The sequence below is a fragment of the Enterococcus sp. 3H8_DIV0648 genome, from assembly GCF_002140655.1.
In the GTDB taxonomy this organism is placed as follows: Bacteria; Bacillota; Bacilli; order Lactobacillales; family Enterococcaceae; genus Enterococcus_A; species Enterococcus_A hulanensis.
In genome coordinates, this window is the sequence record NZ_NGLG01000001.1 from 679214 (window position 1) to 729762 (window position 50549).

Annotated in this window: 43 protein-coding genes, 1 tRNA gene and 1 pseudogene; 34 read left to right on the top strand and 11 right to left on the bottom strand. The window is 40.2% G+C overall.

Annotation, left to right across the window (positions count from 1 at the left end; all coding sequences use genetic code 11):
• The first annotated feature begins 96 nt into the window (after positions 1-96).
• Positions 97-540 carry an NUDIX hydrolase gene (locus tag A5875_RS03125; protein WP_088932248.1) on the top strand — a complete coding sequence of 148 codons (444 nt, stop codon included), beginning with the start codon at positions 97-99 and terminating at the stop codon, positions 538-540.
• A 112-nt stretch (positions 541-652) separates the two neighbouring features.
• Here the strand turns inward: A5875_RS03125 and A5875_RS03130 are convergent, their stop codons facing one another.
• Together A5875_RS03130 and A5875_RS03135 are read right to left on the bottom strand one after the other, a co-directional pair.
• Positions 653-2002, bottom strand: coding sequence for an HD domain-containing protein (locus tag A5875_RS03130; RefSeq protein WP_088932249.1), 1350 nt, complete (start codon positions 2000-2002; stop codon positions 653-655).
• Positions 1992-2801 carry a lipoate--protein ligase family protein gene (locus tag A5875_RS03135; RefSeq protein ID WP_088932250.1) on the bottom strand — a complete coding sequence of 270 codons (810 nt, stop codon included), beginning with the start codon at positions 2799-2801 and terminating at the stop codon, positions 1992-1994. The genes A5875_RS03130 and A5875_RS03135 overlap by 11 nt, the downstream gene beginning before the upstream one ends.
• Positions 2802-2946: 145 nt before the next feature.
• Between A5875_RS03135 and A5875_RS03140 the strand changes: the two genes are divergently transcribed.
• The 3 genes from A5875_RS03140 to A5875_RS03150 all read left to right on the top strand — a co-directional run bounded on the left by A5875_RS03140 (position 2947) and on the right by A5875_RS03150 (position 5448).
• Entirely contained in the window at positions 2947-3381 is a 435-nt protein-coding gene (locus A5875_RS03140; RefSeq protein WP_088932251.1) for a DUF1934 domain-containing protein, read from the top strand.
• A 73-nt stretch (positions 3382-3454) separates the two neighbouring features.
• A complete protein-coding gene (gene rpoE, locus A5875_RS03145; protein WP_088932252.1) occupies positions 3455-4063 on the top strand; it encodes a DNA-directed RNA polymerase subunit delta in 609 nt (202 codons plus the stop codon).
• A gap of 125 nt (positions 4064-4188) precedes the next feature.
• A complete protein-coding gene (locus A5875_RS03150) occupies positions 4189-5448 on the top strand; it encodes a cytochrome P450 (protein WP_088932253.1) in 1260 nt (419 codons plus the stop codon).
• 179 nt (positions 5449-5627) lie between these two features.
• Here the strand turns inward: A5875_RS03150 and A5875_RS03155 are convergent.
• Positions 5628-5699: transfer RNA gene (locus A5875_RS03155), tRNA-Arg, on the bottom strand.
• A 52-nt stretch (positions 5700-5751) separates the two neighbouring features.
• On the opposite strand from A5875_RS03155, the gene rpoN reads away from it, so the two are divergent.
• The 7 genes from rpoN (at position 5752) to A5875_RS03190 (ending at position 13864) form a co-directional block, all read left to right on the top strand.
• Positions 5752-7053, top strand: coding sequence for an RNA polymerase factor sigma-54 (gene rpoN, locus A5875_RS03160; protein ID WP_088932254.1), 1302 nt, complete (start codon positions 5752-5754; stop codon positions 7051-7053).
• 176 nt (positions 7054-7229) lie between these two features.
• Entirely contained in the window at positions 7230-8273 is a 1044-nt protein-coding gene (locus tag A5875_RS03165) for a sugar-binding transcriptional regulator (RefSeq protein ID WP_088932255.1), read from the top strand.
• 35 nt (positions 8274-8308) lie between these two features.
• Positions 8309-9310, top strand: a complete 1002-nt coding sequence (gap, locus tag A5875_RS03170; RefSeq protein ID WP_088932256.1) for a type I glyceraldehyde-3-phosphate dehydrogenase — start codon at positions 8309-8311, stop codon at positions 9308-9310.
• A 148-nt stretch (positions 9311-9458) separates the two neighbouring features.
• Positions 9459-10649 carry a phosphoglycerate kinase gene (locus A5875_RS03175; RefSeq protein WP_088932257.1) on the top strand — a complete coding sequence of 397 codons (1191 nt, stop codon included), beginning with the start codon at positions 9459-9461 and terminating at the stop codon, positions 10647-10649.
• 46 nt (positions 10650-10695) lie between these two features.
• Entirely contained in the window at positions 10696-11451 is a 756-nt protein-coding gene (gene tpiA / locus A5875_RS03180; protein WP_088932258.1) for a triose-phosphate isomerase, read from the top strand.
• 117 nt (positions 11452-11568) lie between these two features.
• Positions 11569-12882, top strand: a complete 1314-nt coding sequence (gene eno, locus A5875_RS03185; RefSeq protein ID WP_088932259.1) for a phosphopyruvate hydratase — start codon at positions 11569-11571, stop codon at positions 12880-12882.
• Between the two features lie 286 nt (positions 12883-13168).
• Positions 13169-13864, top strand: coding sequence for a hypothetical protein (locus tag A5875_RS03190; protein ID WP_088932260.1), 696 nt, complete (start codon positions 13169-13171; stop codon positions 13862-13864).
• Between the two features lie 53 nt (positions 13865-13917).
• Here the strand turns inward: A5875_RS03190 and A5875_RS03195 are convergent, their stop codons facing one another.
• Complete coding sequence (locus A5875_RS03195) at positions 13918-15537, bottom strand: SulP family inorganic anion transporter (protein ID WP_088932261.1); 1620 nt, start codon at positions 15535-15537, stop codon at positions 13918-13920.
• A gap of 331 nt (positions 15538-15868) precedes the next feature.
• Between A5875_RS03195 and A5875_RS03200 the strand changes: the two genes are divergently transcribed.
• From A5875_RS03200 to A5875_RS03225, 6 genes are all read left to right on the top strand, one after another.
• Complete coding sequence (locus A5875_RS03200; protein WP_088932262.1) at positions 15869-16318, top strand: YueI family protein; 450 nt, start codon at positions 15869-15871, stop codon at positions 16316-16318.
• A gap of 189 nt (positions 16319-16507) precedes the next feature.
• A complete protein-coding gene (locus A5875_RS03205) occupies positions 16508-18118 on the top strand; it encodes a CTP synthase (protein ID WP_088932263.1) in 1611 nt (536 codons plus the stop codon).
• 181 nt (positions 18119-18299) lie between these two features.
• On the top strand, positions 18300-19169 hold the full coding sequence (locus A5875_RS03210; protein ID WP_088932264.1) for a class II fructose-bisphosphate aldolase: 870 nt from the start codon (positions 18300-18302) through the stop codon (positions 19167-19169).
• Positions 19170-19486: 317 nt separating this feature from the next.
• Entirely contained in the window at positions 19487-20758 is a 1272-nt protein-coding gene (locus A5875_RS03215) for a UDP-N-acetylglucosamine 1-carboxyvinyltransferase (RefSeq protein ID WP_088932265.1), read from the top strand.
• Entirely contained in the window at positions 20758-22053 is a 1296-nt protein-coding gene (rho, locus tag A5875_RS03220) for a transcription termination factor Rho (RefSeq protein ID WP_088932266.1), read from the top strand. Before A5875_RS03215 ends, rho begins: the two co-directional genes overlap by 1 nt.
• A gap of 94 nt (positions 22054-22147) precedes the next feature.
• Entirely contained in the window at positions 22148-22411 is a 264-nt protein-coding gene (locus tag A5875_RS03225) for a type B 50S ribosomal protein L31 (RefSeq protein WP_088932267.1), read from the top strand.
• A 156-nt stretch (positions 22412-22567) separates the two neighbouring features.
• Here the strand turns inward: A5875_RS03225 and A5875_RS03230 are convergent, their stop codons facing one another.
• Positions 22568-23431 carry a MurR/RpiR family transcriptional regulator gene (locus tag A5875_RS03230; RefSeq protein WP_088932268.1) on the bottom strand — a complete coding sequence of 288 codons (864 nt, stop codon included), beginning with the start codon at positions 23429-23431 and terminating at the stop codon, positions 22568-22570.
• 254 nt (positions 23432-23685) lie between these two features.
• On the opposite strand from A5875_RS03230, the gene A5875_RS03235 reads away from it, so the two are divergent.
• Both A5875_RS03235 and A5875_RS03240 read left to right on the top strand, forming a co-directional pair.
• On the top strand, positions 23686-25155 hold the full coding sequence (locus A5875_RS03235) for a PTS transporter subunit EIIC (protein ID WP_088932269.1): 1470 nt from the start codon (positions 23686-23688) through the stop codon (positions 25153-25155).
• 80 nt (positions 25156-25235) lie between these two features.
• On the top strand, positions 25236-26750 hold the full coding sequence (locus A5875_RS03240) for a subtype B tannase (RefSeq protein ID WP_176244611.1): 1515 nt from the start codon (positions 25236-25238) through the stop codon (positions 26748-26750).
• Between the two features lie 218 nt (positions 26751-26968).
• Here the strand turns inward: A5875_RS03240 and A5875_RS03245 are convergent.
• Positions 26969-27913: pseudogene (locus A5875_RS03245) on the bottom strand (IS3 family transposase); the annotation flags it as partial.
• Positions 27892-28335: an HTH domain-containing protein gene (locus A5875_RS03250; RefSeq protein ID WP_088931732.1), complete on the bottom strand. Its 444-nt coding sequence runs from the start codon at positions 28333-28335 to the stop codon at positions 27892-27894. The gene A5875_RS03250 and the pseudogene A5875_RS03245, both read right to left, overlap by 22 nt.
• 215 nt (positions 28336-28550) lie before the next feature.
• On the opposite strand from A5875_RS03250, the gene A5875_RS03255 reads away from it, so the two are divergent.
• Positions 28551-29564, top strand: coding sequence for a DUF6933 domain-containing protein (locus A5875_RS03255; protein WP_088932271.1), 1014 nt, complete (start codon positions 28551-28553; stop codon positions 29562-29564).
• A gap of 79 nt (positions 29565-29643) precedes the next feature.
• Positions 29644-30504 carry a LysR family transcriptional regulator gene (locus A5875_RS03260; protein WP_088932272.1) on the top strand — a complete coding sequence of 287 codons (861 nt, stop codon included), beginning with the start codon at positions 29644-29646 and terminating at the stop codon, positions 30502-30504.
• A gap of 150 nt (positions 30505-30654) precedes the next feature.
• Here A5875_RS03260 and A5875_RS03265 read toward each other — a convergent pair whose 3' ends face one another.
• From A5875_RS03265 to A5875_RS03275, 3 genes are read right to left on the bottom strand one after another with little or no spacing between them, the layout of a single operon-like run.
• The gene (locus tag A5875_RS03265) at positions 30655-32226 is read right to left on the bottom strand and encodes a response regulator transcription factor (protein ID WP_088932273.1); all 1572 of its coding nucleotides are present in this window, start codon (positions 32224-32226) and stop codon (positions 30655-30657) included.
• The gene (locus tag A5875_RS03270; protein WP_088932274.1) at positions 32219-33667 is read right to left on the bottom strand and encodes a sensor histidine kinase; all 1449 of its coding nucleotides are present in this window, start codon (positions 33665-33667) and stop codon (positions 32219-32221) included. The genes A5875_RS03265 and A5875_RS03270 overlap by 8 nt, the downstream gene beginning before the upstream one ends.
• Positions 33668-33669: 2 nt before the next feature.
• The gene (locus A5875_RS03275) at positions 33670-34638 is read right to left on the bottom strand and encodes an ABC transporter substrate-binding protein (protein ID WP_088932275.1); all 969 of its coding nucleotides are present in this window, start codon (positions 34636-34638) and stop codon (positions 33670-33672) included.
• Positions 34639-34877: 239 nt separating this feature from the next.
• Between A5875_RS03275 and A5875_RS03280 the strand changes: the two genes are divergently transcribed.
• From A5875_RS03280 to A5875_RS03315, 8 genes are all read left to right on the top strand, one after another.
• Positions 34878-35894, top strand: a complete 1017-nt coding sequence (locus A5875_RS03280) for an ABC transporter substrate-binding protein (protein ID WP_254911842.1) — start codon at positions 34878-34880, stop codon at positions 35892-35894.
• A 76-nt stretch (positions 35895-35970) separates the two neighbouring features.
• The gene (locus A5875_RS03285; protein WP_088932276.1) at positions 35971-37473 is read left to right on the top strand and encodes a sugar ABC transporter ATP-binding protein; all 1503 of its coding nucleotides are present in this window, start codon (positions 35971-35973) and stop codon (positions 37471-37473) included.
• The gene (locus A5875_RS03290; protein WP_088932277.1) at positions 37473-38489 is read left to right on the top strand and encodes an ABC transporter permease; all 1017 of its coding nucleotides are present in this window, start codon (positions 37473-37475) and stop codon (positions 38487-38489) included. Before A5875_RS03285 ends, A5875_RS03290 begins: the two co-directional genes overlap by 1 nt.
• A complete protein-coding gene (gene yjfF / locus A5875_RS03295; protein ID WP_088932278.1) occupies positions 38470-39501 on the top strand; it encodes a galactofuranose ABC transporter, permease protein YjfF in 1032 nt (343 codons plus the stop codon). The genes A5875_RS03290 and yjfF overlap by 20 nt, the downstream gene beginning before the upstream one ends.
• A gap of 179 nt (positions 39502-39680) precedes the next feature.
• A complete protein-coding gene (locus A5875_RS03300) occupies positions 39681-41294 on the top strand; it encodes a PTS transporter subunit EIIC (protein WP_088932279.1) in 1614 nt (537 codons plus the stop codon).
• 2 nt (positions 41295-41296) lie between these two features.
• Positions 41297-42628, top strand: coding sequence for a 6-phospho-alpha-glucosidase (locus A5875_RS03305; RefSeq protein WP_088932280.1), 1332 nt, complete (start codon positions 41297-41299; stop codon positions 42626-42628).
• Positions 42629-42701: 73 nt separating this feature from the next.
• Entirely contained in the window at positions 42702-43601 is a 900-nt protein-coding gene (gnd, locus tag A5875_RS03310) for a phosphogluconate dehydrogenase (NAD(+)-dependent, decarboxylating) (protein ID WP_088932281.1), read from the top strand.
• Positions 43598-44974: a gluconokinase gene (locus A5875_RS03315; RefSeq protein ID WP_088932282.1), complete on the top strand. Its 1377-nt coding sequence runs from the start codon at positions 43598-43600 to the stop codon at positions 44972-44974. Before gnd ends, A5875_RS03315 begins: the two co-directional genes overlap by 4 nt.
• Here A5875_RS03315 and A5875_RS03320 read toward each other — a convergent pair.
• Positions 44971-45696 carry a MurR/RpiR family transcriptional regulator gene (locus tag A5875_RS03320; protein ID WP_088932283.1) on the bottom strand — a complete coding sequence of 242 codons (726 nt, stop codon included), beginning with the start codon at positions 45694-45696 and terminating at the stop codon, positions 44971-44973. The genes A5875_RS03315 and A5875_RS03320 overlap by 4 nt on opposite strands.
• A 153-nt stretch (positions 45697-45849) precedes the next feature.
• Here A5875_RS03320 and A5875_RS03325 point away from each other — a divergent pair, with 153 nt between their 5' ends.
• The 5 genes from A5875_RS03325 to A5875_RS03345 all read left to right on the top strand — a co-directional run bounded on the left by A5875_RS03325 (position 45850) and on the right by A5875_RS03345 (position 50513).
• Positions 45850-46317, top strand: coding sequence for a PTS sugar transporter subunit IIA (locus A5875_RS03325; RefSeq protein ID WP_088932284.1), 468 nt, complete (start codon positions 45850-45852; stop codon positions 46315-46317).
• A 392-nt stretch (positions 46318-46709) separates the two neighbouring features.
• Entirely contained in the window at positions 46710-47552 is an 843-nt protein-coding gene (locus tag A5875_RS03330; protein WP_088932285.1) for a sialate O-acetylesterase, read from the top strand.
• Positions 47553-47569: 17 nt separating this feature from the next.
• Positions 47570-48091, top strand: a complete 522-nt coding sequence (locus A5875_RS03335; RefSeq protein ID WP_088932286.1) for a PadR family transcriptional regulator — start codon at positions 47570-47572, stop codon at positions 48089-48091.
• A gap of 120 nt (positions 48092-48211) precedes the next feature.
• Positions 48212-49585, top strand: coding sequence for a GNAT family N-acetyltransferase (locus A5875_RS03340; protein WP_088932287.1), 1374 nt, complete (start codon positions 48212-48214; stop codon positions 49583-49585).
• Positions 49578-50513, top strand: coding sequence for a phosphotransferase family protein (locus A5875_RS03345; protein ID WP_088932288.1), 936 nt, complete (start codon positions 49578-49580; stop codon positions 50511-50513). The genes A5875_RS03340 and A5875_RS03345 overlap by 8 nt, the downstream gene beginning before the upstream one ends.
• Positions 50514-50549 lie beyond the last annotated feature (36 nt).

Below are 50549 nucleotides of genomic sequence, written 5' to 3' on the forward strand. Positions count from 1 at the left end.
AGATGTGTATAAGAGCCAGCAATTATGCTCAGCGGTTGTTTATGAGTTTTTTTTAATGTAAACTAACTAGTAAATACATTTTGCAGGAGGACACCAATGATCCCAGTATTTGGCGTAAAAGAAGCCGAAAAAAAATATCAAGCCCGTTACGCAGCTTACGCAATTTTAATGGATGATGAAGAAAAAATTGCACTTGTACAAGCTCCTAATGGCGCATACTTTTTACCTGGAGGAGAAATTGAGGGGAACGAGACGAAAGAAGAGGCTATCGAGCGAGAGATGCTTGAAGAGCTAGGCGTTGAAGTCATTTTATCCAACTATTTAGGACAGGCGGATGAATACTTCTATTCACGTCATCGAGGGACCTTTTTTTATAATCCGGGCTATTTTTATACTACGAAAAGCTGGGAAAAAGTCTCTGAACCGCTGGAAGAAGGAAACAACAGTAGTTGGGAGTTGCCGCAAAAGGCGATCGAACTATTGAAACGCGGCAGTCATAAATGGGCCGTAGAAGAATGGTTAAAGAAAAAAAGTCTTTGAGGCATCACATTTATTGACCTAAACATATAGAAAAAAGAAGTAGAACAGGAGATGAGCATAAATCCTGTTCTACTTCTTTTTAATAAACATCAAAGGGGATAACTTAGCTTTTTTAATCTACTAATGCGCCATTTCGAATATGCTTGGCAAATGCTTGATAATAGTCATCAAACAAATCGGAATTCTTACTGTCCTGTTGTGTCATTTCTTTTGGATAATAGAAACGAATATCTCCTTGACCTTGGCCAGTCAGTGCTGAAACTAGTTGACTGGCTTTTGATAGTTCGATCAATGTCCCATCCTTTTGCATCAATTCAATTTGAGTTCGATGGCTGCCTTTTTCAGGATGATAAAGGTCGTAAGGCAGATCATAGCTTGAGTTGATTGCTGTATAATAGTGGGGATTGAACCCAGCTTTTTCAACTAATGTTTTCAATTCGATCAGCAGCGGATTTTCGCTTGAATCGACTGTAATTGATTTCAAAGGTTTACGATTTAAGAAGCGATAAGCTAAATCACTTAAAATCAAATCTTGTTCTTCGATCCATTGGGCAAAGTAGGTATTTAGCACGCCGTCATCAAGTTTTAGATAATCCTCTAATGAAAAATCCTGTCTCAAAAAGGGAATTAAAAATTGGGAATGGAATGTGAAAATCTCTGCATCTTCTTGATACAGTTCATGTGCACGATCTAGTAAGTGCTCTAACAACACTTCCATTGCTCGAGAAACCGGATGGAAATAAACTTGGACATACATTTGATAACGACTGACGATATAGTCTTCTACCGCATGCATTCCGTTCATGGAAAAAGCGATCCCACCCTCATACGGACGAATTACACGCAAAATTCTTGTTAAATCAAAGGTGCCGTATTCGGTTCCAGTATAGTAGGCATCTCGTAATAAATAGTCCATTCGATCTGCGTCGATTTGACTGGAAATCATTTGAACAACTTGCGGATTCGCGTAGGTTTTCGTGATTACACTGGCAACCTTTTCTGGAAAGCCTTCTTCAACGTTATTCAAAATTTGAAAGACTTCTGTTTCTGGCGAAGTGATAATTGCTACAGTCAGCGCCTCATGATCAGTATGGAAGATATGTTCAAATGTATGAGAATACGGACCATGACCAACATCATGGAGTAATGCAGCACACAATGCGACTAAGCGATGAGAATCATTCCAGCCATCTTTTCCATATTTTTCTTGCGAATAATTTCGTTGAAAAATATCACAGATCCGGCGAGTAATATCATAAACACCTAGAGAATGAGAAAAACGGCTATGCTCAGCGCCGTGAAAAGTATAGGAAGTTGTACCTAATTGTTTGATTCGCCGCAATCGTTGAACTTCCTTTGAATTGATCAAATCTAAAATCACCTGATGCTGGACATGGATATAGTTGTGGACGGGATCGCGAAAAACTTTTTCCAGTGGGAGCATTTGATATTTATATGTCATTGAGTACCTCCTGAATAATCAAGTTGCGTTGCTGCATATTTTCAATGCGTCGTTGATATTCTTCTAATTGATAAAAAGTTGATAGAAAATCTGTCTGGTCATTATGAGACATCGCTTGTAGCAGTTCCTTTTTCACAGAATCAATGGATACATCAAATGAGGTTACATCATTTAAGGTTGTCATACTAGCCGGATTGACTGGTGGATAATTGATACCAAATTGTTCCTTTAGCCCATTTTGATAGTAAGCTCGCACGAGTTCACCTCGGAAATTCTGATCACCATTAACACTGAGATACATCATGATTGCTACGCCATCTTTAACACGTCGCTGGGCGATACCGGCGATTTTCTTTCCATTAATCGAAACGTCATACTTGCCTGGACAATAAGAATCAGCAACCTCGCCAACGTCTAAACCAAAGTTTCCAAAGCTTGTTTTCCTCAGCCAATCTACCATTGCTTCATACCCGTCATCAATCGATAAGGTAGAAATCGTGTCTTTTGGAAGAATCAAAGAAACATTTAAGACCCCAGAATCACTGATTACGCCTAATCCGCCAGCATTGCGTAAAAGAAGGTGATAGTTCTCTTTTTGAACAGTTTTTAATGCATCGGCAAAATAAGTGACGCGACTATCCTTCATTCCTAAAATCAATGTCTTAGGCAGCTGCCAGAAATGAATAACTGGCTGGTTCTGCTCTCCGCTGAATTCTGTCAACACATCCGTTAACGCGAAGGGGTTGAATAAATCACTTTTTGGGAGCATACCTTGATCGAAAAGCAACGCTTCTTTCATCTAATCTTCCTCTCGTTCCTCATGCTTTCTTCCTATTATAAACAAAAAAAGGGAAAGCAAGTAATTAAGGCGCTCAAAAAAGCAGAAGTAGTTGACAAAAAAGCCAAAACCGACAAAAATAAATAATGGAAGGAGTGGAAGCTCTGTGAATATAAAAGAAGGCATTCCCGCAAAAATAAACGTTCAAACGAAGGTCACTCAAAATAATGAGACTGAAGACTTCGTATTCGATCTCCCAGGACAAGTCGTCAAGATGGGAGACACCCTGTACATTCGTTACAAAGAGATTCAACCTGATGGTCAAGAAGTTCCAGTTACAGTGAAGGTGACACCGGACTCGCAAGTACAATTGATTCGTTCCGGCGAAGCGCGGATGCGCATGCGTTTTGCGTATCGTGAAAAAATGGAAACCAGTTATAAGACCCCATTTGGAATTTTTATGATTTCGACTTATGCAAAAAATTTACACGTGAGTCTAAAAGATCGTCCGTTTTCTGGTAACATTACGATCGATTACGAACTTTATATGAAAGAAGAAAAAGTCGGCGACTATCATTTAGTGCTAGAATTTACTACTTAAACATAAGAAAGGTTTGCTTTTTATCCTTTGATTTTGTATGATAAGGAGTAGACTTTGAAAGGACGTGTCATACTTGGAACTTAGTGTTTTTGATGGTTTGAACAAAGATGAATTATCAATGATTGAAGTGGCACACGCAATTCTGGAAGAACGCGCAGATGTAATGGATTTTTCTGATCTAGTCAATCAAATCCAAAACTATCTTGGCAAATCAGACAGTGAGATTCGTGATGCATTAGCACAATTTTATACCGATTTGAATATTGATGGAAGTTTTATTTCTCTAGGCGATAATCGCTGGGGATTACGTTCATGGTACGCGATCGATTCAATCGATGAAGAAGTAAACCATGGCTTAGAAGATGATGAAGAAGACAAACCACGTCGTAAAAAACGTAAAAAGGTCAATGCTTTCATTAATGATGATGAAGATGCAATTGACTATAATGATGACGATCCCGAAGATGCGGATCTATTAGTTGACGATGATGAAGATGAAATCGACGACGACGATGATGATGACGATGACGAAATCGCAGCATACAATTCTGATTTGCAAGAAATCGGAGCAGATGCCAGTGAGGACGATGAAGAAGTTGTCCCAGGCGGAATCGAAGATGACCTAAGTGTGATCGATGATGACGACGAAGAGTTTGACGATGATGACGAAGAGGAAGAATAGATCAATGTGATCTATTCTTTTCTTTTTGTCCTTTTTCTGTTTATATTTCACAAGCGCTTCCTTTGATTCTTTTCTAAGAAACACGATAGTATGAATTTAGAAAGAAAAACAGGAAGGTGAACAGGATGGAAAAAGTACCAGAAATCAAAATCAAATTAACCGATGTAACAGAACGCTTAGACGAAGGCTATCTGCTGCTGTCGGAATTACGTAAAGAAGCTGACGCGCCAGTTGTTAAAGCACGCTTATTAAACAAGGAAGTGATTGCTGTTTACGGTAAAGAAGCAGCAAAAAAATTCTATGATCCCCGAAACTTTAAACGTGAAGGTGCAATGCCAAAGGTTGTCTTAAAGACCTTGTTTGGGGAAGAGGGTGTTCAAACTCTGGATGGCAAGGCGCATGAGCATAGAAAAACTACTTTTATGAATTTAATGACACCAAAACGAATGGATGAATACCATCGGATATTGGATAAAAATTTAGCACAAAAACTAGATCAGCAACATGGCGTGTTTGAACTGTTTGATCTTTCCAAGGACGTATTGTTCCGTTCAATTTGTGAGTGGGCCGGTATTGATTTGTCCGAAATGAGCAAGGAAGAAATCGATCAGCTGGCTGAATATCAAATTTCGATGATTAGTTCGGCTGTAACTAATCCAGCGACTCATGTTAAAGGAATTGAAAATCGCAAAAAATCAGAAAAATGGGCACAATCATTGATTGAACATGCGCGGACAAATCCGATCGCTGGAAAAGAGAACATCGCGCTCTACGCTTTTGCCAACGCAACTGATGATAATGGTGAGCTATTGCCGATTGACGTGGCCGCTGTTGAATTATTGAATGTGATTCGACCAACTGTTGCTTTGACTGTCTGGATCGCTCTAATGGGCCATGCGTTGTTCAGCAGACCAGATATCTATCAACGGCTTCATGCGGAGTTTGATAAATTGCAGGATTCATTTATTCAAGAAATGCGCCGCTATTACCCATTTTTCCCGATGCTTCCAGCTTTTGCAAAGCAAGATGTGGAAATTGACGGCTATTTGATACCTAAAGATAGCTGGGTAGTACTAGATCTTTATGGAACAAATCATGATAAACGGACGATAGAAACACCAGAAGTATTCCGAATTTCACGTTACCTTGGCAAGGAAAAGCATATTTCTTATGATGAGGAATATGAAATGATCGCACAAGGCGGCGGAAAATTTGAAGCGATGCATCGCTGTGCGGGAGAGTGGATCACCTTGCACACCTTGCGAGTATTTTCTGATCAACTGGTCAATAAGTATCAATTTTCAGTACCGAAGCAAGACTGGGAGATTCTGATGAATCAATTCCCAACATATCCAAAAAGCAAAGCACTATTGATCAAGGAATAAATAAAGAACCTCTCTAAGTAGGAAAATACCTATTTAGAGAGGTTCTTATTTTAGTCTTCGGAGAGTAGGGCTGAAACAAAATTGATAAGTACCAGCTAAAAAAGTATAATAGTTTTTATGGAGATATTCTAATTGAATCGAAAAAAGACACTCCTCAATAAAGAGAAGCGTCGAAAGTATGCGCCCTGAGGGAATCGAACCCCCGTCTCAAGAACCGGAATCTTACGTGATATCCACTACACTAAGGGCGCAAGCACGATTATTAGTTTAGCATATAATTTTAAAAAAACAAGGGGAAAGTATATGAAGTTTCAACAAGGTTATTCGCAAAAGCAGCAGCAAACTCAAAAATTGGCGATGACACAGGAATTGCAGCAAGCCATTCAAATCCTACAATTTAATACTGAGGAGCTGCAGGATTACGTTGAAACGGTTTCTCTAGAGAATCCGCTGTTTGAAGTGGTCCCACCAAAAATCCAAAGTGATCTGATGCAGATGCACAGTGGAGCGGTTAAAGAAGAGTCGTTTATCCAAATCGCCGATCACCCAGTCTCCTTATTTGAACATTTGATCAATCAGATACATTTAAACTATCGAGAAACTTTTATCCGAGAGATTATGCTGGTTTTAGTTGAGTATATTGATGTGAATGGTTACTTAAGAGTGGAAGAAGAAGAAATAAAAGAAGAGTTAAATGCAACGGATATTCAATATCTCGATGCTTTGACACTATTGCAGCAGCTTGATCCGCCTGGTGTAGGAGCTAGAAATCTGCAGGAGTGTTTGATGCTTCAGACTGAGCAGGATGATTATGCACCAGAGTTGGCGTACCTTTTAATAGAAGAATCCTTTGATGCGATTGCCAAGAGAAAGTTTGAGCAAATCGCAAAAGACTACCAAATCAGCTTGGCGCAGGTTCAGCAAATACTTGACTATATTCGAAGTTTGAATCCATTTCCAGGAGCAAGTTTTGGTGGTCAAGATTCAAACTTTATTATTCCTGATTTAACATTAGTTAGAAGAGAAGGTCAGTTAGTTGTTTTATCGAACAAGCGAGGTCAATTACGCTTGAACTTTCAAGAAAATTATTTCAAGCGTTTGAAACAACAGGCTGACGAAGAAACCAAAATTTACTTAAAAGAAAAACTTCAGCAATTTGAGTGGCTGAATAAAACACTTGGTCAACGTAAAGATACGATTCTGGAAGTTGGAAAAATCATTGTTCAACATCAAGCGCACTTTTTTGAAGATAAACAAGGTGCTTTAAAACCGTTGATGCTCAAGGATGTTGCGAAACAATTAGAGGTTCACGAGTCAACGATCAGCCGTGCAGTAAATGGTAAATATATCGAAACGGATTTTGGTGTTTTTGAATTACGAAACTTTTTCGTAAACAAAGTTAATGATGAAGATACGTCTGCTGATGAAGTCAAACAATTGATTGCTTCACTTGTCGAGCAAGAGGACAAACATAAACCTTTATCGGATCAAAAAATTGTCGAATTACTTGCAGAAAAGGAGCAAAAAATATCCCGGCGAACAGTCGCAAAGTATCGAGATGCACTAAATATACCCAGCTCTTCGAAAAGAAAACGTTTTGATTGAGCCAAGTAAAAAAACTTGGCTTTTTCCTTGCGTAGAAGGCATAAAACTGTTACACTTTGTCATGTAAGAAATTAGCAAATTTCAAATGAATAATTTGGCTTTCTTGCATTTTTTTTAATATTCATGGGTCGCTAAAAGTCTATGAGGGACTACTTAAGTCCAACGGAGGAATTCCTTTGTTAAGTGAATTAAGAGTACTTGAAGCAATCGCCCCTGATGTGTTAGAGGTTGTGAAAAAAAGATATCGCATTATGCAGAATATTTTTTGGATGCAGCCGATCGGTCGAAGAAACTTAGCTGATTCATTAGGTCTTACCGAACGGGTTTTACGAAGTGAGACAGATTATCTTAGAGATCAGCGTTTGATTGATGCAACGAAGAGCGGTATGTTGTTAACTGAAAAAGGACAGGATTTGCTGCAACATCTAGAACTATTGATGGAACAATTTACTGGAATGGATCAGTTAGAAAAACAACTTGCTTCACTTTTTGAAATCGAGCGTTGCTTGATCGTTTCTGGAAACAGTGATGAGCAGGAAAAAGTAATCGGTGAATTTGGCGAGCTAGTTGATGAAGCATTGCAACGTCAATTACCAGATGGCCGAAATATCATTGCAGTGATGGGTGGTACGACGATGGCTGAAGTTGCCAGACATGTCAGCCCATTAGAAACAGCAAAACGCCATAATCTTTTTGTTCCAGCTCGAGGTGGTATCGGAGAGGCTGTATCAATCCAAGCCAACTCAGTGAGTGCATTGATGGCAGCAAATGCTCATGGAGAGCATCGTGCTTTATACGTGCCAGAACAATTAAGTGAAGAAGCTTATCACACACTGCTGAAAGAACCTTCGATTAGAAGCGTCTTGGCGATGATCAAAGAGGCCAACTGTGTTGTTCATAGTATTGGTCGTGCTGTGCATATGGCAGCCAGACGGAAAATGTCGGAAGATGAAATTGTTCGTCTGAAACAAAAAAATGCTGTTGCAGAATCATTTGGTTACTTTTTTGACGAAAATGGAGAGATCGTCCATAAAGTACCTCGCATCGGATTATCTTTAGAAGATATTCAAAAGATGCCGACGGTTCTAGCAGTCGCTGGTGGCAAGAGCAAAGTCAAAGCCATTACAGCGTATATGAAAAATGCTCCAAAACAAACGTGGCTCATCACTGATGAAGCCGCTGCAAATGAGATTTTAAAAGGGACATCCCCTTTAAAATAAATATATTTTTCGATTCCATAAGGAGGAAATCTTAAATGACAGTAAAAGTTGGAATTAACGGATTTGGACGTATCGGACGCTTAGCATTCCGCCGTATCCAAGATGTAGCAGGATTAGAAGTTGTAGCTATCAATGACTTAACAGACGCTAAAATGTTGGCTCACTTGTTAAAATATGATACAACTCAAGGTCGCTTTAATGGAACTGTTGAAGTTCATGAAGGTTCATTCAACGTGAACGGAAAAGAAGTTAAAGTTCTTGCTAACCGCAACCCTGAAGAATTACCTTGGGGAGAACTAGGAGTAGATATCGTATTAGAATGTACTGGATTCTTCACTTCAAAATCTGCTGCTGAAAAACATTTAACAGCTGGTGCTAAACGTGTTGTTATCTCAGCTCCTGGTGGTAACGATGTTCCAACAATCGTTTACAACACTAACCACGAAACTTTAACTGGTGACGAAACAGTTATCTCTGGTGCTTCATGTACTACTAACTGTTTAGCTCCTATGGCTAAAACTTTAAATGACGAATTTGGTGTTGTTGAAGGATTAATGACAACTATCCACGCTTACACTGGTGACCAAATGACTCTTGATGGACCTCATCCTAAAGGTGACTTCCGTCGTGCACGTGCTGCTGCAGCAAACATCGTGCCTAACTCAACTGGTGCTGCTAAAGCTATCGGTTTAGTTATTCCTGATTTGAACGGTAAATTAGACGGAGCTGCTCAACGTGTTCCTGTTGCAACTGGTTCATTAACTGAATTAGTTACTGTTCTTAACAAAAAAGTTACTGTTGATGAAGTAAATGCAGCTATGAAAGCAGCATCTAACGAATCATTCGGTTACAACACTGACGAAATCGTTTCTTCAGATATCGTAGGTATGACTTACGGATCATTATTTGACGAAACTCAAACTAAAGTTATGACAGTTGGCGAACAACAATTAGTTAAAACTGTTGCTTGGTATGATAACGAAATGTCATACACTGCTCAATTAGTTCGTACTTTAGAATACTTCGCTAAACTTTAAGATTTATTTTAAACAACGACAATGTCTGAAAAAAGGCGGGGAAGCAACGCGCTTCTCCGTTTTTTTCGTAAGTTTATCATTGGCTCTTTTTTGGAAAAGAGTTGTATAATAAAAAAGATTTAAAAAAATTATTTGGAGGTTTTCTTTCATGGCAAAAATGACAGTTAAAGATCTTGACTTGAAGGACAAGAAAGTTTTAGTTCGTGTGGACTTCAACGTTCCTGTTAAAGATGGCGTGATTACTGATGACACTCGTATTAAAGCGGCGTTACCAACAATCAACTACATTTTAGAACAAGGCGGAAAAGCAATTTTGTTCTCTCACTTAGGTCGTGTGAAAACAGAAGACGATAAAGCAGGCAAATCATTAAAACCTGTGGCTGTTCGCTTAAGCGAATTACTAGGTAAAGACGTAACATTCGTTCCTGAAACTCGTGGTTCTGAATTAGAAGCAGCAATCGCAGACATGAAAGATGGCGACGTAGTTGTATTTGAAAACACTCGTTTTGAAGATATCGACGGTAAAAAAGAAAGCGGAAATGACGCTGAACTTGGTAAATACTGGGCTTCATTAGGCGATGTATTCGTCAATGACGCATTCGGTACTGCTCACCGTGCTCACGCTTCTAATGTAGGTATTGCTTCTACTGGAATCCCAACAGTTGCTGGATTCTTGATGGAAAAAGAAATCAAATTCATCGGCGAAGCTGTTGAAGAACCTAAACGTCCTATGATTGCAATCTTAGGCGGCGCGAAGGTTTCTGATAAAATCGGCGTAATCAAAAACTTGATTCCAAAAGCTGATAAAATCTTGATCGGCGGCGGAATGACATATACATTCTACAAAGCTAAAGGCATGGAAATCGGCAACTCATTAGTAGAAGCTGATAAAGTGGATTTGGCAAAAGAATTGATCGAAGCAGCTGGAGACAAATTAGTTTTACCAGTTGATTCAATCACAGCGGCTGAATTCTCAAATGACGTACCAACTGAAGAGCATACAGGTGATGTTCCGGCTGGACAAATGGGTCTTGATATTGGACCTGAATCAATCGCTTTATTCGCACAAACACTAGAAGGCGCAAAAACAGTTGTATGGAACGGACCTATGGGTGTGTTCGAAATGAGCAACTTTGCTCGCGGAACAATCGGTGTTTGTGAAGCAATCGCAAACTTAAAAGATGCTACGACAATCATTGGTGGTGGGGATTCTGCAGCAGCAGCTGAACAACTTGGCTTTGCTGATAAATTCACTCACATCTCAACTGGTGGCGGTGCAAGTCTTGAATTACTAGAAGGTAAAGAATTACCTGGTCTTGCAGCAATCAACGATAAATAGTTAGAAGAGCTATCTTGAAAAGTTAAACAAAAAAGGAGTTTTTTAAATGCGTAAACCAATCATTGCTGGTAACTGGAAAATGAATTTAACTGCTTCAGAAGCAAAAGATTTTGCAGAGGCGGTAAAAAACAACATTCCTGCTAATGATAAAGTAGATTCTGTTATTGGATCACCTGCTTTATTCTTACAAGAATTAGTCGAAGCAGCAAAAGGCACTGACTTAAAAATCTCTGCTCAAAACTGCTATTGGGAAAATGCTGGAGCATTCACTGGTGAAACTTCACCTGCTGCTTTAGCTGATCTTGGTGTAGAGTATGTTATCATCGGCCATTCAGAACGTCGTGAATACTTCCATGAAACAGACGAAGAAATCAACAAAAAAGCGAAAGCAATCTTTGCTAACGGTATGTTACCAATTCTTTGCTGTGGAGAGTCTTTAGAAACTTATGAAGCTGGCAAAACAGCTGAATGGATCGAAGGCCAAATCAAAGCTGGTTTAGCTGATCTTTCTGCTGAACAAGTTTCAAGCATGGTTATTGCTTATGAACCAATCTGGGCAATCGGTACTGGTAAATCTGCTGATGCACAAATTGCTGATGAAATCTGTGGTGTTGTTCGCTCAACAGTTGAAGATATCTACGGTAAAGAAGTTTCTGAAGCTGTTCGTATCCAATATGGCGGTTCTGTTAAACCAGAAAACATTGCTGAATACATGGCGAAAGAAAACGTTGATGGAGCTTTAGTCGGCGGAGCCAGCTTAAAAGCTGATTCATTCTTAGCTTTATTAGAAGGCGCAAAATAATTTTTTTACAGAAATTGCAGCTTTTGTTTGCAACTGCCCGCAATTTTCACTAATATGGGTTATAAGGGTTTTTAACCTTTATTTACAAAAAAACAAATTTTAAAGGAGAGACAAAACATGTCAATTATCTCAGACGTTTACGCACGCGAAGTCCTAGACTCACGTGGTAACCCAACAATCGAAGTAGAAGTTTATACAGAAGACGGCGCATTCGGCCGCGGTATGGTTCCTTCAGGTGCTTCAACAGGTGAATACGAAGCCGTTGAATTACGTGATGGCGACAAAGCTCGTTACGGCGGTAAAGGTGTTACTAAAGCAGTTGATAATGTGAACAACATTATCGCTGAAGCAATCATTGGCTACGACGTTCGCGACCAAGCTGCAATTGATGCTGCTATGATCGAACTAGATGGCACTCCTAACAAAGGTAAATTAGGTGCGAATGCTATTCTTGGTGTTTCTATTGCTGTTGCTCGTGCAGCTGCTGACTTCTTAGAAATCCCATTGTACAACTACCTTGGCGGATTCAATACGAAAGTTTTGCCTACTCCTATGATGAATATCATCAACGGTGGATCACATGCTGATAACTCTATCGACTTCCAAGAATTTATGATCATGCCTGTTGGCGCTCCTACATTCAAAGAAGCTTTACGTTATGGTGCAGAAGTATTCCACGCTTTAGCTTCAATCTTAAAAGCTAAAGGTTTAGCTACTTCAGTTGGTGACGAAGGCGGATTTGCTCCTAACCTTGGTTCTAACGAAGAAGGTTTCGAAGTAATCATCGAAGCTATCGAAAAAGCTGGCTATGTACCTGGTAAAGACATCGTTCTTGCTATGGATGCTGCTTCTTCAGAATTCTACGACAAAGAAAAAGGTGTTTACGTTTTAGCTGATTCAGGCGAAGGCGAAAAAACTACTGAAGAAATGATCGCATTCTACGAAGAATTATGCGCGAAATACCCAATTATCTCAATCGAAGACGGCTTAGACGAAAACGACTGGGAAGGTACTAAGAAATTAACTGAAGCTTTAGGCGACAAAGTTCAATTAGTTGGTGATGACTTGTTCGTTACAAACACTGAAAAATTAGCTAAAGCTATTGATCTAGGTGTTGCTAACTCAATCCTTATCAAAGTTAACCAAATCGGTACTTTAACAGAAACATTCAACGCTATCGAAATGGCTAAAGAAGCTGGCTACACTGCAGTTGTATCTCACCGTTCTGGTGAAACAGAAGATTCAACAATCTCTGATATCGCTGTTGCAACAAACGCTGGCCAAATCAAAACTGGTTCTCTTTCACGTACTGACCGTATTGCTAAATACAATCAATTATTACGTATCGAAGACCAATTGGGTGATGTTGCAGAATACAAAGGAATCAAATCTTTCTACAACTTAAAAAACAACCCATTCATCGGTAAATAATAGAGATAGACTTAATTGTCTACTATTTTAATGTGTTACCTCTAACTAGGATTTAAGGATTTTCCTTATCCTAGTTAGGGGTATTTTTTTATGGAAAGGAAAAGAACTGATTTAGTCTTGCTAGGTTAGCCACTATTGTTAATTTTTCAGTTCTAGCATAGTAAAATAAGTTGCTTTGGGAGCTAGACGATGTGTCCTGTTATGTGTTTATAATAGAAGTAAGGAATAGTTATCAGTCGTAAAGAGGATTGGGAGTCTATTTTCACGTTATATTTTGGAGGGATTTATGAAAAAGATTGTTGGAATGGCAGTTGTATCTGCAAGTGTATTTATGTTGGCTGGTTGTAACACCAATAAGGAACAAAAAAGGGAAGCGACTATCTCACAGTCTTCCTCAGAAGAGAAAAAGAAACTTGAGATTATCTGCTTCAAAACGTTTGAAACAGATGAGTTAGGCAAAGCAATCATTACTGGAACAACAGAACCGGATGCGATCATTTCTATTGAAAATCAAAATGAAACCGCAGATGAACATGGCTTGTTTCGTATAGAGTATCAATTATCCGAACCAATAACAAAAGAATTGACATTGACTGCTAAAATTAAGAATGAAGAGACTGAGAAAAAGATTCAAATTGAGCCGTCAGTAAGCTATCAGCGTTCTAAAGAAAGTTCTTCAGCAGTTGCTGTAGCAGAAACACAACCCTCTACCGAAACTACTCAGGCACAAACCACACCATCGACAATTGCTGAACAGCCAAAGAAGGACGATCAGGTCGGACAGGTTTTAGTTACTCCAAATGGTGAAGCGGTCACGGTCTTGCGTGTCCTGCCAAATGGAGAGAGAGTAGTTAGTGAGGAAACGTCTCAAGCGGATCTGAATAATGATGGCATCCTAACCTATGAGGAACTAGCACAAGCAGAGAATGATTTAAACAAGCAAACAGAGGAAATAAGACGTAGACAACTTGAGGAACAATAATACTAAAAAAGCTGTGAGAATTTTCTCACAGCTTTTTTAAGAAAAAGAACAGACTAATCATCTTGATGCAAGGCGTGGAGTGCATGTGCAACAGTTGGATGCTGAATCGGGCAATGGTCTTGCTTATTCCATAATTGTTGAAACTGTTTTTCAACTTCAGGTTGCATCGAAGTAAAAATCAATTTTTGCTTGTTTAATGACGCAACTGAAAAATAATCAGCAAAGGTATCTCGTGCGGTTAAATCAATACTGGGAACTCCGCGAAGAGAAAAGATGATCCCTTCTTTGTCGACAGCTTGATCTAATTCTTTTTTCAACTGATTAGCAGACATGAAGAATAATGGGCCGGTGATGTAGATGACCGCCCAATCAGAACCAGCATCAGAATGCGGCAGTTCCATTCTCTGCCAATCAATTTCTTCGGTAATGATTGAAATTTTCGCGCTTTTTGCGATAAAGAAAATACAGCCAAAAATGACGCCAATCACGATTGCGATGCTGAGGTCGAAAATGATTGTACTTAGCATAGTAACGAGAAATAGAAGTATTGCCGTTCGATTTTTTTGCTGAATCATTGTTTTTATAGTTGTCCATTCATGCATCCGCCAACTTGTGACAAGCAGAACACTGGCAAGGGCAGTCATTGGAATTTGAGACATGATCGGTGCAAAAAGAATCATTGATAAAAACAGAAAGAGAGCATGAAAAATTCCGGCTAATCGTGTTTGAGCTCCTGATTTTATCGCTACGCTCGTTCTTGCGATCGCAGCAGTCGCTGGAATGCCGCCAAAAAATGGCAAAATCATATTGCCGATCCCTTGAGCAATCAATTCTTGGTTGCTGTCAAGATCTTTTCCAGTCATACGTCCAGCAGAAGCACCACAGAGTAAGCTTTCTATCATACCCAACATGGCAATACTGATAGCCGGTAAAAATAATTGCTTAATTAACGGAAGATTAAGAGTTGCCAAGTGAAGACGTTCGCTGGTTAATAATGAAGTCGGAATCGCACCAACCTTTGCAACTGGCAGTTTGAATATAATAGTAGCAAAGGTAGCTAGAATAATTGCAACTAATGAAGCGGGTAATACCTGATTCCATTTTTTTGGATAAAAAATCAGTAACAATAAAACGACTATACCTAATAAAAGTGTTGGAAAATCTGGTGTGAAGCCGGAACCATAACTGATCAATTTTGCTAGGGCATTATCACCAACAGAGGTTGTACCGAAAAAGTTATCGATTTGACCTAAAGCAATGATGATGGCAATGCCGGAGGTAAACCCGGTAATAACAGGCGAGGGAATGAATGACGTAAGACTTCCCAGCTTGAATAGCCCTGCAATCAATAAAATGATACCTGCGATGAACGTGGCGACTAACACGCCTGCTAAACCTTGTGTTGCAATAATACCTGTTAGAATGGCTGCCATTGCCCCAGTCGGACCGGAAATCTGATAGAAACCGCCTGAAAGACTCCCGATGACAAGACCTGCGATGATTGCTGTGATCATACCGGCTGCCGCATCGGCTCCGCTAGAGACACCAAATGCTAAGGCCAACGGCAATGCCACGGCAGCGACAGTCAATCCAGCTAATAAATCCTTTTGAAGTTTTTCTTTAGAGTAATGTTTGAACTCCTGTTGTAACAAATTCTTATAACGCTTGATCACAAAACACTCCTTTTTTTGCTGTCTCTTATACACATCTAGATGTGTATAAGAGACAGTGTTTGAACTCCTGTTGTAACAAATTCTTATAACGCTTGATCACAAAACACTCCTTTTTTTGAGAATACGACAAAAGCCCGCATATAAACGGGCTTTTAATAATAATTAACACCATCTTTTACTATAAAATAGAAGGAATAAAAGTACAATGGTTTTCTTATGATTTTTCTGAAACAATCGCTTTCTCTAGGCTTTTTTGCAGAGAATCAGCATTTTTTTCTTTCTTTTGATATACTAGTTCCAGAAGAAACCTACATATAAGGAAGTGAATGAGATGGCAAAGGACGAATTGCAGCAACATTTAGATAAGGGACGGTATGGTTCACCGCGGATCAATCCGGACGAACAGCGGAAATATTTAGGAACTTTTCGAGAACGCTGCTTTGTAAGTATGACAGTGCGGGAGATGGATTGCAAAAAGGACCGTGAAAATTTGATTGAAGAAATCAAAAAGCATCCTGAGGGCAAACTATTAATCAATGGCGAGGTAAATGAAAAACTGCAAAAAGAGTTTATCGCATTAGCTTCAAAAAATGCAATGGATTTTACCATCGTAAATGATGCGACGGTCGAGTCAGAGGACAGCATCGGCGTATTATTAGTGACAGATCATGCAGTGAATGAAGAAATCATCGATATCGAAGAAAAATATCCGTCAAATGCAACGGAAGAGACCACCGAACAAAAGAAAAAGAAAAGCTTTTTTGGTCGGTTATTTGATTAAAGAAATTTAAGCAACTAATCATTACTGTTGACAATTTTCCAAAGTGTCGGTATTATACTGCTTGGGCACCCTTTTAGTAAGGGTCAAGTGTTTAGTGAATTCACAGCTCCCTATTCAAATTGGATAGGGAGCTGTATTTGTTTTTTCTAGACGTTTCCTGCAAATTAGTATGAAGGAGTTTTTTCATTTATGACAAAGTATATTTTTGTAACTGGCGGCGTAGTTTCATCAATTGGCAAAGGGATCGTGGCAGCATCATTAGGTCGTTTGCTTAAAAATCGGGGATTGAAAGTTACCATCCAAAAATTCGATCCGTACATCAATGTCGATCCAGGTACGATGAGTCCTTACCAACATGGAGAAGTTTTTGTAACCGATGATGGTGCTGAAACGGACTTGGACTTGGGTCACTATGAACGTTTTATCGACATTAACTTGAATCAATACTCCAACGTAACGACAGGAAAAATCTATTCAGAGGTTATTCGTAAGGAACGTAAAGGCGAATACTTAGGTGCAACTGTCCAAGTCATTCCACACATCACAAATGAGATCAAATCAAAAATCATGCGTGCAGCGAAGATGACAGACTCAGATGTTATCATTACAGAGGTTGGCGGTACAGTAGGAGACATCGAATCATTACCATTCCTTGAAGCTTTACGTCAAATGAAAGCAGAAGTTGGAGCGGATAATGTGATGTATATCCATACAACATTGATTCCTTACTTGAAAGCTGCTGGTGAAATGAAAACTAAACCAACGCAGCATAGTGTGAAGGAATTACGCGGCTTAGGTATCCAGCCAAATATTTTAGTTGTTCGTACCGAACAGCCAGTTTCTCAAGGAACAAAAAATAAATTGGCCCAATTCTGTGATGTTGCTCCGGAAGCAGTTATTGAATCTCGCGATGTTGAAACTCTTTATTCAATTCCATTAGCATTGCAGGCGCAAGGGATGGACCAAATTGTTTGTGATCATTTGAAATTAGATGTACCTGTAGCGGACATGACTGAGTGGCGTCAACTTGAAGAAAAAGTCTTGAGCCTTAAGAAGAAGGTCAAGATTGCATTAGTAGGGAAATACGTGGAATTGCCTGATGCCTATATCTCTGTAGTAGAAGCCTTGAAACATTCTGGTTTTGCTTTTGACTCAGATATCGAGATCGAATGGATTCAATCACAAGAAGTTACGCGTGAAAACGTCAAAGAATTATTAGGTGACGCAGACGGTATTTTAGTACCTGGCGGTTTCGGAGATCGCGGAATCGAAGGAAAAATCGAAGCAATCCGATTTGCTCGTGAAAATGATGTGCCGTTCCTAGGAATTTGCCTAGGGATGCAAATGGCCTGTGTGGAATTTGCTCGTAATGTAGCTGGTCTTGAAGATGCTAACTCAGCGGAAACAGTTCCAGATACAGAAAATAACATCATCGACTTGATGGCCGATCAAGAAAACATTGAGAACTTAGGCGGTACTTTGCGTCTTGGTTTGTATCCATGCAAGTTGAAAAAAGGTAGTAAAACAGCAAATGCTTACAACAACGAAGAGGTGATCCAAGAGCGTCATCGTCATCGCTATGAATTTAACAATCAATATCGTCAATTATTTGAAGAGAAAGGATTGGTCTTCTCAGGTGTTTCTCCAGACAATCGCTTGGTAGAAATTGTTGAAATTCCTGAAAATAAATTCTTTGTGGGCTGCCAATTCCACCCAGAATTAATTTCTCGTCCAAACCGTCCGCAACCATTGATCAAAGCATTCGTGGGAGCTTCATTAGAAAGCAAAGAAGCAAAATAGTAAATTTGACTGAAAGGCGTCTATGCCTTTCAGTTTTTTTTACAAAAAAAGCAAAAAAGTTGAAATGTAAAGGTTTTATCGGAAGGTTGGGAGTAGCAAAGATGCCGAAACTTTGATAGAATTAACACGTTAGTTAAGCATGGCTTAACCAAATAGTAAAAAACCTTAGGAGGAATTTTTTATGCCAGTAGTATCAGGAGCAGAATTCTTAAAAGCTGCACGTAAAGGCGGATATGCAGTTGGTGGATTCAACACAAACAACTTAGAATGGACTCAAGCTATTCTAAAAGCTGCAGAAGCTAAAAAAGCACCAGTTCTTATCCAAACTTCAATGGGCGCAGCAAAATACATGGGCGGATACAAAGTTGCTAAAGATATCGTATGTAACTTAGTTGACTCAATGGGTATCACTGTACCAGTTGCTATCCACTTAGACCATGGTGACTACGAAGCTGCTTTAGAATGTATCGAAGTTGGCTATACTTCAATCATGTTTGATGGTTCTCATCTTCCATTTGAAGAAAACTTGAAATTGGCTAAAGACGTTGTTGAAAAAGCTCACGCTAAAGGTATCTCTGTTGAGTGTGAAGTTGGTTCAATCGGTGGTGAAGAAGACGGAATCATCGGTGCTGGTGAATTAGCTGACATCGACGAATGTGTACAAATGGTTGCTACAGGTATCGACTACTTAGCATGCGGTATCGGTAACATTCACGGCGTATACCCTGAAAACTGGAAAGGTTTAGCATTTGACCACTTACAAGCTATCGCTGATGCTGTAGGTTCTGATGTTCCTTTAGTATTACACGGTGGATCAGGTATTCCTCAAGAACAAATCCAAAAAGCTATCTCAATGGGTGTTTCTAAAGTCAACGTTAACACTGAATTCCAATTATCATTTGCTAAAGCAACTCGTGAATATATCGAAGCTGGCAAAGATAAAGAAGGAAAAGGCTTTGACCCTCGTAAATTGTTAGCACCAGGTGTTGCTGCAATCGTTAAAGATGCTGAAGAACATATCGACTGGTTCGGTTCAGCAAACAAAGCTTAATTTGCTTTTTCTAGTCTCGGAGCATATGCTTCGAGATTTTTTTTATGCTTAAATCAATCTTAAAGAGTTGGGGCTTGCAGTCAACTTATAAAATAATCAATTCAACCAATAGAATATTTCAAAAATTCCAATAAATTTGGTCGAGTATATGAATTCAACTCGAAAATTAGCCGTCTAATAATCAAAAGGTTTTCTAATACGAAAAACCTGCTTATTTTCTCCTGAGTTTTGAGAATGGTTCCTTTTTATACGAGCAATAATATGCTAGAATGGATAATGGTCTATAAACTTCAAAATAATTAATTAGGTGAAAATAAATGAGAAAAATTGAAATCCATGGCGGAAAGCCATTATCAGGTAATATTACAATCAGCGGCGCGAAAAACAGCGCGGTCGCATTGATCCCAGCAGCAATCATGGCGGATTCGCCAGTAACTTTAGAAGGTGTTCCAGATATTCAAGATGTTCACTCGTTAATCGAGATTTTAGAGATTATGGGTGCGAAGGTTTCGTTTGAAGATAATCGAATGGTAATTGATCCCACGAATGTCGTATCGATCCCGATGCCGAGCGGAAAAATTAATTCATTACGTGCTTCTTACTATTTTATGGGTGCGTTAGTAGGCAAATTTGGCGAAGCAGTAGTTGGTTTGCCTGGTGGATGCTTCTTAGGACCTCGTCCAATTGATTTGCATATCAAAGGGTTTGAAAGCCTAGGTGCGGACGTTTCAAATGAGCATGGTGTGATTTATTTACGTACAGAAGAACAAGGTTTGAAGGGTGACCGCATTTTTATGGATGTGGTTTCTATTGGCGCGACTATCAACGTGATGTTGGCAGCAGTTAAGGCTAAAGGCAAAACGATCATTGAAAATGCCGCAAGAGAACCGGAAATTATTGATGTAGCAACTTTATTGAATAATATGGGCGCTAAAATTCGTGGCGCGGGTACTGATGAAATTCGGATTGAAGGTGTTGAAGAATTACATGGCTGTGTCCATTCCATCATCCCTGACCGGATCGAAGCGGGAACTTATTTGGCTTTGGCTGCGGCAATGGGTGAAGGAGTAACAGTCCATAACGTGATCTATGAGCATATCGAAAGCTTTATTGCGAAGCTGGAGGAAATCGGTGTGGAAATGAATATCTCAGAAGACAGCATCGAGGTCTTACCTTCAAAAAATTTGAAGACCGCTGATATAACGACTTCACCGTATCCTGGATTTGCGACTGATTTACAGCAACCTTTGACACCATTATTGTTAAAAGCCCAAGGATCAGCAGAAATTATTGATACGATCTATTCAAAACGTATCAATCATATTCCTGAGCTGGTACGTATGGGAGCGAATGCTCGGGTAGAAGGTAATTTAATCGTACTAAACGGACCAAGCAAGTTACACGGTGCCGAAGTAGTTGCTTCCGACTTGCGTGCCGGGGCTTGTTTAGTTATCGCTGGCTTGATGGCTGAAGGAAAAACAACGATTTTTAACGTGGAATACATTTTACGCGGGTACGATCATATTATTGAGAAACTGACGGCTCTTGGTGCTACTATCGAAATGATCGACGAGGAAGAGGCGGAATAATGAGCGATTATTTAACAATGGCGGAACTTGAAAACAAGACGCTGAAAGAAATTTATACTTATGCAAAAGATTTTAAAATTCCTTATTATAGCCAGATGAATAAGAAGGAATTATCGTTAGCGGTGATTCGTGCGCAGGCAGAAAAGCAGGGCTTCTTCTATATGGAAGGCGTCTTGGATATTGTTGGGCAAGATGGCTACGGCTTTTTGCGTCCAATTAACTATGGATCAAGTGCGGAGGATATTTATATTTCTTCTTCACAGATTCGTCGTTTTGGTTTAAGAAATGGTGACAAGGTGGCCGGAAAGGCTCGTCCACCAAAAGAATCAGAGCGTTATTATGGATTGATGCATGTAGAAAGCGTCAATGGCAAAGATCCAGAAGAAGCCAAAGAACGTCCGCATTTTCCAGCTTTGACGGCACTTTATCCGGATAAACAATTAGTGCTAGAAACAACCCCCGGTCGTTTGTCTACTCGAATGATCGATATCTTTTCACCAGTTGGGTTTGGTCAGCGGGGCTTGATCGTTGCACCGCCAAAAGCAGGAAAAACAACTATCCTTAAAGAAGTTGCCAATGGGATTACTGATAATTATCCTGATGTTGAGTTGATCGTGCTGTTAGTCGATGAACGTCCAGAGGAAGTAACTGACTTAGAGCGCAGTGTTCAAGGAGATGTGGTGTATTCAACGTTTGATCAGCAGCCGCAGAATCATACTCGTGTGTCTGAATTGGTCTTAGAACGGGCCATGCGCTTGGTAGAAGATAAACGAGATGTTGTAATTTTGATGGATAGTATCACGCGTTTGGCACGTGCCTATAATTTAGTTGTTCCTCCAAGCGGTCGGACATTAAGCGGTGGTATTGATCCGGCGGCGTTATACAAACCGAAGAAATTCTTTGGTGCTGCACGGAATATTGAAGAAGGTGGGAGTTTGACGATTTTAGCAACGGCTCTTGTTGATACTGGCAGTCGGATGGATGATGTAATTTATGAGGAGTTCAAGGGAACAGGGAACTTGGAATTACAATTGTCTCGTGAATTATCCGAGCGTCGGGTCTTCCCAGCAATCGATATTAAAAAATCTGGTACTCGTAAAGAAGACTTATTGATGAGTCCAGATCGTTTAGAAGAAATCTTTAAGCTGCGTAACAATATGACAGGGGATTCGTTGGAATATACCTCACAATTTATAAACTTCTTGAAAAAGACGAAGAATAACGAGGGAGTTTTCAAGGCCTTCAAAGATGTTTCTTTCGGTGGAAAAACACCTCGCAGAAATCTAAAAAGATAATTGCATTGTCGAATCATTCGTGATAGTATATTCATGTTGTAAATAAATAACTCTGAACCAGCAAATGATTCAGGGCAAAGGAGCGAAAAAAACTATGAAACAAGGAATTCATCCAGAATATCATCCAGTTGTATTTATGGACTCAACTACAGGTTTCAAATTCTTGTCAGGTTCTACTAAATCTTCACAAGAAACAGTTGAATGGGAAGACGGAAATACTTACCCAGTAATCCGTGTCGAAGTTACTTCTGACTCTCATCCATTCTACACAGGACGTCAAAAATTCACTCAAGCAGATGGACGTGTCGATCGTTTCAACAAAAAATACGGTCTCAAAGATCAAAACGCTGCGGAGTAATCAAAATTCTGTTCAAACAGACTTTAACGAGCTGCCTTTTACGGGCGGCTCGTTTTTTTATTTTATAAATTCGGAAATAGAGTGTTCACAGTATTTGATTTCAAAATAAAAAACTCCTCATCAGAACTTTTCTGAAAAGGAGCTTAATGTGAAAGACTAGCGATCTTTCAAGAAGATAAGCAGGTCTTCATTTAAATGTTCGTAATGCGTCTCATAATCCAGCTGAAAGACTCCCGCATAAAGGTAGTTCATGATCGTGATTATGGAGATGCTTGAAGTAAATGTGCCAAGTTTTACATTGGCGCAGGGTTTGCTTTCTAGTGTAGCCATGTTCAGATTAATATCCGTAATTGATGCTAGGCTGTTCGTTCCTTGACTGGTAATAGACAGAGTAGGAACATTATTACTTTTCAAAAGCTTTGCGTATCGTAAAATTGAAGGCGTCTCACCTGAATAGGAAATAACAATGGCACAATGATCCGTATGCTTGATGGAAGCAGAGAGCATCTGCTGCTGGTTGTCTTGATGGATATGGACTTGATGATGTATTCTTCCCATTTTATAAGCAAAATCATGGAGTAAGTTGACATTTCCGCCTTCACCGTATACATCAATGCAAGCAGCTTCGTTTAATATCTTCGCCGCGGCTTGGTAATCTTTTGGACTAATTATTGAGCGAGTTAAGCGAATGGCAATTTCTTCTAAAGCGGTCAGCTGATCTAAGACGGTTTCAGGAGAATCTGCTGCGGTAAAAGGCAGATCGGCATCTACGTAAAGATTTGTTTGTTCTCTTTGTTGATAATCTGAAATAAACTGGGTCTTGAACTCTGCAAAATTTTTACAATCCAGCTTTTGGCACAAACGTACCACAGTAGAAGCAGATGTATAGGCAGCCACACCAAGCTGTGCTGCTGTTGGACTAGACAACAAAATATTTGGATCGTTTAACAGCAGTTTTATGATTTCAAGCTCAGAGGTAGTGAATTTTTCTTGGCAACGCATTTTTTCGATAATGTCCATTATAATCCTCCTACATATTTCATACTGATTAGTGAGCGTAAAAAAGAATTTAGCTTTGCAATAAAATTTCAAATAAAAGCCCTTACTTTATTAATTCTGCAAGGAATAGCCTAAACTCCAGAAAGCATTTACATAACAAGCGGATGTTCCTATAATCAAGTTATCAACATGATTTAGTAAGGATGGCCATCCAGAAACTCAGTTGTTAAGCGTTATCTATCATACCTAAAAATTACTTTATGGAGGTTAATAAAATGGCTGGGAAATACGATGCTGTTGCAGGCAAAATTATGGAGCTTGTTGGCGGGAAGGAAAATGTTCAATCCCTTACTCATTGTATCACACGTCTTCGCTTTGTTCTCAAGGATACTAGCAAGGCCGATAAAGAAAGACTTTCAAAAACTGAATATGTTTTAACCGTTTTAGATTCTGGCGGGCAGCTGCAAGTTGTTGTCGGAAATAAAGTCAGCGGAATTTATGATGCAATTATTTCAAAATATGATATTGCCGGCAACGGCGAGGTGGCGGCTGATGAATCAACGGCAGAGGAGAACAAGAAGGGGATACTCAACACCTTAATGGGAACTATTTCCGGTATCTTGGTTCCTACCTTGGGGGTACTTACAGCCGCAGGTATTACAAAAGGTGTTGTGGCCTTTTTAGCACTAGATAATATCGGTGTCCTTAGTACCAGCAGTGGAGTTTATATGCTGCTTTATGCTTTGGGAGATGGCTTCTTCTATTTCTTGCCTATCATGCTGGGCTTCACCGCTGCTCGGAAATTTAACTGTAATGAATTCATTGGTGCTGCGATTGGTGCTGCTTTGGTTTATCCGGGGATGGTTAATATTGCCGAAGCTTTTGATGTTTCTCATGCGTTGTTTGCAGGTTCCGCTTTTGAAATGACGTATTATAATACCTTTTTTGGAATCCCGATCATTATGCCGGGCGCAGGTTACACGTCTAGCGTATTCCCGGTGATTCTTGCGGTGTATTTAGCATCTAAAATTGAAAAATGGTGTAAAAAAACAATTCCAGAGGCCATTCGTGGTGTTTTGACGCCGATTATTACGTTGATTATCACCATTGTTTTAGCCTACATTGTTATTGGCCCTGTGTTGAATGCTGTCTGTGGTGTGATTTCTATTGTTATCGACGCATTATTCAACATACCGGTTGTCGGCGGAGTAATTGCTGGTGCTATACTTGGCGGCGGATTCGGAGTATTAGTACTCTTTGGTCTGCATTGGGTCATTATTGGTATGGCGCTGCAGTTAATCGCGTTAAATGGTTTTGATAATATTATGGCCTGTGGCGGTATTGGTCCGATGATTGGCGTGTTTCAAGGTTTAGCAATTTGCTGGGCATGTCGTAAAAATCAAAAGGTTCGCGATCTTGCAATACCTGCAACGATTTCACAGATTTGCGGAGTTGGGGAACCATTGATGTACTCTGTTTTAATTCCGATCAAAAAATTATTCTTAATCAATATCATTGGCGGCTGCATCGGCGGAGCAATTATCGGTGCGCTGGGAACAAAGATGTATATGTTTGGCGGAAGCGGACTCTTCGGCATTTTAAACTATGCTGGCGGCAGCGGCGTTCAAGATATCGTGAAATATTGTATCGGAATTGCGTTTGGTGCGATCTTTACAATTATTGCGACGATTTTAGTTTACAACGATGAAGAGGCGACTCAGGTTCTTGGTCAAGTAGAACAGTAAAAACACAGGATGCCTAGATAGTTCTTGGCATCCTGTTATACCTTACACTATGTTGTTGTAATTAATAGGGAGGAAATGGAATGTCAGATAAACTGCGGCTTCCAACTGAGCAGTATGTCATCAAGACCTGTGAACAAGGGGGCCGGAAAATAACCTATCGAGCTTTCGAAAATCTCAGTTATTGTGAGAAGCCAGTCGATTTGATTCAAAAATTGAGTATCTATGTGCCGGAGGACTATTATCATGGATTAGCCATTGGGGCTTATGATCGATCGAGTGCACCAATTTTTATGCCTAATACAGTTGGAGGGTATCTTCCTGGACCAGTCGATGAGCCTGGAGAGGATAGATATTCAAAAAACGTGAATTCAATCTTTCTAGCGTTGGAGCATGGATATGTGGTAGTCAGTGCGGGTGTGCGTGGTCGTACCTCTGGCAGAATTACGGCTGATTATTTTGAAGGTAGTAAGGAAGAAGAGTATATAGAAGCAACTGGTCATATGGTGGGGCGTGCTCCAGCATTGATTGTAGATTATAAGGCAGCGATTCGCTATCTTCGCTACAATAGGCATTTGATCCCAGGTGATACGGAACGCATTATCACCAATGGAACCAGTGCGGGTGGCGCACTTTCAACACTGGCAGGAGCCACCGGAAATAGCCCAGATTATGATTCGTATTTGGCCGAGATCGGAGCAGCAGATGAACGGGATGATATTTTTGCTGTTAGCAGTTATTGTCCTATTCATAATCTTGAGAATGCAGATAGTGCCTATGAATGGCTTTTTTCAGGACAGAAGGATTATTATCGCACCAAGCACCTGCGAACGGACAACGGCATTATCCGAATTCCCGATGATGGACAGATGACGGATCAGCAGCTGGCGTTATCGAGATCGTTAAAAGCTTTATTTCCCGCATATGTGAATAGTCTTGGACTGACAGATGAAGCTGGAGAAATTTTAACGCTAGATGAAGACGGAGAAGGCAGCTTTAAAGAGTTCGTAAAGGAAGAGCTGCTTGCTTCTGCTAATAAAGAATTGCAGACACATGAGAATGAATCGCTCCGTACCCGCTGGATGATGGATGGCAGTGAGATTGACACACAGAGCTATCTTACAGTTGCGAACAATCACGTAACTGATTTGGATTGGGATACTTTTGTGACAAAGATTACTCGGATGAAGGCTGCACCGGCTTTTGATGCAGTAGATTTAACCAGTCCTGAGAATGAAGAATTTGGGAATGAGGTAATAGACAGTCGACACTTTACTGCTTTTTCGATGGAACACAGCAGAGTGCCAGAAGCAGAGCTTGCGGATGATATGACGATCAGGCTGTTGAATCCGACCGTGTATATTCGTGAAAACAAAGCAGATATAGCAAAACACTGGCGTATTCGCCACGGCTCATTTGATCGGGACACGTCGCTGGCGATTCCGGTGATTTTAGCAACCTTGCTTAAAAACAAAGGATACGATGTAGATTTCGAATTGCCTTGGGGGATCTATCATTGTGGGGATTATGATCTGGCGGAACTATTTAAGTGGATCGATGAGCTTTGCTTATCCTATCAGAGTAATGAAATTGTTTAAGGCAAACAATCAAGATTTTATATAAACACTAAAGCGGACCCCATGTCAAGGACAGTTAATAAAAAACTGTATAAATCCTGTTGATTTCTATCTATGATTCGCTCATAGGAGGACTGACGGCACGAACAGCCCCGCACTCAAATAGAGTGCGGGTTCTTGTCATCCAGAAAGAATAGGACGATCTTTTCAAGTACTGAACCGTTAGTTTTTTCTGTGTTTTATGACAGATGAACCATTGGGAGTTCAGATGTGGTCACTAGATTTTTCAACGGATACTCTCCCGTTTTGATGAACTCATCATACTGATTCGGTGAAAGCTTTGCGAGATTCCATTGATAGCGCTCATTATTGTAATAATCCATATAATCATCGAGGGCTTCTTGAAGCTGTTGAAAGGAATTTAACTGATGCAGATCGGGTAATTCATCTTTCATATGGCCGGAAAAGGATTCCTGCGGCGCGTTATCCCAACAATTTCCGCGGCGAGACATGGATTGTCTAAGTTCATAATCGCTGACTAATGATTGAAATTTTATACTTGTATAGTGAAGACCCTGATCAGAATGGATCAAGGTCTTCTTATTTTTAGGAATCTCATGATTTTCAAACAATCGATTCAATGTCTCCAGCACAAAATCAACCTCCAGCGAATCGCTGAGGACATAAGAAAGGATTTGATTGGTAAAAGAATCTTTAATTGTGGATAAATAAGCCTTCTTCCCTCTTCCGTAAAAGAGATAGGTGATGTCTGTTAGTAAAGAACTTCGAGGACCGTTGGCTTTGAAGTCACGCTTTAAAAGGTTGGGCTTCGTTGCGGCTTCTTGTTTGGCTCTTGCCATTCGTTTATAAGGATTGGGCTTTCGAATTGGACAGAATAAGTTGAATTTTCGCATCAAACGTTGAACCTTTTTTCGATTCATCAAAATCCCCATATGGAGTAGGGTCATGTGGATTCCACGTGAGCCTTTGTTTTTATTGCGTTTTTGATAGGCCTTCAAAATCCATTCAAAATCTGCTTGGTCTTTGACGTCTCTTTGATCGCGTTGTTCTTGATTCTTTTTCCATGAATAGTACCCAGAGCGCGATACTTGGGAGATTTCGCATAGCCACGTGATGTTTAACAGATTGTTGTCTCGAGTAGTTAATGTTTGGATGAGTTGGAATTTTTCTTGCGTGAAGCTTGGGCAGCCTTGCGATTGATAGAATTCGTTTTTTTTAGTGCTTCGATCTGTTGCTTTTGTAGCGCAACTTGATGACGAAGGTACGCGATTTCTTCTTCTGTTGACCGGTCTTTGGTTCGAGGACGACCGGAAGAAAGGCTGCGCAAATCAGTGAATCCTTCGACTCGATCATTCATTTTTCGTGCCCGTCTGACAAAATTATCAATCCGCATTTTTCCAAGAACCTTTGGATCGAATCCGGCTTCTCTAAAAATTTGGGTGGGCAATTTCCCTTGTGCATTTTCTTCGATAAAATGTTGTTTAAATTCTTCCGAATAAGTAATAGCTTTAGCAGAAACATTGTCTACATAAGGATTACACCGAAGTTCTTCAACTTGTTCATTGGTAAAGTAATTGACACCCATAGTCACACCTCATTTGTTTGATTGTACGACAAAAAGATCCTAGATAATAGGATCAACTGACGTTTTTTTATCAGTGTCCATTATCTAGGGTCCATTTTACACTTTAGCGGGCTGCTTTTTATGTGCAGCTCTTTTTTTTGTTTTCATCTTAAGAGTATTCTCGTAATCTTTTTGCTATACTTGTTCAAAGAATGAGAATTAGGCAGGTGCGAAAAATGATCATCAATCCAACGAAAAAGGCATTACCATTATTTAGTTATTTATCAGAGGTTTCCGATAAAAAAATTGCGCGGGATTTTTCAAGTAATAATTCGCTGTTTTCTTGGCATGCCAATTATTTTAATGTTCGACGAAAAAAGATTTTACTATTGGTCAATGATCTGACTTATTTTCCGCTCGTTTTAATAGGTATCGATGCTAAGCTTAAAAAGCAGTTGAATGAAATAATTCCAGAAGCAATCACAGAAGTATTTCATGCAGCAGAAATTCCTTCAAAAAAAATTGAGGAATATCTTGATTTAGCCGGGAGGATAGAGGTGAATGCAGGATACAATCGGGTTGTTAATGGGGTCATGAATAATATGGTCGCGTCAATGGAGTATCACAGTAGATTTGATTTTACAACTTTAATAGACACCAAGACCAGCCTTTACCTAGCAAATAGTTTCTATAAAGAAGAATGTCCACTTGATACCTTGAAAGCGGCTTTTAATGAGCCGTTGGTTCTTCATGAAGTTTCTCAAGAAGAAGTGGAGAAAGAGTACGTGGTAGAAAGGAATTGGCGAAGTTTGTCTGATTACAATGTAACAGATTTTACTGAAGATGATTTCGAAGCGGCGTTTGCGAACAATCGATTGATTTTAACGGCTTTTCAACACTACCTTGAGCAGTCTGAAAAATTAACTAAAAAGACAGTGAATCGTCATCTAGCTAATGTGGAAGACTATTTAAATAACTATTTGATTTTTTATGGCTTTGATTTAGCGGTCTCTACTTTTTCGATTATTAGCGACTTCTTCAGTTGGGGTGCGCGTAAAAATATTTGGATCAGCGAAAGTGCGATTAAAAAAGCTGGGACATCACTGAAGAAGTTTTATCAGTTTTTGATAGCGGCAGGTGAAGTAAAGGCTTCGGATATGCCGGAAATCAGAAAAGAAATCGAATTGGGTATCGAAGATGGAATCATGACGCTCATGGAGATGGACGAGCTGTCTCTTATACACATCTAGATGTGTATAAGAGACAGGCTGTGGATAGTTTTAATTGGATAGACTACTATGAAGGAAGAAGGTTAAGGAGGAATGATGTATGCTTTTAACGAAACTATACTATTTTCGTTCAGCAGCAAAATTCGAAAATTTAACAAAGGCAGCAAAAGAATTAAAAATCAGTCAACCGACATTGACGAAAACGATACGTTTATTAGAAACTGAAATAGGTGTGCCGCTTTTTAAACGATTTGGGAATAAGATTGCGTTAAATGATAAAGGAAAAATTTTTCAAGGGCGTTGTTGTCAGATTATTGATTTTTGGGAAGAGGCTAAAAGAGAAGTCAGTGAAACGAATGACATTGCGCCTATCAATATTTCATTGCAGGTGGCCTCCTCTTATTTTACGGAGTTGTTAGAGCGGATCGAAACCTGTCAAGTTCCCTCAGCCTTAAATTTTACTCAAAATAAACAAAATGAAAAAGCAGAAATAGTGCTATCCTCCATACCAACAGCCATCCCTCTGTATGACAGTCAGGTGGTGTTAGAAGAGGAGTGTTTACTAGCGGTTCCAAAGTATCTTTACGATAAGGAATTATTTGACTCGCCACTTTCCCTGACTGCTCTCGAAAATATCCCGATGATCAGCTTAACGAAGGAATATGAGTTGAGACAATCAATGGATGACTACTTTATTAAGCATGTCAAAAAAGCCCGAATTAGTTATGAAGTTGATAATCCGTCATTGTACAGAGATATGATTAATCGAGGAATGGGGATAGCCTTGGTTCCTAGAAAAACATGGAAATTACAAGATAATGAAGTCCAGCTTGTCTCACTAGAACAGCCTTTAAAGAGGATACTATACATTCGAACACTCAAAAACCAACGTGATAATAGGATAATTCAAAAAATTAGAGAAAGTATGATTCAGTTTTTTCAGGAGCTGGATGCTACATGAAACGTTTCATTTTCTAACGGATGCGATGATTTTTAAATTAGTCGAGGTTCAGGCACTCTTTATATGGAAATATAAGTGTTTAAGAATTTGACGGATGTTGGAAAATTGCAGAAAAATAAACCTAAGAAGAACTTGATTTTCTTCTTAGGTTTATTTATTTTGCGAATTGCGAAAGGCTTTTGGGGAAACGCCGATTTTCTTTTTGAAGAGATAGCTGAAATAGTTGGGGTCATTATAGCCAATCTCAAAGGCAATCGCAGTGATTAGCAGATCTGTTTCTCTCAGCAGCTCCTTTGCGTGATCTAGGCGAATCTCAGTTAATGCATCAATGAAGTTTTTTCCTTTTGACTGAGAAAAAAGGGTACTTAGATATGTTTGGCTAACTCCTGCGTTATCGGCAACTACTTGTAAGGATAAATTCGGGTCCGAGTAGTTTTCCAAGATCTCTTTGTAGACAGCTGTTACGACAGGATGCTCCTGTTCTTTTTTCTGATAGCTTTTTTCTTTTAGCCCATTTTTGATCGCCGTCAGCAATACTTCAAGGAGCAGCCGAAAAACTGAAGGTGTTTTGCTGATTAAAACTAAATCAGCTTCTTGGTATTCTGCCAAAACTTTTCGACCTTGATTGGTGTTCAATTTTTCTAAGAATTTCATCAAGTATTGGGTCGTTTGATAGGCCGAAGAGGAGGAGAAGCCATTCTCAGTTTCTAAGCTCTGTAAGATCGTATTGATTAATTCGGTTACTTGAAATTCTTGCTGATTGAGATTTAAGACTGTTTTATCGGGTAGGACAAAACCAGCATCTGCGACATTTAGTGTGTCTGCTCGCTGAATAATTTTCCCGTTGAAGGGTTCGAGACTTTCAAGCGCAAATTGTTGGGTCAATAATAGATTGTTGCGAAGCTCGGTCAAACGATTAGAGGTATTGCCAATCGCGATAACAAAAGCAGTTTCCTCCATGCTTAGCAGTTCATATTTTAGAATATCTGCCGCATAATAGGCTTTATCCATTGATTTGCCTTCGCTTGCACCACTAACCAAACACTTGATAGTAAGGGTATCATAGACCACTGGCAGGACATTTTTATCTGAGTCAAAGACTTCATTTAAACGAAGAACAAGATGCTGATAGCTTTGTTCATTTAAATGCTGTTGCGGCAATTTGATATAGATGACCGTTAGATACTGTCCCAATAGATTGAAGTTGAGCTTCTCCTGACGTTCGATCAATTCACTAGGGTCGTAGCCGTTTTTTTCTAAATGATGGAAAAAGTGTTCCTTGTAGTATTCAAAATGCATGAGCTTATTTTTTTGATCTGGCTGATTCTGCCGCTCGCGTTCTTGCTGAATTCGCTTTTGTGAAGTTTTGATAGCATCGATCAGCTCAATGGTAGTTACAGGCTTAGTGATGTAGGAATCAACACCAATGGCGATAGCTTCTTGAGAGTAGGCAAAATCATCGTAACCGCTAATGATGATCACATGAAGCCACGGCAGCATTTCTTTAGCATAACGAGCAAGGTCCAATCCGTTCATAAAGGGCATGCGAATATCTGTCAAAAGCAGATCGGGTTTCAACTCCTGCATCATGGAAAGAGCCATATCACCATCGCTGGCTTCACCAATAAATTGAACAGTGCCTTCCTTTTCCAATTTCGCAAGTTGTTTACGTAACGATAAACGAATGATCTCCTCGTCTTCAGCGATAAACACTTTAAGCATCTTCTTCCTCCGTTTCTAAAAACGCATCATCTCGAATCGGCAGCATGATCGTAACTGTTGTTCCTTGATTTTCTTGACTAGCTATTCGCAGCTCAGCCGCTGCGCCAAAGTAAAGCCGCAATCTGCGATAAACATTATAGAGACCATAACCGCCAGATACACCAGTAGGATCGAGCTCTTGAATATTTTTCTGCAGCTCAGCCACTTGCTGAGGGGACATCCCGCTGCCGTTATCTGCGACTTCAAAGATCAGCATTTGATTTTGCTGTGTTCCGCGAATTTCGATGACTCCGCGTCGGCGGCTGTGTTTGATCCCGTGATACATGGCATTTTCAACGAGCGGCTGTAAAATCATTTTTAGCATTTTTATGTTCTCGATCGAAGGATCAATCATAAGCTGATACTCTAAAATCGAGCCATAGCGAGTTTTTAAAATCTGCAGATAGCTTTTGACATGTTCGATTTCTTGTTGGACGGTTACCCAATCTTTGCCATTGTTTAGTGTCAGCTTAAAAAAATTCGATAAGGCTAGTGTTGTTTCGACCACCCGTTCCGGTTCATCTAATTCGGATAAGGTGATGATCGCATCTAAGCTGTTGTAAATAAAATGGGGCGTTATTTGGGCCTGCAAAGCTTTCAATTCGGCTTTGGCAATCGCTTGTTGTTTACGTTCGTTTTGCTCTATTAGCGCTTTGATCTGAGTGGTCATTTGATTGACCTCAGTCGATAAAAGATCAAACTCAATGATTTCAGAGCTTTCCACCTGAGTATCCCAGTTTCCTTTAGAAACTTCAGAGAGGGAAGTTAGAATTTTGTCCATAGGTGTCTGTATTCGGGCAGTTAAATCTTTTTTATTTCGGCTGATAATAAGAATGAGAATGACGACTAAACAGAGTTCTAAAAACAGCAAAATAATAATCGTTTGAAAAATCTGATTGCTCTTTTTATTTGAGAGATTGATCTCGCCCGTCACAAATTCCTGCAAGGTGTCTTTTAATAGAACATTGACGTTGCGAATTTCGACTAGGATCGCTTCACTCTCACTGATCGGCTTTTCTGTGGCGATATTATCTTTGATCGTATTCACATAATGGCGATCAGTATCTAATATGCGTTTTGCCACATCTAAGGTCTGCTGCTGATTGACGGAAGAAGAGCTGGTCTTCAAGGTGTCCAGTTTTTTGTGATAATAAAGAATCAATTCAGCGGGGTCCTGCATTTTTGTGGGTTTTCCGGTAATCAAATAAAAAACCGAGTTGTCGATTTTTGTAGCCATTTCAGAATTCAACTTGTTGACATAGTTGACGTTCTCAATTGATTTCCGATATTGAAAAATATTGACCATGAAGAAAACACTGATGAATACCATTGGTAAAATGACTAAGAGGATCACCAGCTTATAATGAAAGTTTAAAGTGTTTCCGATACTTATCCGTTTCATGCTCAATACCCTCGTTCCTCAATTTTATTCAACTCAGAAAACTCAGAAAAAATCCTTCCGGTAGTAAAGTTTTCTTTGGGAACGTCTTTTCCTTCCAATACAGCAGTTACGACCTCAAAAAGCATTTCACCCATATTTGGATCACATTCGATTACGCAGTTGATCTTCCCAGCCTTTAGCAGATTAATCGCACTTTGCTGCCCGTCAACACTGCAAATAATAATGTCTTTTCCCGGTTTGATATCTGTTTCTTCTAAATAGGAGACTACGCCGTCGGTCATATCATCATTGTGACAGTAAATCACATCCACTTGTCGAAGATCATGAGATTTAGCCACATTCTTAATTGCCTCACGACCTTTGGAGAGCATAAAGTCGCCATGAACGGAAGCGATCATTTGAAAACGAGTATCATCCTTTATACCTTCTAGTAAACCAGCATGCCGGCTGATGGCTGGTGAAGCATCTTTGCTTCCTTGGATTTCGACGATATTGATCGGTGCAGGAACATTTTTAAATTTCTTTTTTAGAAAATCGGCTGTTTGAATTCCTTGAATAGGAACATTCGGACCAACAAATGTTTGATAAAGGTGAGAATCCTCCTCTGAAATCAGCCGATCATTAATAACAACCGGAATGTCAGCAGCGGCAGCTTCTTCTAAGACGTGCTTCCATCCAGTCTCCACAATGGGGGTCAAAATAATCAAGTCAACGCGTGAAGCGATGAAGGAACGCACGTCCTTGATTTGCTCTGCTTGGCTTTGATTGGCATTTTTATAAAGGATCTTATAATCGGCCTTTTTTCCTGCATCTAGGACCGATTCGGTATTACGTTCCCGCCAAGAACTTTCCGCGCCGATCTGAGAAAAACCGATCACGTATTGTTTCTTATCTGTACCTGACTTGGATTTTCCAGCAGAGCAGCTAGTAAGCAGTAAAAGCAGTACTATTAAAAACGAAACCCTTTTCATTTTTCTTCCCCTCAAATCCTCAACTATTCTTACCTATATTGTATGAAAAAAAATATACCAAAGATAGCAAATCGAAATTTTTTTAAGGAACTATCTAAAAATAATCAAGGTTCTTTGACGTTTATTTTTTAGTTTAGGGAAAAGTCTGAAATATTTAAAGGAAATTAGCATAAATGATCCGTGGCAGCGTTTTCAATTCCGCTTTATGATTAACTCATCAAAAGAAGAAGCGAGGGAAAATGATGAAAAAGAAAAATTTGGTCAGCGCGTTCTTGTCACTTACATTAGTTGCTACATTGTTAGCGGGTTGTGGTGGAGGTGGCGGTTCTACAGATGGCTCTAGTGCTAAAAAGGGGAAAGACAAAAAAATTACTATCGGTTTTTCTCAATTAGGTGCTGAAAGTCAGTGGAGGACGGCCAATACGAAATCAGTTCAAGATGCGGCGAAAAATGATCCAAACGTCAATTTAAAATTCTCTGATGCACAGCAAAAACAAGAAAACCAAATTTCAGCTATTCGTAATTTCATTCAACAAGGTGTAGACGTAATCGCAGTGGCTCCGGTTGTGGAAACTGGCTGGGAAACTGTTTTGACAGAAGCGAAGGATGCGAATATTCCTGTATTGATCGTTGACCGGAAGATGAAAGGCAAGAAGATCGACGACTTGTACAGCGCTTGGATCGGAACCGACTCTAAAGATGAAGGTGAAAGAGGAATTAAATGGCTAGAAGACCAGTTGAAGGAAACGGACAAAGAAAGCGATGCATTGAATATCGCCCATCTGCAAGGGACCACCGGATCTTCTGCGCAAGTTGGACGTACGGCTGGAATTACTGAAGGAGTCAAGAAACACAAAAACTGGAAAATCATTGAACAACAGTCTGGAAACTTCACTCGTGCGGAAGGCAAAGAAGTAATGGAAGCCTTTATGAAATCGAATGGTGATAACATTGATGTACTCTTCTCAGAAAATGATGATATGGCAATGGGGGCAATTCAAGCAATCGAAGAGGTAGGAAAAGCACCTGGTAAAGATATTACAGTCATTTCCTTCGATGGAACTAACGATGCATTGGAACAAGTTGTCGATGGAAAGATCAATTGTGTGGTTGAGTGCAGCCCGTTATACGGAGAAGACATCATCGAAACAGCTAAAAAATTAGCCAAAGGCGAAAAAGTTAAGAAGGAAGTATTTGTCGAAAACGGTATCTTTGATAGTAAGAACGCAGAAGAAAACCTACCAAGACCTTACTAATACTTAAAAAAGGAATAGAGGTCGCTCTATTCCTTTTTTAAACTTTATGGATCGCGATAAAAGGAGGAATCCCTACATGGAAAATGAAGTGATCCTTTCCCTCGAGCATATTTCGAAAGAATTTCCCGGGGTAAAGGCATTAGATGATGTAAAGCTCAAGCTTCGTAAAGGTGAGGTACATGCGTTAATGGGCGAAAATGGTGCCGGAAAATCTACCATGATCAAGGTAATGACCGGCGTCTATCCTAAAACCAGCGGAACGATTGTACTGAATAATCAAGAAATCGAACCGCAGACACCGCAAGAAGCACAAGAGACCGGCATTAGTACGGTTTATCAAGAAATCAATTTGTGTCCAAATCTAACGGTAGCAGAAAATATTTATATTGGTCGACAACCGAAGAAGCTGGGCAAGATTGACTGGAAGAAAATGAATGAGGATGCCAAGAAGCTGTTAGAAACATTGAAGATTGATGTAGATGTAACGCAAACACTCGACAGCTACTCTGTTTCGGTTCAGCAGATGATTGCAATCGCACGGGCGGTAGATATGTCGGCCGGGGTTTTGATATTAGATGAGCCGACATCCAGTTTGGACGGCAATGAGGTAGAGCAATTATTTGAGATTATTCGCGAGTTGAAAAATAATGGGATGGCCATCTTGTTCGTAACTCATTTCTTGGATCAAGTCTATGCCATTTCTGATCGAATCACAGTCCTGCGAAATGGCCGCTGGATCGGAGAATATCCTGCAAATGAACTAAGCCAGATCGACTTGGTGACTAAAATGATTGGTCAAGAATTCAAGGATGAGGATTCTCGGGCATTCAGGAAAACCACCGATTATCCGCAAACGAGTTTTATTCAAATGCGAAACGTCACAAAAAAAGGCGTGATCAATGATTTCTCCATGAAGATTCGTGAAGGCGAGGTTTTAGGTTTAGCAGGGCTTTTGGGTTCTGGGCGAAGCGAGGTAGCCGAGCTGTTGTTTGGGGCACAAGAGTTTGATGAAGGTGTTCTTTACATCGATAATGATCATATTAAAAAAATGTTCCCGCAAAAGGCTATCAAAGAAAATATCGGCTTTTGTTCTGAAGATCGAAAGGTCTCAGGGATTTTGGCTGATTTGAGTATTCGTGAAAATATCATCGTGTCTTTGCAGGCAAAACGGGGCTGGAAACGAATCGGTTATAAAGAGCAGCAAGAGATTGCTGAAAGATATATAAAGCTATTGAACATCAAGACTCCAGATGCCGATAAAAAAGTTGGTGAGCTATCAGGCGGGAACCAGCAAAAAGTGTTATTGGCTCGTTGGCTGGTAACCGATCCTAAGCTTCTAATTTTGGATGAACCAACGAGGGGAATCGATATTGGCTCAAAAAGGGAAATTGAAAGTCTGATTCTTTCACTTTCCAGAAAAGGGATGTCGTTCTTGTTCATTTCTTCTGAGTATGAGGAAATGGTTCGCTGCTGCGATCGGATCATCGTGCTAAGAGATCGGCTTTCAGTGGCTGAATTGGTTGAGGAGCAAATTTCTGAGAACAATATCATGAGCGCTATTGCCGGGGAGGTATCGTAATGGAAAAACTCAAACGGTTGTTAAAACGCAAGGAACTGTGGGCAGTAGTCGGTCTATTACTGATCTTACTGTTCAACTTAATATTTTCACCGAACTTTTTCAAATTATCGATTAATAACGGACACTTATATGGAAGTATGATCGATGTCTTAAATCGTGGAGCTTCATTGGTCATCGTTTCTATCGGGATGTGTTTAGTAATCGCCACTCGAGGCATCGACATCTCGGTCGGTTCAGTCAACGCCTTGGGAGCGATGGTCGCTGCTTATTTACTGACAATTGGGACTCCGGTTGTTGCGGCAATTGCAGCAGGTCTAATTGTGGGCTGTCTTTGCGGGATATGGAATGGTTTTTTTGTAGCTAAGCTGAATATCCAGCCGATGATTGCAACGTTGATCTTGATGACAGTCGGTCGCGGGTTTGCTCAAATTATCTCCGGCGGTGAAATTTTGACTTTAGGAAAGACATCCTATTCATTTATTGGCCGAGGCTATTTTTTAGGAATCCCTTTTCCAGCAATCTTGATGGGATTGATCGTTCTGGGTGTTTATCTGCTGACAAGAAAGACTTCGTTAGGGCTGTCGATCGAATCGGTCGGGATTAATGAGCAATCTGCTCGCTATGCAGGGATCAATACGCGGCAAGTTTTATGGATCTGCTACATAATTTGTGGTGTGCTGGCAGCATTGAGCGGAATGATGGATAGCGCAAATGTTTCTAGTGCAGATGGAAATAATAACGGACTGATGTTGGAGCTGGATGCGATTCTAGCAGTTGTATTGGGAGGCACGTCGATGGATGGCGGGAAATTCTATCTTGGCGGAACAGTAGTCGGCGCTCTATTTATCCAAACCTTGACGACAACTATTTTTACTTTTGGGATTCCGTCAGAGACGATCATGGTAGTCAAAGCGATCGTGGTAATATTTGTGGTGCTGCTTTCCTCTGAAAAAATGAAAGAATGGTCGACAGCAATGAAGCAGAAAAGAAAGGCAGGTGTCTCGATTGAAAATTAAGCTTGGTAATTTTAATATTCCGTTGTTGGCCTCCATTGGAATTTTCCTCTTGTTGTTTTTGGCGGGGTCAGTGATGTATCCTAGCTTCTTATCATTACGGGTTGTTTTGAATCTATTTATCAATAATGCCCATCTGATCGTGCTGGCTTGTGGGATTTGTTTTCCAATATTAACAGGCGGCATTGATTTATCCGTCGGTGCAGTGATCGCAATGACGTCGATGATTGCGGCTGCTTTGTTGCAAAAAGGTCTGAATGCTTTTATCGTAATTGTCCTTTGCTTATTAATTGGTATTGCGTTTGGAACAGTTCAAGGCTTTCTTATCCAATATTTCAAGATGCATCCTTGGATCGTAACGCTTGCCGGAATGTTTTTTGCTCGCGGTGTCTGCTATCTGATCTCGATCGAGTCGATTCCGATTACGGATGATACGTTTTATAAGCTGTCGCAATTTAAAATCTACTTGCTGCCGGGTTACTTTATTTCGCTGAATGTGCTGGTTGCGATCGTCTTCGTACTTGCCTGTATCTATGTGTCAAAATATACCCAATTTGGCCGGACCGTTTTTGCCATCGGCGGCAACATGCAGTCGGCCATCTTGATGGGGCTGCCGGTGGATCGCACGAGAATTATGATTTATTCTTTAAGTGGGTTTGGATCGTCATTGGCTGGTGTGATGTTCAGCTTTTACACGTTATCAGGCTATGGCTTGCATGCTCAGGGGTTAGAAATGGACGCTATCGCTGCTTGTGTAATCGGCGGGGTGTTATTGACTGGTGGTGTCGGCTCCTTGATTGGACCGGTGATAGGTGTCTTAATTACGGGTGTGATTCGTACGATGGTTGATTTTCAAGGAACCCTCAGCTCGTGGTGGACGAAGATTTTTGTCGGGTTATTGATGCTCCTTTGTATCGTCATGCAGGTGGCAATCGTAAATCGCGGCAAACGAACGAAAGACAAAAAGAAAACAAAAGAAGAAACTATAGACGAATCCATCGATGTGGTGGTCTGATACGGATTTCAAAATAGATATAGTTTAATGAGCTTCCTATTTTAGGAGGCTCATTTTTTTATCTTATCTATGAAACATATTTCAAATCATGAAACCAGTTGAGTTGTAAGCGGTATCCATTTATTTTTGCAAGTGTGCCCCGTATACTGAACACATCACAAAAAGAAGGAGATAGAATGATGAAAGCAAAAATCATGGATAGCATGCAAAAATTTTCTAAAGCAATGTTCGTGCCTGTGTTGATCTTGCCGATAGCAGGTATCTTGATTGCAATTGGAAACGTTTTTACTAATCCGCGATTGATCGAGATGTTCGGCTTTTTAGATAATCCGATCACGATGGGTTTTGGCAGTATTTTATCCGCGGCCTTATTACCAGTTTTAACAAATTTAGGAGTCATTTTCTGTGTGGGTATTGCTCTAGGATTGGCAAATAAGAAAAAAGCGGAGGCGGCCTTTACTGCTTTACTTGGTTATTTAGTGTTCTTATACGCGATGAACAAATTTATGGAGCTGCGAGATATGCTGGTTGCTCCGGATCAGCTGCAGGGTTCAGGGCAGGAATTAGTTCTTGGGGTTCAAGTCTTGGACATGGGGGTCTTTCTAGGAATTATTCTTGGGATCGTCGTTGCAGTGATCCATAATCGTTTTATTGATACGACATTCAACAATGCTTTTCAAGTATACGGCGGTGCACGATTTGTCTTTATCGTGTTGATTCTAGTATTAGTGCTGGCGGCTATTGCACTTTCATTTATCTGGCCAGTCATTCAGCAAGGAATTGACGGGTTGGGCGGTGTAATCCAAAGGACAGGAAACTTTGGTATCTTCCTTTATGGTTCATTGGAACGATTATTGATCCCAACTGGATTGCATCATTTGATATATACACCGTTTTTATATACTTCACTTGGCGGTGTGGCAGAAGTCGGCGGGCAGGTATTTGAAGGGGCGCGAAATATTTATTTTGCGGAAATTGCTGATCCAGCGGTTAAAGTTTTATCACAAAGTGTCATCTGGGATGCACGAGGAATTTCAAAGATGTTTGGTTTGATTGGGGCTTGTTTGGCGATGTACCAAACGGCTAAACCAGAAAATAAATTTAAAGTAAAAGCTATTTTGATTCCAGCAGTAGTGACCTCATTTATCGCTGGAGTGACTGAACCGATTGAATTTTCATTTATGTTTGTAGCACCGGCATTATTCGTGATTCATTCAGCGTTAAGCGGGTTGAGTATGGTTGCCTTGAATATTTTTGGTTCGCGGGCGATCGGTCCGAATGGGTTTATCGACTTTCTGCTGTACAACATTCCATTAGGAACAGAAAAGACACGATGGCCGATTTATCTTTTAGTCGGTGTTGCCTTCTTCTTTATCTATTATTTTATCTTCCGCTTCTTAATCGTTAAATTCAATTTTAAAACAGTGGGACGAGAAGATAGTGATCAAGAGACGAAGCTTTATTCGAAAAAAGAGTATAACGAGAAAAAGACGGCAGGACCTGCTGATGGCGCATTGGCAGCCCCAACTTCGGATGATGAATTATCAGGAATAATTGTTGAGGGATTAGGCGGCGCCGAAAATATCAAAACAATCGATAATTGTTATACACGTTTGCGCTTAAAGTTGGAAAATCCAGCTTTAGTAAATGAAGGCTTGCTGAAAAATCAAACCCAAGCAAAAGGTGTCATCAGCAACGGTGAAAATGTGCATGTGGTTTACGGTCTGACTGTACCGCAAGTACGAGAAAAGCTTGAAAAATATTTAGGTAGAGATAGTGGAGGAGACGAATAGTTATGAAGAAATTCTCAGTAGTAATTGCTGGCGGCGGGAGTACGTTTACTCCAGGGATCGTCATGATGATGTTAGATAATCTGGATCGTTTTCCATTAAGAACATTGAAATTATATGACAATGATGGAGATCGGCAAGGCATTTTAGGCGAAGCCCTAGAAATTTTATTGAAGGAACAAGCACCAGAGATTGAATTCTTATATACGACTGATCCGGAAACGGCATTTACAGATGTTGATTTTTGTATGGCGCATATTCGTGTCGGCAAATATGCGATGCGTGAAAAGGATGAAAAAGTTCCATTGCGACACGGAGTCTTTGGACAAGAGACCTGCGGACCAGGCGGAATCGCATACGGTATGCGCAGTATCACAGGAATGTTGGAGATCATTGATTATATGGAAAAATATTCACCAGACTGTTGGATGTTGAATTATTCTAACCCGGCAGCCATTGTCGCAGAGGCGTGTCGCGTGCTGCGGCCAGATTCCAAAGTACTGAATATTTGCGATATGCCTGTAGGAACGTTACGCCGGATGTCACAGATCGTAGGAAAAACACCAGAAGAATTAGAAGTACGCTACTTTGGTCTAAATCATTTCGGTTGGTGGACCAGCGTCAAGGACAAGGAAGGTCATGAATATATTGATCAGATTCGCGACTATGTTTCTGAACATGGTTATTTGACTCAAATCGAAGTAGACACCCAGCATACAGATCCCAGCTGGCAGGAAACACATAAGAAAGCAAAAGATATTTTAGCGGTAACGCCAGAGTACTTGCCAAATACTTATTTAAAATACTACTTGTATCCAGATTATGTCTTTGAACACATGAAGGATCATCCAGAATTTACACGGGCGAATGAAGTGATGCAGGGTCGGGAGAAGAATGTTTTTGATCATGCGCGCCAAATCATCGAAAATGGTTCAGCAGAAGGGATTGCCTTTGACATTGATGCTCACGCGACCTTTATCGTCGATCTAGCGCGTGCGATCGCCTTCAATACCCATGAACGAATGGTGATGATCGTAGAAAATAATGGTGCGATCGCCAATTTTCCAGATGATGCTATGGTGGAAGTCCCATGTATCGTCGGAACAGATGGACCGGAAGCATTAGCACAAGGACAAATCCCTGCTTTCCAACAGGCATTGATGTTCCAGCAGGTCACGGTTGAAAAATTAGTGGTCGAAGCCTACGTGGAAAACAGCTATCAAAAGATGTGGCAAGCCTTGACCTTGTCCAAAACGGTTCCAAGCGCACAAGTTGCCAAAGAACTATTAGATGATTTAATTGCCGAAAACGGTGATACTTGGCCAGAATTACATTAATTTTTAAGGGACGTAACGGCAGCGAATTCGTTGTCGTTAGGTTCCCTTTTTCTAAAAAGCAGGAGGAATAATGATGGAGATCGCAATGATCGGTTTAGGTAAAATGGGTATGGGGATTGCCGAAAATTTATTAAGGCACCAGCATCAAGTAAAGGGCTTTGACATTGATCCCAGTATCGCTAAAGCACTACAAAAAATGGGTGGAAGCTTCCATTTTGATATTGAAAGCTTATTAGCGGAGCAAACAAAGCAGCAGATCGTTTGGCTGATGCTGCCGGCAGGAATGTTGACAAATAATATGGTAATGACTGTTGCTGATCTTTTAAACGAGGGTGATATTGTGATCGAAGCTGGAAACTCTCACTATCAGGATAGTTTAAAAAATTTTGACTATTGTCAGCAGCGAGGCGTTCACTTTCTTGATGTCGGAACCTCTGGCGGAGTAGAAGGAGCAAGAAATGATGCATGTATGATGATTGGCGGCGACCAGCAAATTTTTGCTGAACTCGAGCCGCTGCTTACCGATTTATGTGTGGATAAAGGATTTATTCATACTGGTCCGGCCGGCAGCGGTCATTACCTCAAGATGGTTCATAATGGGATTGAATATGGGATGATGCAGTCGATTGGCGAAGGCTTCAACTTACTGCATCATAGTCCTTATGATTTTCAACTGGCTGAAGTTGCTCAAGTCTTCAATCATGGCTCAGTGATTCGATCATGGTTGATGGAGTTAACTGAAAAAATCTATCAGCAGCCTGAAGAGATGACTGAAATAGCAGGAGTCATTCCTTCTTCAGGTGAAGGGAAATGGACAGTTGAGGAAGCCTTGAGATTAAAAGTGAATCTGCCGGTGATCACGCAGTCGCTTATGACGCGCTTTGCTTCGGAGGATTGTGATAAGATAAGTGAGAAGCTTGTCGCATTATTGCGCAATCAGTTTGGCGGACACGCCATTGTAAAGGATGAATGATTTTGTCAGTATTTTTAGGAATAGATATTGGAACGACAGCGATCAAACTAGGTCTGATCAAAGAAAACGAACTGCTTTACTCGAGTGAATTACTTCTCCAAACCTATGGCGACGATCGGATAAAGTATCAAGATGGAAATGAACTTCTAGCGATTTTACAAGCAGGGTTGCTAGCGATCCCCATAGAGCTTCGTCAGCAGGTAAGGACGATTAGCTTCAGTACAGCGATGCATAGCTTGATGCCTGATGATGGCAGAAAGCAAATCTTCTTATGGTCTGACCTTCAAGCGGCGACGAGTATTGACCGATTTAAGCAAATGGATTTAGCGGCACACTTTTATAAGCTATCTGGAACGCCGATCCACGCGATGTCAACATTTGCGAAGCTGCTGTATTTTCAAGAAAATGAAATCTATCCAGCAGGAATCCATTGGTATGGCATCAAAGAATTGCTTATGGAGTATTTTACCGGAGAAGTGGTGATTGATTATGCGACTGCTTCTGCGACGGGGCTTTTTGATTTGCGGGAAAAACAGTGGAGTGAAGAGATCCTTGAAGTTCTTGGAGTTAAGCCAGAGCAGTTAGCTTCATTGGTTGATACGGATCAATGCTTCGAAATGTTGCCTGACAAAAGTGATTTGTTTGGATTTACACCAGATGTAAAAGTCGTTGTAGGCGCAAGTGATGGAACGCTAGCTGCATATGCCAGCTATTATTCTACCGGAAGAACTGCCAGTCTGACGATCGGTACAAGCGCCGCGGTTCGTCAAATCACAAAAGACATTCAATTGGATCAGAAGAAGCAAAACTTTTGCTACTATTTAAAAGAAAGTTTATTGGTTAGCGGAGCGCCTTCAAATAATGGCGGGGTTGTATTAGCTTGGGCGGCGAATCATTTAACGGAAAATCCAGCGAGATTTTATAAGAGGTTGCCGAAGTTGCTGAGCGAAACGGAGACTGGGGCAAATGGGCTGCGCTTTTGGCCTTATTTGAATGGAGAACGGGCGCCTTATTGGAGCAATGAAATCAAGGGCGGATTTTATGATCTGACTTTGCAGCATACTAGAAACGATATGCTGCGAAGCGTGGTTGAAGGTGTGTTGTTGAATATTCGCCGACTAGTTGAATTAGTCGCGAAAGGCGAAGAGCTTTCAGTCAGCGGCGGCTTTTTCCAAACGACAGAGCTGGGGCAATTAGCAGCAGATGTTTTTGGTGTGAAATGCTGCTATGCCCAGCAAAATGAACCGATTTTTGGCTTATACTATTTATTAGAACAGCCGGAATTGATGATCGAAGAGAGTCAGCAGATTTTTCTGCCAGATCTAAGCAATCATGCTGCCTATGATCAGATCGCAGAGAATTATTTTGATTAATTTGTTTTGGTAAATTCTTGAACGATATATTCCATCAATAATAGTGATTTACCGAAAAAGCTGTTGTATTTAATATTTTGACTGTCGAGCGGTCGTTCATCGGCAACTTCAAAAATAATCGTCGCAGCTTCCGTCGCCCGCGATTGACTATTTCCTGTAAATAAAATCGTCGGAATGTTGCGATCCTGTGAAAATTGCATTTTTTCAATGACCTTTTGAGTCTCGCCGGATTTAGAAATGACGATCAGCATACTAATAGTATCGGCGTTATTGTTGATGATCCCTGAAGAATCTGCCGCATTCACAAAAAGGGTCTTAATGCCGTTTACCAGCAGCTTTTTGTAAAGATATTCGGCAATGATACTTGAAAAACCAGTGGCATAGATCGTAATGAACTTTCCTTGGTTTTTCTGATAGATTTGCTTCATATTTTGGATCGAAGGAGCGATCTTTTCTGTAGGAATAGAGATATCCACCGTGGCTTCAACAAATTGGTTTTGTGGCTGGTATTGATTTTTTAAAAAGTAAAACAGCTCTAGATATCCAGAGAAGTCCAGTTTTTGTGCTAAACGTACAATGGTCGCCGGTGAAGTATAAAGCGTTGCGGCGATTTTTCTCAATGAAACGCCGTCTAATTCATTTATATGAGCAGCTAAGTAAGTCAAGATTGCCAGATCATTATCAGATAGCTGTTTTCCTTTAGTAATCAATTCTAGATCCATTCCTGCACCTCCTAAATAAATTAATAAATTCCTTACTTTTGTATTATACCTGTCTCTTATACACATCTAGATGTGTATAAGAGACAGATTATACACTAAGGGCAATGGAAAAAAGTAAGCGGTACTTTAAACAATGTAGAAAGGAGCACAAAAATGTTTGGATTATTCAAAAGTAAAAGCAACGAAATCAACACACCTGTAAATGGAGAAGTAGTTGAGCTAAAAGAAGTAAGCGATCCGGTCTTTGGCGAAAAAATGATGGGGGAGGGCTTCGCAGTCAAACCATCAGACGGAAAAATCTGTTCACCGGTTAAAGGGACAATCAAATCAGTTTTTCCTTCTTTGCATGCGCTGACATTGAAGGCTGAAGATGGATTAGACGTTTTGATTCATATTGGACTGGACACTGTAGAGCTGAACGGCGAAGGCTTTAGTTCATCGATCCAAGAGGGCCAAAAAGTAAAAGCAGGCGATCCATTAGTTCAGGTCGATCTAGCTTTTCTAGCGGAAAAAAATAAAGACAACATCGTAATCGTTGTTTTCCCAGAAATGAAAGATAAGGAAGTCTCCGTTCATTTAGGCGAGAAGCAAGTTGGGGAAGTCGCAGCGGTTCTGAAATAAAAATGGTTATCGATTTTTTTTGAGAATTTCCTAATTGGAAGTTCTTTTTTTTTTGAGAATTCCATTTTAAGAATGGATCAGCACTTAGTCGATACCAGAGCGTCTTAGAGCTAAAATGGTAAAAAATCTGACGAGATCATTATTGCTTTAATGCAGAGTTATTCCCGGGAATAATCGAAGTTGCAGATTTTGGCTTGCAATTGTTTTATGATCGCAAACCAGCATACTATGATTTCGCGAATAAAACTAAACGGTTGGATCATAATTTTCAAGAGATTACAGAATAATTTTACTGCTCCTCTATTTTAGAGGGGCTTTTTTGTGGGCTGATGATTGACACTATAGTCTAATTAGACTATAGTGTGCAGAGAAAAGAAATTGAGGTGTAGAAAATGAAATCAATTTTATTGATTGGCCAATCAAATATGGCAGGACGAGGGTATTTAAGTGAAGTCCCAGCTATTTATAATGAAAATATCGAGATGCTGCGCAATGGCCGCTGGCAAATGATGGCAGAACCAATTCATTCAGATCGAGAAGTTGCCGGTGTTGGACCGGCCGCGTCTTTTGCCGCCGCTTGGTCACAAGATCATCCCGCTGAGAAATTAGGTTTGATCCCTTGCGCGGAAGGCGGAAGTTCGATTGATGAATGGGCGTCGGATCAAGTTCTGAGCCGCCATGCACTTAGTGAAGCAAAATTTGCGATGGAATCTAGTGAATTGATCGGGATTTTATGGCATCAGGGTGAAACTGACAGCTTAAATGGGCGCTATAAAGAATATGCTGAAAAATTAAAAGCAGTTTTCGAACATTTTCGACAAGAGCTTGGGCTGCCGGAATTGCCGATCATCGTTGGAACACTTCCGACCTTTTTAGGAAAAACTGGTTTTGGTTTAAGTGCGGTGGAATTTGAGGAAATCAATCATGAGATAGAAAGAGTTGTCTCAGCGTTAGAAAATTGCTATTTGGTCAGCGCGGAGAACCTGACAGCTAATCCAGACGGTATTCATATCAATGGGGAATCACAACGACAATTCGGAATTCGATATTACGAAGCTTTTGCGAAGAAGACCGATATTTCTACGGCCTTGGGAAATGAAGACGAACAGCTCAGCAAGATTTATGGTCGAGCAACGACGAAAAATGAAAAAATTTATTTATTGAGTCGCGATTTCGCACTCGGAAAACTGGATTATCAGAAATTTATAGAAAAATTTACTGAGATCACCAAGTAAGTGAAAGGGGCAGCAAGATGATTCCGCTTTTGATTTTAGGTTTGCTGAAAGAAAAGCCAGAGTCCTACGGCTACGAATTGTTGGCTGATATGCAAGCTAATTATTTCCAATATTTTGTTCGTTTTACGAAGGGTTCCTTCTATTATAATATGCAGCAGCTTGAAGAAAAGGGCATGATCAGAAAAGTACCGACAAATGGGCTGCCTAGTGAGAAAGAGAAAAACCGCTATGTCCTGACAGATTTAGGTGAAAAAGAATTTGAACGGCTGTTTATGAAATACGGCAGTCAAAATGATCCAATCATTTTTCCATTTTATACGCCGATGCTGTTTGTCGATCAGGCAGGCTCCGATGTGATGAAGCAGTTATTGGTAAAACAAATCCAACAGACGCAGGAAAAAATCCGATTGATCGAACTTGCATTGCAATCACCAGAGCAGCTGCGTCCTAATTTTGTAAAAATGATGGAGAATTCCAAACGCCATCATGAAGTAAATTTGACCTGGTTCAAAGAACAGTTAACTGAATACGAAAAGTAGTCCACAAGTTTACTCTTGTGGGCTTTCTTTAATTCAGGGTAGTCGCTGCGTTATTTTCCCTGTATGATTGAATTAATTAAAGTGGTTAGAAGAAGAAACAATTCTTTGAGGAGGGCAAAAATGAAAAAGAATTTCAGTTTCCATGTGTACGCGGGCATTACAATCATTTGCTGGTCATTAGCGTTTGTATTGTCACGGCTGGTGATGCGGGAAATATCATCAGAAGCGTTAGGATTTTTACGCTACTTGATTGCGTCGCTCGTTTTACTATGTCTGATTCCTTTTTTGAAATTACGAAAGGTTGAATCAAAAGATTTGGGAATGATCCTCTTGACTGGAGCGGCTGGTTTTTTCTTTTATATGATCGCCTTCAACAAAGGAGTCAAAGAGGTGAACGCGGCAACCAGCAGTGTCATCATCGCGACAGTACCAATGATTACGGCATTACTTTCGCGGTTGTTCTATAAAGAAAAAATTACCGTGAAGCAATGGTTCGCAACAGGTGTATCTTTTCTGGGTGTGTTGATCATTACGATTCTAAGTAAGGGGTTCACGATCAGTAATGGTCTGAACTGGCTTTTTTTGGCGGCGGTATTACTCGCAGCTTACAACTTGCTGCAAAAGAAATTAGTTCAAAAGTACTCGGCGATCCAGAGTACGATGATGAGTATTTTTGCCGGAACGATTATGCTGGCGATTTTTTTGCCTAAAACGATCAATGAGGTACAAGGGATCTCCTTCAATTCAGTGATTCTTGTCTTGATCATGGGAATTTTTTCAAGTGCGATCGCTTATGTTTCATGGACAAAGGCCTTTGAAGTCGCTGAAAATATCGCCTCAGTCAGTAATTATATGTACGTGACACCGTTATTGACGACGGTCCTAGGATTGGTTATTGCTAAAGAATTTCCTGATGTATCAACGATTGTTGGCGGAGTAATCATTTTGGCTGGTCTGGTCTTGTTTAACAGTGACCAGTTATTTGCTCCAAAAGTGACGATTAGGCTCTTAGATGAGGCAGATTTAGAGACTGCGGCTCAAGTTATTCGAGAAAGCTTTGCGGCCACAGCAAATGATTTTGACTTAACAATCGATAATTGCCCAACCAACGGAGCCTTTACACAAGCAAAACATTTAATGAACGATCTGGAAAATGGTAATCAGCTGTTTGGTGTTTACTTGGGAAAGAAAATGATCGGCTTTTTTGAGTTAGTCTATCATGAGGATCAGCAAGCGGATTTAGAGAAAGTCTCTATTATTCCTTCTGAACGAGGTAAAAATTACGGCAAGCTTATTTTGAATCGTGCAAAAGAGATTGCCTATAACAATCAGATGGAGACGATCAATATCGGAATCATCAAAGAAAATAAGGATTTGAAAAATTGGTATCAAAAAATGGGTTATCAAATTGTTTGTTCCCAAAATTTTTCACATTTACCTTTTGAGGTATTGTATCTGCGCTTAGACTTAAAAGATGAGGTGACCAATGGATAAATTAGAAGCAGTTAAACAGATCAAGCAGGAATATCCTGATTTAGTGATCGAAGAAATTGAGTTTTTGGGTGCGGGTTATGACAGTGAGGCTTTTCTGCTGAACCAGGCTTACGTATTTAAATTCCCCCGTCATGCCAGAGCGGCGAGAAATCTTTATAAGGAAGCTATCGTACTGAAGGAAATAAAGGATAAAGTGCCGCTGAAAGTTCCAGCGATTTGTTTTATTGGAACGTCGGATCAGCCGAATCAATTGACTTTTGCTGGTCACGAAAAAATTGAAGGTGTGCCCCTGGATGCTGAGCTATTGGCAACATTAACAGACGAACGAAAGGAGGAAATGGCTAAGGAGCTAGCAGCTTTTTTCAAGGCGCTGCACAAGATTGAGCTGTCGACACAAATCGAAGGACTTGAAGTAAATAAAAAGGTAAAAGCCGCCTATGAATATGAGGTTATCAAAAAAGCTGCCTATCACCATCTAAAGGAAACGGTCCAACACCAGATTGACGAGGTTTATCATCAGCTGCTAAAGCAGGACTTTCAGTATCAAAAATGTTTGATCCATAATGATTTTGGAGCCAGCAATGTATATTATGACCAAGCTGCTGATAAAATTTGCAGATTGATAGACTTTGGAGATGTTGCGATTTATGATCGTGATATGGAATTTGTTTGCTTGATGTATGATTATGAGGAAGGTTTTGATCAGGAATTTGTTCAAAAAGTTCTGACATACTATGGTCTTGATTCAGCTGATTTAGCAAACAAAGCAAATTTCACCGATTTTTATGGCCAACTTGAAAATGTTTATCTAGGTATAGAATTTGATATGAAGGATCTTTTTGAAGAAAGTATCGCTGCTATCCAAGAGGGCTTGGATGGCTACAAGGAAAATATTCTAAGCGAAGATAGAACAAAGTATTATCTTTAAAAAACAATCTTAATTGAAACTCTGTTATTAATAAAA

What these genes read in the sequence shown, in the direction of transcription:
- tpiA (WP_088932258.1), top strand. Translation starts at nt 10,696, where the DNA reads ATGCGTAAACCAATCATTGCTGGTAACTGGAAAATGAATTTAACTGCT.
- A5875_RS03320 (WP_088932283.1), bottom strand. Translation starts at nt 45,696, where the DNA reads ATGGATCTAGAATTGATTACTAAAGGAAAACAGCTATCTGATAATGAT.
- A5875_RS03265 (WP_088932273.1), bottom strand. Translation starts at nt 32,226, where the DNA reads ATGCTTAAAGTGTTTATCGCTGAAGACGAGGAGATCATTCGTTTATCG.
- A5875_RS03260 (WP_088932272.1), top strand. Translation starts at nt 29,644, where the DNA reads ATGCTTTTAACGAAACTATACTATTTTCGTTCAGCAGCAAAATTCGAA.
- A5875_RS03330 (WP_088932285.1), top strand. Translation starts at nt 46,710, where the DNA reads ATGAAATCAATTTTATTGATTGGCCAATCAAATATGGCAGGACGAGGG.
- A5875_RS03255 (WP_088932271.1), top strand. Translation starts at nt 28,551, where the DNA reads ATGATCATCAATCCAACGAAAAAGGCATTACCATTATTTAGTTATTTA.
- A5875_RS03200 (WP_088932262.1), top strand. Translation starts at nt 15,869, where the DNA reads ATGGCAAAGGACGAATTGCAGCAACATTTAGATAAGGGACGGTATGGT.
- A5875_RS03150 (WP_088932253.1), top strand. Translation starts at nt 4,189, where the DNA reads ATGGAAAAAGTACCAGAAATCAAAATCAAATTAACCGATGTAACAGAA.
- rho (WP_088932266.1), top strand. Translation starts at nt 20,758, where the DNA reads ATGAGCGATTATTTAACAATGGCGGAACTTGAAAACAAGACGCTGAAA.
- A5875_RS03270 (WP_088932274.1), bottom strand. Translation starts at nt 33,667, where the DNA reads ATGAAACGGATAAGTATCGGAAACACTTTAAACTTTCATTATAAGCTG.
- A5875_RS03240 (WP_176244611.1), top strand. Translation starts at nt 25,236, where the DNA reads ATGTCAGATAAACTGCGGCTTCCAACTGAGCAGTATGTCATCAAGACC.
- A5875_RS03130 (WP_088932249.1), bottom strand. Translation starts at nt 2,002, where the DNA reads ATGACATATAAATATCAAATGCTCCCACTGGAAAAAGTTTTTCGCGAT.
- A5875_RS03205 (WP_088932263.1), top strand. Translation starts at nt 16,508, where the DNA reads ATGACAAAGTATATTTTTGTAACTGGCGGCGTAGTTTCATCAATTGGC.
- gnd (WP_088932281.1), top strand. Translation starts at nt 42,702, where the DNA reads ATGGAGATCGCAATGATCGGTTTAGGTAAAATGGGTATGGGGATTGCC.
- A5875_RS03290 (WP_088932277.1), top strand. Translation starts at nt 37,473, where the DNA reads ATGGAAAAACTCAAACGGTTGTTAAAACGCAAGGAACTGTGGGCAGTA.
- A5875_RS03285 (WP_088932276.1), top strand. Translation starts at nt 35,971, where the DNA reads ATGGAAAATGAAGTGATCCTTTCCCTCGAGCATATTTCGAAAGAATTT.
- A5875_RS03225 (WP_088932267.1), top strand. Translation starts at nt 22,148, where the DNA reads ATGAAACAAGGAATTCATCCAGAATATCATCCAGTTGTATTTATGGAC.
- A5875_RS03315 (WP_088932282.1), top strand. Translation starts at nt 43,598, where the DNA reads ATGATTTTGTCAGTATTTTTAGGAATAGATATTGGAACGACAGCGATC.
- A5875_RS03175 (WP_088932257.1), top strand. Translation starts at nt 9,459, where the DNA reads ATGGCAAAAATGACAGTTAAAGATCTTGACTTGAAGGACAAGAAAGTT.
- A5875_RS03210 (WP_088932264.1), top strand. Translation starts at nt 18,300, where the DNA reads ATGCCAGTAGTATCAGGAGCAGAATTCTTAAAAGCTGCACGTAAAGGC.
- rpoN (WP_088932254.1), top strand. Translation starts at nt 5,752, where the DNA reads ATGAAGTTTCAACAAGGTTATTCGCAAAAGCAGCAGCAAACTCAAAAA.
- A5875_RS03345 (WP_088932288.1), top strand. Translation starts at nt 49,578, where the DNA reads ATGGATAAATTAGAAGCAGTTAAACAGATCAAGCAGGAATATCCTGAT.
- eno (WP_088932259.1), top strand. Translation starts at nt 11,569, where the DNA reads ATGTCAATTATCTCAGACGTTTACGCACGCGAAGTCCTAGACTCACGT.
- A5875_RS03300 (WP_088932279.1), top strand. Translation starts at nt 39,681, where the DNA reads ATGAAAGCAAAAATCATGGATAGCATGCAAAAATTTTCTAAAGCAATG.
- A5875_RS03215 (WP_088932265.1), top strand. Translation starts at nt 19,487, where the DNA reads ATGAGAAAAATTGAAATCCATGGCGGAAAGCCATTATCAGGTAATATT.
- A5875_RS03280 (WP_254911842.1), top strand. Translation starts at nt 34,878, where the DNA reads ATGATGAAAAAGAAAAATTTGGTCAGCGCGTTCTTGTCACTTACATTA.
- A5875_RS03335 (WP_088932286.1), top strand. Translation starts at nt 47,570, where the DNA reads ATGATTCCGCTTTTGATTTTAGGTTTGCTGAAAGAAAAGCCAGAGTCC.
- A5875_RS03325 (WP_088932284.1), top strand. Translation starts at nt 45,850, where the DNA reads ATGTTTGGATTATTCAAAAGTAAAAGCAACGAAATCAACACACCTGTA.
- A5875_RS03305 (WP_088932280.1), top strand. Translation starts at nt 41,297, where the DNA reads ATGAAGAAATTCTCAGTAGTAATTGCTGGCGGCGGGAGTACGTTTACT.
- A5875_RS03235 (WP_088932269.1), top strand. Translation starts at nt 23,686, where the DNA reads ATGGCTGGGAAATACGATGCTGTTGCAGGCAAAATTATGGAGCTTGTT.
- A5875_RS03125 (WP_088932248.1), top strand. Translation starts at nt 97, where the DNA reads ATGATCCCAGTATTTGGCGTAAAAGAAGCCGAAAAAAAATATCAAGCC.
- A5875_RS03190 (WP_088932260.1), top strand. Translation starts at nt 13,169, where the DNA reads ATGAAAAAGATTGTTGGAATGGCAGTTGTATCTGCAAGTGTATTTATG.
- A5875_RS03135 (WP_088932250.1), bottom strand. Translation starts at nt 2,801, where the DNA reads ATGAAAGAAGCGTTGCTTTTCGATCAAGGTATGCTCCCAAAAAGTGAT.
- A5875_RS03250 (WP_088931732.1), bottom strand. Translation starts at nt 28,335, where the DNA reads ATGGGTGTCAATTACTTTACCAATGAACAAGTTGAAGAACTTCGGTGT.
- A5875_RS03340 (WP_088932287.1), top strand. Translation starts at nt 48,212, where the DNA reads ATGAAAAAGAATTTCAGTTTCCATGTGTACGCGGGCATTACAATCATT.
- A5875_RS03275 (WP_088932275.1), bottom strand. Translation starts at nt 34,638, where the DNA reads ATGAAAAGGGTTTCGTTTTTAATAGTACTGCTTTTACTGCTTACTAGC.
- A5875_RS03230 (WP_088932268.1), bottom strand. Translation starts at nt 23,431, where the DNA reads ATGGACATTATCGAAAAAATGCGTTGCCAAGAAAAATTCACTACCTCT.
- gap (WP_088932256.1), top strand. Translation starts at nt 8,309, where the DNA reads ATGACAGTAAAAGTTGGAATTAACGGATTTGGACGTATCGGACGCTTA.